The organism is Bradyrhizobium sp. UFLA06-24, from assembly GCF_054967145.1.
The window spans coordinates 1-57,179 of sequence record NZ_JADFUE010000027.1 but is presented as its reverse complement, the minus strand read 5'-3'; the positions used below and the strand labels follow the sequence as shown (position 1 = coordinate 57,179).

50 protein-coding genes, 1 tRNA gene and 3 pseudogenes (1 of these 54 running past the window's edge) are annotated in these 57,179 nt (G+C 63.7%); 24 read left to right on the top strand and 30 right to left on the bottom strand.

The genetic code is table 11. From position 1 onward, the window contains the following. Positions 1-2,433 carry the 5' portion of a flavin-containing monooxygenase gene (locus tag IF809_RS21890; protein WP_128964803.1) on the bottom strand. It extends 252 nt beyond the left edge of the window, so the window shows 2,433 of its 2,685 coding nt (coding positions 1-2,433); its start codon is at positions 2,431-2,433; the stop codon falls past the left edge of the window. 192 nt (positions 2,434-2,625) lie between these two features. Here IF809_RS21890 and IF809_RS21885 point away from each other — a divergent pair, with 192 nt between their 5' ends. Next, positions 2,626-2,874: a hypothetical protein gene (locus IF809_RS21885; protein ID WP_128964804.1), complete on the top strand. Its 249-nt coding sequence runs from the start codon at positions 2,626-2,628 to the stop codon at positions 2,872-2,874. Positions 2,875-2,955: 81 nt separating this feature from the next. Then, a complete protein-coding gene (locus IF809_RS21880; protein ID WP_128964805.1) occupies positions 2,956-4,428 on the top strand; it encodes a carboxylesterase/lipase family protein in 1,473 nt (490 codons plus the stop codon). A gap of 7 nt (positions 4,429-4,435) precedes the next feature. Here IF809_RS21880 and IF809_RS21875 read toward each other — a convergent pair whose 3' ends face one another. Then, entirely contained in the window at positions 4,436-4,615 is a 180-nt protein-coding gene (locus IF809_RS21875) for a hypothetical protein (protein ID WP_128964806.1), read from the bottom strand. A gap of 159 nt (positions 4,616-4,774) precedes the next feature. Between IF809_RS21875 and IF809_RS21870 the strand changes: the two genes are divergently transcribed. Continuing rightward, positions 4,775-5,569: a DODA-type extradiol aromatic ring-opening family dioxygenase gene (locus IF809_RS21870; RefSeq protein WP_462838477.1), complete on the top strand. Its 795-nt coding sequence runs from the start codon at positions 4,775-4,777 to the stop codon at positions 5,567-5,569. A gap of 560 nt (positions 5,570-6,129) precedes the next feature. Here the strand turns inward: IF809_RS21870 and IF809_RS21865 are convergent. The 5 genes from IF809_RS21865 to glgC form a co-directional block, all read right to left on the bottom strand. Continuing rightward, positions 6,130-6,540 (bottom strand): hypothetical protein, encoded by a 411-nt coding sequence (locus IF809_RS21865; RefSeq protein WP_128964808.1) that lies wholly within the window; start codon positions 6,538-6,540, stop codon positions 6,130-6,132. Between the two features lie 242 nt (positions 6,541-6,782). Further along, positions 6,783-7,430 carry a glutathione S-transferase family protein gene (locus IF809_RS21860; RefSeq protein WP_128964809.1) on the bottom strand — a complete coding sequence of 216 codons (648 nt, stop codon included), beginning with the start codon at positions 7,428-7,430 and terminating at the stop codon, positions 6,783-6,785. 77 nt (positions 7,431-7,507) lie between these two features. Beyond that, complete coding sequence (locus IF809_RS21855; protein ID WP_092212503.1) at positions 7,508-7,768, bottom strand: SemiSWEET transporter; 261 nt, start codon at positions 7,766-7,768, stop codon at positions 7,508-7,510. Positions 7,769-7,805: 37 nt separating this feature from the next. Continuing rightward, a complete protein-coding gene (glgA, locus tag IF809_RS21850; protein WP_462838476.1) occupies positions 7,806-9,257 on the bottom strand; it encodes a glycogen synthase GlgA in 1,452 nt (483 codons plus the stop codon). Beyond that, a complete protein-coding gene (gene glgC, locus IF809_RS21845) occupies positions 9,254-10,516 on the bottom strand; it encodes a glucose-1-phosphate adenylyltransferase (RefSeq protein WP_128964811.1) in 1,263 nt (420 codons plus the stop codon). Before glgC ends, glgA begins: the two co-directional genes overlap by 4 nt. A 358-nt stretch (positions 10,517-10,874) precedes the next feature. On the opposite strand from glgC, the gene IF809_RS21840 reads away from it, so the two are divergent. From IF809_RS21840 to IF809_RS21825, 4 genes and pseudogenes are all read left to right on the top strand, one after another. Continuing rightward, on the top strand, positions 10,875-11,294 hold the full coding sequence (locus IF809_RS21840) for a hypothetical protein (protein ID WP_128964812.1): 420 nt from the start codon (positions 10,875-10,877) through the stop codon (positions 11,292-11,294). 340 nt (positions 11,295-11,634) lie between these two features. Continuing rightward, positions 11,635-12,469: pseudogene (locus IF809_RS21835) on the top strand (CmcJ/NvfI family oxidoreductase). 103 nt (positions 12,470-12,572) lie between these two features. Continuing rightward, entirely contained in the window at positions 12,573-12,887 is a 315-nt protein-coding gene (locus tag IF809_RS21830) for a septal ring lytic transglycosylase RlpA family protein (protein WP_128964814.1), read from the top strand. 41 nt (positions 12,888-12,928) lie between these two features. Continuing rightward, positions 12,929-14,098, top strand: a complete 1,170-nt coding sequence (locus IF809_RS21825; RefSeq protein ID WP_462838475.1) for a Gfo/Idh/MocA family protein — start codon at positions 12,929-12,931, stop codon at positions 14,096-14,098. A gap of 39 nt (positions 14,099-14,137) precedes the next feature. On the opposite strand, the gene IF809_RS21820 is transcribed toward IF809_RS21825, so the two are convergent. Next, positions 14,138-15,448 (bottom strand): ABC transporter substrate-binding protein, encoded by a 1,311-nt coding sequence (locus IF809_RS21820; protein ID WP_128964816.1) that lies wholly within the window; start codon positions 15,446-15,448, stop codon positions 14,138-14,140. 301 nt (positions 15,449-15,749) lie between these two features. Here IF809_RS21820 and IF809_RS21815 point away from each other — a divergent pair, with 301 nt between their 5' ends. From IF809_RS21815 to IF809_RS21795, 5 genes are all read left to right on the top strand, one after another. Next, positions 15,750-16,880: a sugar ABC transporter substrate-binding protein gene (locus IF809_RS21815; RefSeq protein WP_462838474.1), complete on the top strand. Its 1,131-nt coding sequence runs from the start codon at positions 15,750-15,752 to the stop codon at positions 16,878-16,880. Positions 16,881-16,935: 55 nt separating this feature from the next. Next, positions 16,936-18,483 carry a sugar ABC transporter ATP-binding protein gene (locus IF809_RS21810; RefSeq protein WP_462838473.1) on the top strand — a complete coding sequence of 516 codons (1,548 nt, stop codon included), beginning with the start codon at positions 16,936-16,938 and terminating at the stop codon, positions 18,481-18,483. Beyond that, entirely contained in the window at positions 18,476-19,588 is a 1,113-nt protein-coding gene (locus IF809_RS21805) for an ABC transporter permease (RefSeq protein ID WP_462838472.1), read from the top strand. Before IF809_RS21810 ends, IF809_RS21805 begins: the two co-directional genes overlap by 8 nt. Beyond that, positions 19,585-20,544: an ABC transporter permease gene (locus tag IF809_RS21800; RefSeq protein ID WP_453982514.1), complete on the top strand. Its 960-nt coding sequence runs from the start codon at positions 19,585-19,587 to the stop codon at positions 20,542-20,544. Before IF809_RS21805 ends, IF809_RS21800 begins: the two co-directional genes overlap by 4 nt. 161 nt (positions 20,545-20,705) lie before the next feature. Further along, the gene (locus IF809_RS21795) at positions 20,706-21,686 is read left to right on the top strand and encodes an alpha/beta hydrolase family protein (RefSeq protein ID WP_462838471.1); all 981 of its coding nucleotides are present in this window, start codon (positions 20,706-20,708) and stop codon (positions 21,684-21,686) included. A 76-nt stretch (positions 21,687-21,762) separates the two neighbouring features. Here IF809_RS21795 and IF809_RS21790 read toward each other — a convergent pair whose 3' ends face one another. The 10 genes from IF809_RS21790 to IF809_RS21745 form a co-directional block, all read right to left on the bottom strand. Next, positions 21,763-22,662: an SMP-30/gluconolactonase/LRE family protein gene (locus IF809_RS21790; protein ID WP_462838470.1), complete on the bottom strand. Its 900-nt coding sequence runs from the start codon at positions 22,660-22,662 to the stop codon at positions 21,763-21,765. A gap of 206 nt (positions 22,663-22,868) precedes the next feature. Further along, a complete protein-coding gene (gene uvrA / locus IF809_RS21785) occupies positions 22,869-25,391 on the bottom strand; it encodes an excinuclease ABC subunit UvrA (protein ID WP_462838469.1) in 2,523 nt (840 codons plus the stop codon). Between the two features lie 172 nt (positions 25,392-25,563). Continuing rightward, the gene (locus tag IF809_RS21780) at positions 25,564-26,799 is read right to left on the bottom strand and encodes an ABC transporter substrate-binding protein (RefSeq protein ID WP_462838468.1); all 1,236 of its coding nucleotides are present in this window, start codon (positions 26,797-26,799) and stop codon (positions 25,564-25,566) included. A gap of 41 nt (positions 26,800-26,840) precedes the next feature. After that, entirely contained in the window at positions 26,841-28,322 is a 1,482-nt protein-coding gene (locus tag IF809_RS21775) for an ATP-binding cassette domain-containing protein (RefSeq protein ID WP_128964823.1), read from the bottom strand. Next, complete coding sequence (locus IF809_RS21770; RefSeq protein WP_462838467.1) at positions 28,322-29,248, bottom strand: branched-chain amino acid ABC transporter permease; 927 nt, start codon at positions 29,246-29,248, stop codon at positions 28,322-28,324. Before IF809_RS21770 ends, IF809_RS21775 begins: the two co-directional genes overlap by 1 nt. Position 29,249: 1 nt before the next feature. Continuing rightward, positions 29,250-30,125: a branched-chain amino acid ABC transporter permease gene (locus IF809_RS21765; protein ID WP_462838466.1), complete on the bottom strand. Its 876-nt coding sequence runs from the start codon at positions 30,123-30,125 to the stop codon at positions 29,250-29,252. A gap of 87 nt (positions 30,126-30,212) precedes the next feature. Continuing rightward, the gene (locus tag IF809_RS21760; RefSeq protein WP_453982519.1) at positions 30,213-31,457 is read right to left on the bottom strand and encodes an ABC transporter substrate-binding protein; all 1,245 of its coding nucleotides are present in this window, start codon (positions 31,455-31,457) and stop codon (positions 30,213-30,215) included. A 231-nt stretch (positions 31,458-31,688) separates the two neighbouring features. Further along, positions 31,689-32,807, bottom strand: a complete 1,119-nt coding sequence (locus IF809_RS21755) for a D-alanine--D-alanine ligase family protein (RefSeq protein WP_462838465.1) — start codon at positions 32,805-32,807, stop codon at positions 31,689-31,691. Between the two features lie 50 nt (positions 32,808-32,857). After that, complete coding sequence (locus IF809_RS21750; protein ID WP_462838464.1) at positions 32,858-33,601, bottom strand: 3-deoxy-manno-octulosonate cytidylyltransferase; 744 nt, start codon at positions 33,599-33,601, stop codon at positions 32,858-32,860. 96 nt (positions 33,602-33,697) lie between these two features. Then, positions 33,698-34,900 (bottom strand): SMP-30/gluconolactonase/LRE family protein, encoded by a 1,203-nt coding sequence (locus tag IF809_RS21745; protein WP_462838463.1) that lies wholly within the window; start codon positions 34,898-34,900, stop codon positions 33,698-33,700. A 320-nt stretch (positions 34,901-35,220) separates the two neighbouring features. Here IF809_RS21745 and IF809_RS21740 point away from each other — a divergent pair, with 320 nt between their 5' ends. The 5 genes from IF809_RS21740 to IF809_RS21720 all read left to right on the top strand — a co-directional run bounded on the left by IF809_RS21740 (position 35,221) and on the right by IF809_RS21720 (position 39,745). After that, on the top strand, positions 35,221-35,469 hold the full coding sequence (locus IF809_RS21740) for a hypothetical protein (RefSeq protein WP_453982522.1): 249 nt from the start codon (positions 35,221-35,223) through the stop codon (positions 35,467-35,469). Between the two features lie 478 nt (positions 35,470-35,947). After that, on the top strand, positions 35,948-37,510 hold the full coding sequence (locus IF809_RS21735) for a 2-isopropylmalate synthase (protein ID WP_128964830.1): 1,563 nt from the start codon (positions 35,948-35,950) through the stop codon (positions 37,508-37,510). 210 nt (positions 37,511-37,720) lie between these two features. Further along, entirely contained in the window at positions 37,721-38,722 is a 1,002-nt protein-coding gene (locus tag IF809_RS21730) for a TRAP transporter substrate-binding protein (protein WP_128964831.1), read from the top strand. 207 nt (positions 38,723-38,929) lie between these two features. Continuing rightward, positions 38,930-39,502, top strand: a complete 573-nt coding sequence (locus IF809_RS21725; protein ID WP_462838462.1) for a Spy/CpxP family protein refolding chaperone — start codon at positions 38,930-38,932, stop codon at positions 39,500-39,502. A 167-nt stretch (positions 39,503-39,669) separates the two neighbouring features. Continuing rightward, positions 39,670-39,745, top strand: a tRNA-Lys gene (locus IF809_RS21720). 325 nt (positions 39,746-40,070) lie between these two features. Here the strand turns inward: IF809_RS21720 and amaB are convergent. Together amaB and IF809_RS21710 are read right to left on the bottom strand one after the other, a co-directional pair. Continuing rightward, positions 40,071-41,627: an L-piperidine-6-carboxylate dehydrogenase gene (gene amaB, locus IF809_RS21715; protein WP_128964833.1), complete on the bottom strand. Its 1,557-nt coding sequence runs from the start codon at positions 41,625-41,627 to the stop codon at positions 40,071-40,073. 36 nt (positions 41,628-41,663) lie between these two features. Further along, positions 41,664-41,918 (bottom strand): annotated as a pseudogene (locus tag IF809_RS21710) (2-oxoadipate dioxygenase/decarboxylase family protein); the annotation flags it as partial. Between the two features lie 239 nt (positions 41,919-42,157). Here IF809_RS21710 and IF809_RS21705 point away from each other — a divergent pair. Both IF809_RS21705 and IF809_RS21700 read left to right on the top strand, forming a co-directional pair. Continuing rightward, positions 42,158-42,304, top strand: coding sequence for a hypothetical protein (locus IF809_RS21705; RefSeq protein WP_373291518.1), 147 nt, complete (start codon positions 42,158-42,160; stop codon positions 42,302-42,304). Positions 42,305-42,441: 137 nt separating this feature from the next. Further along, positions 42,442-43,926: an aldehyde dehydrogenase family protein gene (locus IF809_RS21700; protein ID WP_462838461.1), complete on the top strand. Its 1,485-nt coding sequence runs from the start codon at positions 42,442-42,444 to the stop codon at positions 43,924-43,926. Positions 43,927-44,122: 196 nt separating this feature from the next. On the opposite strand, the pseudogene IF809_RS21695 reads toward IF809_RS21700, so the two are convergent. Then, positions 44,123-44,307 (bottom strand): annotated as a pseudogene (locus IF809_RS21695) (formate dehydrogenase accessory sulfurtransferase FdhD); the annotation flags it as partial. A gap of 62 nt (positions 44,308-44,369) precedes the next feature. On the opposite strand from IF809_RS21695, the gene IF809_RS21690 reads away from it, so the two are divergent. The 4 genes from IF809_RS21690 (at position 44,370) to IF809_RS21675 (ending at position 46,775) form a co-directional block, all read left to right on the top strand. After that, on the top strand, positions 44,370-44,978 hold the full coding sequence (locus IF809_RS21690) for a cysteine hydrolase family protein (RefSeq protein WP_462838460.1): 609 nt from the start codon (positions 44,370-44,372) through the stop codon (positions 44,976-44,978). Between the two features lie 136 nt (positions 44,979-45,114). After that, entirely contained in the window at positions 45,115-46,188 is a 1,074-nt protein-coding gene (locus IF809_RS21685) for a flavodoxin family protein (RefSeq protein WP_462838459.1), read from the top strand. A 71-nt stretch (positions 46,189-46,259) separates the two neighbouring features. After that, on the top strand, positions 46,260-46,589 hold the full coding sequence (locus tag IF809_RS21680; protein ID WP_462838458.1) for a four-helix bundle copper-binding protein: 330 nt from the start codon (positions 46,260-46,262) through the stop codon (positions 46,587-46,589). A 9-nt stretch (positions 46,590-46,598) separates the two neighbouring features. Then, a complete protein-coding gene (locus IF809_RS21675; RefSeq protein ID WP_462838457.1) occupies positions 46,599-46,775 on the top strand; it encodes a hypothetical protein in 177 nt (58 codons plus the stop codon). Positions 46,776-46,777: 2 nt separating this feature from the next. Here IF809_RS21675 and IF809_RS21670 read toward each other — a convergent pair whose 3' ends face one another. The 3 genes from IF809_RS21670 to IF809_RS21660 all read right to left on the bottom strand — a co-directional run bounded on the left by IF809_RS21670 (position 46,778) and on the right by IF809_RS21660 (position 48,366). Continuing rightward, entirely contained in the window at positions 46,778-47,500 is a 723-nt protein-coding gene (locus IF809_RS21670) for a DUF72 domain-containing protein (protein WP_128964838.1), read from the bottom strand. A 153-nt stretch (positions 47,501-47,653) separates the two neighbouring features. Beyond that, the gene (locus IF809_RS21665; RefSeq protein WP_128964839.1) at positions 47,654-47,950 is read right to left on the bottom strand and encodes a hypothetical protein; all 297 of its coding nucleotides are present in this window, start codon (positions 47,948-47,950) and stop codon (positions 47,654-47,656) included. Between the two features lie 101 nt (positions 47,951-48,051). Then, positions 48,052-48,366, bottom strand: coding sequence for a hypothetical protein (locus tag IF809_RS21660; protein WP_462838504.1), 315 nt, complete (start codon positions 48,364-48,366; stop codon positions 48,052-48,054). Positions 48,367-48,659: 293 nt separating this feature from the next. On the opposite strand from IF809_RS21660, the gene bamA reads away from it, so the two are divergent. Beyond that, positions 48,660-51,176: an outer membrane protein assembly factor BamA gene (gene bamA / locus IF809_RS21655; RefSeq protein ID WP_462838456.1), complete on the top strand. Its 2,517-nt coding sequence runs from the start codon at positions 48,660-48,662 to the stop codon at positions 51,174-51,176. Here the strand turns inward: bamA and IF809_RS21650 are convergent. The 6 genes from IF809_RS21650 to IF809_RS21625 form a co-directional block, all read right to left on the bottom strand. Beyond that, positions 51,173-52,405: a hydantoinase/carbamoylase family amidase gene (locus IF809_RS21650; RefSeq protein WP_462838455.1), complete on the bottom strand. Its 1,233-nt coding sequence runs from the start codon at positions 52,403-52,405 to the stop codon at positions 51,173-51,175. The two genes, bamA and IF809_RS21650, sit on opposite strands and share 4 nt — an antisense overlap. Further along, a complete protein-coding gene (locus IF809_RS21645) occupies positions 52,398-53,183 on the bottom strand; it encodes an ABC transporter ATP-binding protein (protein WP_462838454.1) in 786 nt (261 codons plus the stop codon). The genes IF809_RS21650 and IF809_RS21645 overlap by 8 nt, the downstream gene beginning before the upstream one ends. After that, a complete protein-coding gene (locus tag IF809_RS21640) occupies positions 53,180-53,953 on the bottom strand; it encodes an ABC transporter permease (RefSeq protein WP_128969210.1) in 774 nt (257 codons plus the stop codon). Before IF809_RS21640 ends, IF809_RS21645 begins: the two co-directional genes overlap by 4 nt. A 70-nt stretch (positions 53,954-54,023) precedes the next feature. Then, positions 54,024-54,968 carry an ABC transporter substrate-binding protein gene (locus tag IF809_RS21635; RefSeq protein WP_462838453.1) on the bottom strand — a complete coding sequence of 315 codons (945 nt, stop codon included), beginning with the start codon at positions 54,966-54,968 and terminating at the stop codon, positions 54,024-54,026. A 104-nt stretch (positions 54,969-55,072) separates the two neighbouring features. Next, positions 55,073-55,801 carry a histidine utilization repressor gene (gene hutC, locus IF809_RS21630; protein ID WP_128964844.1) on the bottom strand — a complete coding sequence of 243 codons (729 nt, stop codon included), beginning with the start codon at positions 55,799-55,801 and terminating at the stop codon, positions 55,073-55,075. Next, a complete protein-coding gene (locus IF809_RS21625; protein ID WP_462838503.1) occupies positions 55,798-57,156 on the bottom strand; it encodes a formimidoylglutamate deiminase in 1,359 nt (452 codons plus the stop codon). The genes hutC and IF809_RS21625 overlap by 4 nt, the downstream gene beginning before the upstream one ends. Positions 57,157-57,179 lie beyond the last annotated feature (23 nt).

The following is a 57,179-nucleotide window of genomic DNA, read 5'->3' as shown; positions in this document are numbered from 1 at the left end:
CGGATCGAACTCGCAGGTGACCACGAAGGCCGGCGGCAGCCTATCGACCTTGCCGCGCAGCGGCGAGACGCGCGGGTCGGTGCGGTCATCGGGCGAGCAGTAGAGGTCCCAGAACCAGTACATCAGCGACCGCGTCAGGAAATAGCCTGATGCGTTGTCGTTGTAGGACGGACGATCGAAGCTGCAGTCGGTCACCGGACAGACCAGGAGCTGGCCCGATATCTCGGGCCCGCCGCGGTCGCGCGCGAGCTGGCAGGTCACGGCAGCGATGTTGCCGCCGGCGCTCCAGCCTGCGACCATCACCGGCCCCTGGATGCCGCCAAGCTCGGCCAGATGCTCCGAGATCCAGCGCGTCGCCGCATAGCCGTCCTCGGCCGCCGCCGGGAAACGATGCTCCGGCGCATGGCGATAGCCGACGCTGACGAACATCATGCCGGTCCGCCGTACCATGTCGCGGCAGAACGGCTCGTCCGACTGCTCGTCGCCGAGCACCCAGCCGCCGCCGTGGAAATAGACCACGACCGGATGCGGCCCCGGCGCCGCCGGTTTGTAGACGCGGTACGGCAGAGGGCCGTCGGCGCCGGGCAGTCGGCCGTCGACGATCTCTCCGATCGGCCGTCCCGCTGGCCGGCTCTTGTTGAACTCATTGACGAAGGCGCGCGCGCCGATCGCTCCCATCGACTCGATCGGCGGCAGGTTCAGCGAGGCCAGCAGATACAGCACCAGCCGCACGTCCGGCTGCAGCCGCACCACCTCGCCGTCATTGCATTGCGCTGCGACCTTGGGGCCCGACAGCTTGAAGCCGAGCATGCCGCGGCTGACCACCTCGTCGCAGATGCTGCGATAGGGACCGACGCCGCCAGTGTAGGGCATCAGGCCCTGCACCTTGCCGGGCACGTTGGCGCCCGTGTACCAGGTGTTGGCGAGCCGGTGCAGCGTCAGCATCGAGCAATCCGCCATGTGCCTGGCCCAGCCTGCCTGCGCCGTTTCGGTCGGCTCGATCGTGGTGAAGCCGGCGTCGCGCAGCGCGACCAGGCGATCCACCACCCAGTCGACATGCTGCTCGATCGACACCGCCATGTTCGACAGCACCGACGGGCTGCCGGGCCCGGTGATCATGAAGAAGTTCGGGAAGCCCTCGACGGTGAGGCCGAGATAGCTCTGCGGCCCCTGCGCCCAGACGTCGCTGAGCGACTTGCCGCCGCGGCCGGTGATCGGATGCACGGCGCGGATCGCGCCGGTCATGGCGTCGAAGCCGGTCGCGAACACGATGACGTCGACATCGAAGTTGCGCTTGCCGGTGCTGATGCCGCTTGCCGTGATCGCCTTGATCGGCTCCTGGCGCAGATTGACCAGCGAGACGTTGGGCCGGTTGTAGGTCGTATAATAATTGGTTTCGAGGCAGGGGCGCTTGGCGCCGAACGGATGATCGTCCGGCATCAACGCAGCCGCGGTCTCGGGATCGTTGACGGCCGCGCGGATTTTTTCGCGGATCAGGTCCTGGACGATCCTGTTGCCGTCGAGGTCGACCGCCTGGTCGGCCCAGAGCTGCGACAGGATGTGGACGAGGTCGCCGGCCGCCCAGGCGCGCTCGAACCGCTCACGACGCTCGGCATCGCTCAATTGCCAGCTCACGGCCGTCTGCTGCGGATAGGGCACGCCGGCCATCGACTGCCGGGCCTGCGCGCGATAGGCCGCGCGATCGCTCTGGAACAGCTCCATGCGATCGGATGGCGCGGGGCCGTTATGCGCAGGCAGGGCGAAATTCGGCGTGCGCTGGAACACGGTCAGATGCGCGGCCTGCTCGGCAATCAGCGGGATCGACTGGATGCCCGACGAGCCGGTTCCGATCACCGCGACGCGCTTTCCCGCGAGATCGACGCCGTCGTGCGGCCAGCGTCCGGTGAAATAGACCTCGCCCTTGAAGTCCTTGACGCCGTCGATCTCCGGCGGCTTGGGCGCGGAGAGACAGCCGGTGGCCATGATGTAATGGCGGCAGGAGACCGGCGCGCCGCTGCTGGTGGTGATGAGCCAGCGCTCGGCTGTCTCATCCCATTTGGCTTCGGTGACCTTGGTGTTGAAGCGGATGTCGCGGCGCAGATCGTAGCGATCCGCGACAAAGCCGAGGTAACGCAGGATTTCCGGCTGGGTCGCGTATTTCTCCGACCAGGTCCAGGCCTTGTCGAGTTCCGGATCGAACGTGTAGCTGTAGTCGATGGTCTGGATGTCGCAGCGGGCGCCCGGATAGCGGTTCCAGTACCAGGTGCCGCCGACGTCGCCGGCTTCTTCGAGCCCGACGGCCGAGAGGCCGGCCTTGCGCAACCGATGGAGCAGATAGAGGCCGGCAAATCCGGCACCGACCACGGCGACGTCGACCTGCTGTGGGGTTCCGCGGTCTTCGGAAGCACGTGTAGCAACCATTGCGTCAGACATCGCATTTCCTCCCGTATGTTTTGTTTTGCCGGCAGGCTATCGCTGCAGGTTCAGCTTGTCATCACGGCAAGTGCAATCTTCGGTGGTCGTTTGCGGCGGCATCGTGGCCGGGTGAATCTTTGCAGCGCTACACGCATTGCGATGCACAATGGCCGTGATTACCCGGGCTAATCATGCCCGATCCGTCTGTGTATGCTTGCGGTTACAAGCCACGCGTACCGGCCCGGCGTCATGACAGAGTTGAGTGAGCGAACCAAAGCCAACATGGACGTCGTCCTGGAGGAGACGTGTCGCCAATTGCCGCATGGCGGCGACCATGACAGCCGCAAGTTCATTGCCGAGCGTCTGATCGAAGCCGCGAAGGCCGGCCACTCCACCCTCGGCGAACTCGGCATCATCGCGCGGCGTGCCCTGGCGGAGATCATTGCCAAAGGCAATTAGCGCGGTGCCGCGGAGCTTGCCTCGCCACGAACCGCAGACGTAATCTGCAGGCAATCCTTCCCGCACCTCGAGATTGCCAAGATGCGGTGGCTGTTTGCGCTTCTCGCGGCCTCTTCATGTCTTTGCTGCACCGGTGCCGCCGTCGCCCAGGCGGTCGGCCAGTTTCCGTTTGCGTTGACGCGCGAAGGCCAGATGCTCGGCGCCGTCAACGGCGAGGTGGCCTCCTTCAAGGGGCTCGCCTATGCAGCGCCGCCCGTCGGCAGCCTGCGCTGGCGTCCGCCGGAGGCCTTGCCCGAGAGTTCGGAGATGAGCACGGCCTACGAGTATGCCGCGCCGTGCCTGCAGCCTTCGCTGCCGGCCGCACGCGAGGATTGCCTCACGCTCAACGTCTTTCGTCCCTTCGGTGTCGACGGGCCGTTGCCGGTGATGGTGTTCATCCACGGCGGCGGCTTTGTCGCGGGCACCGCCAACGATCCGTTGTTCGACGGCGCAAGGCTCGCACAGGCCGGGCTCATCTTGGTCACCTTGAATTACCGCCTGGGCGCGCTCGGCTGGCTCAGGAATCCCGCACTGTCGGACGACGGCTCCGGCAATTTCGGCCTGATGGACCAGATCGCAGCGCTGCGCTGGGTGCACGACAACATCGCGGCCTTCGGCGGCGATGCGAGCAACGTGACGCTGTTCGGCACCGGCGCCGGCGCGACATCGATCGCGCTTCTGATGCTGTGCAGCCAATCACGCGATCTCTTCCAGAAAGCGATCCTGCAATCGATCCCCGGACGCGCGCGACTGCCGTCGTTGCAGGAGGCCGAGGCGACGGGCCGGCAGTTCGTCGCCGCGCTCGGCCGGGCAGCGGATTTGCGCGACGTCGCACCCGCGCGTCTGCTCGCGGCTGAAAAGCGTGTGCTGGAAAAATCTCCGCGCAGCTTTGTGCCTGTTGTGGACGGAAGCCTGGTGACGGAAGATATAGCTGCCGGATTTGCCGCAGGACATGAGAGCCGCATTCCCTTGATCATCGGCTCGAATGACGATGAGACCCGCTTCGATAGCGAGCTTGAGGTCAAGGAGGCGCTGTCGTCATCGGATGAAAGCATCGACGAGCTGCGCAAGACCTATCCTGATGCCGTGAGGCCGTCCGACCTTGCCGCGCGCATCTACACTGACAAGGTTTTCTCCGAGCCGGTACGAATGCTTGTCCGGCTTCATGCCGCAACCGGCGCGCCGACCTTCCGCTATCGCTTTGCCTACGTGCCGGAATCAAGGCGCGCCAATCCCGACGAAGGCCACGGCCGCGAATTGCAGTTCATCTTCGGCGTGGAGGGAGTGCCCGGCGCCGGCATCTTCTCGCGGCGGGATCGCGAGGTCGCAAACAGCTTGCGAGCATACTGGATCAACTTCGCCCGGAGCGGCGATCCCAACGGCGCAGAGCTGCCGCATTGGGACGCGGCCGCGGACCGCGATCATCTGCTGCTGATCGGCAATGATCGCATCGCCAGTGGTGACGACCCCTTTGCGGACCGTCTGGACCGGCTCGGACGCGGGAGCAGGAATTGAGTTGGAGTCAGGCCGCGAGCTCGACGCGCGGCGCCAGCGTCAGGCGTTCTTCCTCCAGATAGTCCATCGCGCCGTCCTTCTCGACGGCATAGAACTGCTGGCCATCCTTCGATCGGTAGGCGGCGCGAACGACGCCGCGGCGGCCCTTGTCACTGTTGACGACGTCCCCCAGCGCAAACTTCTTCATCTCACAACCCGCTTGTCTTCTGGCCGATTGCTTCGGCCACATCAGGATTTTGGGCGGCAAATCGTTAACGACTTGCTAACCATACGGGTTTGCCTATGCTCGCTGCGAAGCGCGCGGGCGGCTGCGCGCGGATGTTGTCCTTGAGACGAGCCAGCACAGATGACGCGATTTCCCACCCTGTTTGTGTCCCATGGCGGCGGCCCCTGGCCCTTCATGGAGGACCGGCGGGTGCAATATGCCAAGACCGCCGCGGAGTTCGCCCGGCTGCCGCAGCTTCTGCCCGCGCGGCCGAAGGCGGTGCTGGTGATCACTGGCCATTGGGAGGCCGATGCTTTCACCGTGTCGACCTCGGCGCATCCGCCGATGGTGTACGATTATTACGGTTTCCCCGAGCATACCTACCACATCAAATATCCGGCGCCGGGCCAGCCCGCGCTCGCAGCAGAAGTGAAGGCGCTGCTCGGGCGCGCCGGGCTCGAGTGCCGCGCGGACGCCAATCAGGGATTTGACCACGGCACCTTCGTGCCGCTCGGCCTGATGTATCCGAACGCCGACATGCCGATCGTGCTGCTGTCGCTGAAGTCGAGCTACGACGCGGCCGAGCACATCAAGGCCGGGCAGGCGATCGCCTCGCTCCGCGACCAGGGCATTCTGATCGTCGGCAGCGGGCTCACCTATCACAACATGCGCGGCTTCGGACGTGCGGAGTCGAAGCCCGTTTCGTACGATTTCGAAGCCTATCTGAACGAGGCGATCAGCAACCCGGACGCGGCGCGCCGCAACGCCATGCTGATCGATTGGGAAAGCGCGCCGAGCGCGCGTCTCGCCCATCCGCGCGAAGATCATCTGCTGCCGTTGATGGTCGCGGCGGGAGCGGCCGGCAACGACGTGGGCAAGCGTGTCTTCGTCGACGAGGTCGCGAGCGTCGCGATGGCATCGTACGTGTTTGGGTGAAGGTGTCGCCGGCGAAGGACGATCGGGTCGCGCGTATCTCCAACCATGCGGCGTCATGACTGCAACCACGTCCGCTGCGAAAGCGCTTCCGGTCTACACTCGACAGCTGGCATTTGGACGAACTTCGAGCAAGGCAGCGTTGGGCCAAATGCAGACGTTAGGCTGGTCGCCAATCAGTGGGATTTCAGATCGCGCCGCTCTTTGAATTTGCGTCCGACCAGGTATCCCACAGATGCGAAGGCCAAAATCGACGGCAATGCAAACACTGCGGAATAGGCAAGCAGTTCGATCAAACTCGGCGGGTGACGGAAGCTTTGCTGAACGCGCGTAAGAGCGAGGAGCCCTATCGCGGCGGCATAGCTGAGAAGGACGCACAGAAACCATCGTCCCACAAGCCGCCCAACTGCTGCGCCAACAATCAGGGCAGGAATAAAGGAGAGTAAGCCTACGGTACCCCATAAGTAGATTAGGTCTCTAAACAATCGAATATCCCACACCGGAAACCTCCGCGACTCCTACCGCGAACAATGAGCTACTGCGCTGCGTAGCCGTGCGTCCGGTTAAAAGCTGCCATCCGGACGCGGAAACCCTCGCCCCTTCGGAGGTGCTTGTTCGACACAGGTCTTCGCCCGTGCGACAATTTCCTTCGGTGATAGCTCATTGAGAATTCGATCACGTTCCTTTCCAAAGATGAAAGCAAGCTCCATCAGACGTTCACGCTTACCTTCAGGCTCACGTGTGTCCAACCTTCGGAAAGTCGCAGAGGCATTCTGATGATTGATCTCGGCGTCATTGGCTTTTTGTCGTAGCGCAGGGTCAGTCGGGACTTTGCCTGTTTCCATAAGCTTGTCCGCGACAAAAATAGTCGCCGCACAGGTGAGATGGGCGTCCTCCTGGGGAGAACAGGCGCCCAGATATAAGCTCGCAGCAACAAGTTGAGCCAATACTGCGGTTTTGCAGAGAGGTTTCACGGCAAACCTGGGTTCGGAGCGGGTGACAAATGGCCTCAGACGCGCAAGTCCACTTGTCGGTTGCAGAGGAGCGCTCCGTCAACCGAGATCACAGTGAATGCTCAATTTTCCCTAACAGAGGAAGTCCGCTCCGGGTCAAAAGCGACCGTAGAGGCCGTTACGACCTCCCGTCAGTTCCACCATCCATAGCCGGCATCAGGATGACCTCGGCTTATTCGGCCAAAAGGGGTCAGGGGCCGTCGTTACGGTGGTGCTTGGGGCAATTGCGGCATCGTGGCCAAGAGCGTCGGTCTGTTGGAGAGCGCAGACCACCAATGACTGAGCCTGATGTGCTTCTGAAGAAGGGACAGTCCTTCGGGGGCCAACACGAAGTAGCCAATCATCGGTGCGAGGTGGACGTCGGCTAACGACAAGTCCTTACCGGTCAGGTATTGCCCCTGGCCGGCTGTGGCCTCCAGAGCCGCAAGTACCTTGGTCGCTGCTTCGAGGCCCTGCTTGACCTCGCTCTCGTCGACCGGTCGTCGCAGGGCAGGCCTGAAAACCTTGTGCGAAAAGACCTGTCTTACCAGAGGCCAATAGGCGTAGCTGTCCACGATCGAGATGACCTGATTGCAGCGCGCTCGTTCTCTTGGCTCGGTCGGCTGAAGCTTCGGACCATCAAAGGCCTCATCCACGTATCGCGTGATCGCGCTGGTCTCGTAAACGGCGAAGGCGTCGTGAACCAGCGCGGGCACGCGCTTGAATGGGTGAATGGCAAGGTAGCTGGCGGGCGTGTTTTCGGAGAACGGATCGACTTCCGTCCAGGTGTAGGTCACGCCCTTTTCATGGAGAGCCAGCCGGGCAATCCAGGAGTACACGCTGTAACGATAGCCATGCAATGCAACCGTCATTTGCCCGTCGCCTCATCAGGTGGTGACGAGAGTCTGCCGGCTTTTTTCGAATCTGCAAGAACAGGAGAGGGTCAGCTTCACCCGTATCGCAGCTTCATCAGCAGAATGCCGCCGGCGAGCAGCATGGTGACGGCGTTCGAGGCAATCAGCGGGCCGTCGCCCGAGAGCAGGCCGTAGATGAGCCAGAGCGCGAGGCCCAGCACCATGACCAGGAACATGCCGAGCGAGATGTCTCCGGTGGAGCGCGTCTTCCACACTTTGATGGCTTGCGGCGCGTAGGCCACGGTGGTGCAGGTGGCGGCGGCAAAGCCGATCAGCTTGATCACGAAGGGTTCCATGGCCGCTCTATAGCATGGATTCGATCGAGGTCATGTCTTAGGCGCGGCGGGATGCCGTCAGGCCGCGGTAGAGCGCGGCGTACTCGCCGGCGCGATTGCGCCAGGACACGTCGATCGCAAGGCCGCTTCTTTGCAGCCGTCGCCAGGCCGCCTTGTCATGGAAGACAGCATTCGCCTTGCGCAGGCTGCCGGCGAGGGCATCTGCCGTGACAGGGGCGAACTTGAAGCCGGTGGCCTCACGTCCGGCTTCGCCGACATCGACGATGGTGTCCTCGAGGCCGCCGACGCGGGAGACGATGGGAATCGCGCCATAGCGCAGGGCGCAGAGCTGGGTCAGCCCGCACGGCTCGAACCGGGAGGGCACGAGCAGCGCGTCGGAGCCGGCCTGGATCAGATGCGCCAGCACTTCGTCATAGCCGATCATGACGCCGATCCGGCCCGGGTTGGCGCGCGCGGCGGCCTGATAGCGGTCCTGGAGATCGCGGTCGCCGCTACCGAGCAATGCAAGCTGCATGCCCTGGTCCAGAATCGTCGGGATCGCTTCGAGCAGGAGGTCGAGCCCCTTCTGCCAGGACAGCCGGCTGATGACGCCAAGCAGCGGCGCTTCGTCGGAGGAATCGAGATTGAACTGTTGCTGCAGCACCGCCTTGTTCGCGGCCCGGAACGCCAGGTCTTCGCTGCTGAAGCGGTAGGCGATGTGTGGATCGGTCTGCGGATTCCACACCTCGACGTCGATGCCATTGAGGATGCCGCTCAGCACACTCGAGCGCTCGCGCAGCAGGCCGCCGAGCCCCATGCCGCCTTCGTCGCTCTGGATCTCATGCGCGTAGGTCGGCGACACCGTGGTGATGCGATCTGCGAGCTGCAGGCCGGCTTTCAGGAAACTGATGCCGCCGAAATATTCGAGGCCGTGGACGTCGAACGTGGCGTGGCTGGGCAGGCCGATCGCGCTCGCCAGCGAACGGTCGAACTTGCCCTGATAGGCCATGTTGTGAATGGTCATGACCGTGCCCGGTCGCGGTTCGCCGTCGTAGTGCAGATAGGCCGGCGCGAGTCCGCCCTGCCAGTCGTGGGCATGCACCACGTCAGGCACGAAAGCCGGGACCAGACCGCGGCCGATGTCCGCCGCCACGCGCGACAGTGCCGCGAAGCGCACGCCATTGTCCGGCCAGTCGACGCCCTCGGCGGTGACGTAGGGATTGCCGGGCCGCGCATAGAGATGCGGCACGTCGAGCACGAACAGGTGGAGCCCGTCATGGGAGCCGGCGAGCAGGCGGCCGGGGCCGCCGAAATAGTCCGGCCAGCTCCGGAGCTCGGCCGCACCCGCGAGCCGCCGCATCACCTCGGGATAGCCAGGCATCAATGTACGCATCTCGACGCCGTGCGCCTTCAGCGCAATCGGCAGCGCACCGGCGACGTCAGCGAGGCCGCCGGTCTTGATGATGGGGTAGACTTCAGAAGCGACCGCGAGGACGCGAACAGGCGTCATGTATTGAGCCTGTCGAGCATGGGCTGGGTGATCAGCGAGATCCCCTGCTCGGTGGTGCGGAAGCGCTTGGCGTCGAACTCGGGATCCTCGCCGACGACCAGCCCCTCGGGGATCTCGACGCCGCGGTCGATCACGACGTTCTTCAAGCGCGCGCCGCGTCCGACATTGACGTAAGGCATGATCACTGCGTTCTCGACATTGGCATAGGAGTTGATGCGCACGCCGGTGAACAGCAGCGAGCGGCGCAGCGACGCGCCGGAGATGATGCAGCCGCCCGAGACCAGAGAGCTCACGGCCTGGCCGCGCCGGCTCTCCTCGTCGTGGACGAATTTGGCGGGCGGCGTGATCTCCGCATAGGACCAGATCGGCCAGGCCCGGTCGAACAGATCGAGCTCCGGTACCACGTCGGTGAGGTCGATATTGGCCGCCCAATAGGCGTCCACCGTGCCGGCATCGCGCCAGTAGGCGCGGGGATCGTTGCCGGAGCGGACGCATGAGGTCGAGAACTGATGCGCGATGGCGCGACCGTTCTTGACGATGTAGGGGATGATGTCCTTGCCGAAATCGTGGTTGGAATTGGGATCCTCGGCGTCGCGCTTGAGCTCGTCGAACAGGAATTTCGCGTTGAACACGTAGATGCCCATGCTGGCGAGCGAGACGTCGGGCTTGCCCGGCATCGGCGGCGGATCCTTGGGCTTCTCGAGGAATTGCTTGATCCAGCCGTTCTCGTCGACATGCATGATGCCGAAGCCGGAAGACTCCTGGCGCGGCATTTCGAGGCAGCCGACCGTGACGTCGGCGCCGCTGTCGACGTGCTGGCGCAGCATCACCTCGTAGTCCATCTTGTAGATGTGGTCGCCCGCGAGCACCACGATGAAGCGGCAGGCGTGCGACTCGATGATGTCGATGTTCTGGTAGATGGCATCCGCCGTGCCGACATACCACATGTTCTCCGAGACGCGCTGGCTCGCAGGCAGGATATCGAAGCTCTCGTTGCGTTCGGGGCGGAAGAAGTTCCAGCCCATCTGCAGATGCCGGATCAGGCTGTGCGCCTTGTACTGGGTGGCGACCGCGATGCGGCGGATGCCGGAGTTCACCGCGTTGGACAGTGCGAAATCGATGATGCGGGATTTGCCGCCGAAATAGACCGCGGGCTTGGCGCGCCGGTCGGTCAGCTCCAGCAGCCGGCTGCCGCGTCCGCCGGCCAGGACAAATGCCAAGGCCTGGCGGGCAAGCGGCTCATTTCCGGCGGCACTCATGTCATCCTCCCCTTGTCTGGCGCAAGCCAATTTCGGCGTAAACCAAGGCCTTCGCGAAGTGCCTTCCGGCCGCGCACCATTGGAACCGATAGTAACGGTACGAATAGGTAATCGGGAAGATGCTTGTTGGTTGCGAACGGATGGGAAGCTTAACGTTTTGCCGCGCCGCGCAGGGCCTCTCGCACCGTCGTCCTGACGTCACATCGCTGTGGCGGGACGTCCTCCGCCGATCACAATTGAGGCATGCGGGACGTCTTGTGCGTTGCACGCTCATCCCGGGCTTTGACATGGCGCAAGGATGCCCGATCATACGCCTGCGATGCTCTTCCGAACGAAACGTCAGACAGGGAGTAAGACGATGAGTATCTGGAAAACGGCAATTGCCTGCTCGCTGACGGTCGGTGTCATGGCCGGCCAGATCGGGCAGGCGGCAGCGGCGCCGATGCCGACCAATGTCGCGACCATGAAGGCTGCGGCCGGCGACGACGTCACGCAGGTGCATTGGCGCGGTGGCGGTTGGGGATGGGGGCTGGGCGGCTTCGCGGCCGGCGCCATCATCGGCAGCGCTATCGCCGGCGCGCCGTACGGCTATTATGGTGGGGGACCGTATTACGGCTACGGCTATCCGGGTTACGGCTATGGCTATGCGCCGGCCTATTACGGTTACGGCTACGGGCCCGTCTACCCTCGCTACTACCGGCCCTATCGTCCGTATTACGGCTATCGCTACGGCTATTACAGGCCGTACTACCGTCACTACTATCGCCGCTATTGGTGAACGCGAAGGCGGGCGAGGTCGTGATCGCGCGTCCGCGGGATTGCGGCCACGCATACGGTTTTCGCAAACGGGCTCGGGCTTAGCAGCGCACCACCATGGCGCGTCGAACACGGGTCGACGCGCTAACGGTGATGTACGGCGTCCGCGGCCTGAGGCCTCACAAGGCTCTCAAGCGTCCGTGAAGTGCACGGCGCCTATTCCAGCCCAATCGGCTTCGTCGACAGTTTCGTTCTGCATTTCCTACTGAGAACGACAGCCCCATTGCTATTTTGCGCTGCTCACTTGCGCCGCATCCTGCGCCCTCAAAGATCATCCCGACGACCACATCGGGAGACCGGCCATGGGCCTGCAAGAAACAAAAATCGAATCGCTTCCCTTCGTCACCGCTGCTCGCGCCTGTCTCGGGCAAACCGCGCACCTACGCCTTCGATCCGCCGCCGGGCGAACCCAAGAGCACCTCGCTGCCGGAGCCGCATCGGGTGCCGATCTTCGATGCGCGATTGATCGCGAGCAATCTCTCGCTCGATCGCGAGGGATTTGCGCTGGTGCGCCACCCGAGCCAGGTGAAGGATTTCTACAACGACGAGGAAATCCGCAGCGTCTATTATCCTGCCGTCGAAGCGTTCCTGCGCGCGACCTTGAAGGCCGATCGCGTTGTCATCTTCGACCACACCGTGCGCAAGCGCGTGGAGGGGGCTCCTGACATTCGCGGCGGAGGGCCGCGTCAGCCGGCAACGCGCGTGCATGTCGACCAGACCGTTGCCTCCGGCGCCAACCGCGTGCGCGAGCATCTGCCTGACGAGGCCGATGAACTGCTCAAGGGCCGCGTGCAGGTCATCAACCTCTGGCGGCCGATCCGCGGTCCGTTGCAGGACTCGCCCCTCGCGATGGCCGACGGCACGACCGTCGCGCCGGAGGATCTCGTCGCCTCCGACCTGATCTATCCCAATCGTCGCGGCGAGACCTATTCGGTGAGATACAATTCTGCTCACCGCTGGTTCTATTTTCCGGAGATGACGCCGGACGAGGCGCTGCTGCTGAAATGCTACGACTCGGCAACCGACGGCCGCACGCGCTTCGGGCCGCACACCGCCTTCGTCGATCCGACCACGCCCGCCGATGCGCCGCCGCGTGAAAGCATCGAGGTCCGCACACTGGTTTTTCACAAACAGTAACAATGTGTGATGGCACTGCCGTGCATCGCGCGGCAGCGTTATGGGAACCCAAGGGAACAAAGCAACGTTTGTAGCGCCGGGCGGGGCCAACCCGGAGCGTGCCGTGCGAGCGCAAACGATGCTATTCTCGTGCCTTGCAACGTTGTCCCTTTCATTTGTGTCCGGTGCCCAAGCAGAGAGTGGACTCGCCTCCTATTACGGTTACGGAAAAGCCGGCAAAGGCGGCGAGATGACGTGCGCCCACCGGACGCGTCCGTTCGGCAGTGTGCTCAAAGTGTCCTATGGCGGACGCTCGATCCAATGCCGCGTCAATGATCGCGGTCCCTTCATCCGCGGCCGCATCGTCGATCTGTCGGTGCCCGCCGCCCGCGCGCTCGGGATGATGAGCGCCGGCGTGGTGCGGGTCTCGGTGGAATAGCGCTCGCCTCGCGCTATAGTGCCGCTCAAAGAGAGGGCACCATGGCCAGGATCAGGGTCGGACTCGTCGGCTGCGGCTTCGTGTCGGAACTGCACATGTATGCGTTCCGGCGCGTCTACGGCGTGGACGTCGAGGTTGCGGCCGTTGCGGCGCGCGGCGAGCACGTGGTCGAATTCGCCGCCCGCCATGGCATTCCGCGCGTCTATCGCAGCTTCGCCGAACTGATCGGAGACGGTGCGCTTGATGTTGTCGACATCTGCACCCCGCCCAATCTCCATGCCGGGATGATCGTCGCCAGCATGCAGGCCGGCAAGCACGTCATCTGCGAAAAGCCCTTTGCCGGCTATTTCGGCCGTGGCGGCGACAGGCAGCCGATCGGCAAGCACGTGCCGAAGGCGCTGATGTACGAGCGCCTGCTCGAGGAGATGGACGCCACCCGCGCCGCGATCGAGCGCACCGGAAAACTCTTCATGTATGCCGAGGACTGGATCTACGCGCCCGCGGTGACCAAGATCGCCGAGATCCTCAAGGCGACGAAAGACAAGGTCCTGTTCATGAAGGGCGAGGAGAGCCATTCCGGCTCGCACGCGGCGCACGCCGCGCAATGGGCGATGACCGGCGGGGGCTCGTTGATCCGGATGGGGTGCCATCCGCTCTCGGCCGTGCTCTATCTCAAGCAGGTCGAGGCGCGCGCGCGAGGGGAGAAAATCCATGTCGCCAGCGTCACCGGCGATGTCGGCAACGTCACCGCCAGCCTCAAGCCGGAAGAGCGCAGCTACATCAAGGCCAATCCTGTCGATGTCGAGGACTGGGGCACGCTGACCGCGACCTTCTCCGACGGCACCAAGGCTACCGTGTTCTCCGGCGACATGATCATGGGCGGCGTGCGCAATCTGATCGAGACCTACACTTCGGGCGGCTCGCTGTTCGCCAACATCACGCCGAACAATCATCTGATGAGCTACCAGACCTCCGAGGACAAGCTCGCCTCGGTCTACATCACCGAAAAGGTCGATCGCAAAACCGGCTGGCAATATGTCTGCCTCGAGGAGGAGTGGACGCGCGGCTATCTCCAGGAGATCCAGGATTTCATGGAGTGCGCCGCCACCGGACGCCAGCCGCTATCAGACCTTGCACTCGCCTACGAGACGATCAAGGTGAACTATGCCGGCTATTGGGCGGCGGAGGAGGGACGGCGGGTGGTGCTGTAGGCGAGATCGCCACCGCGGGGAGAAGCGAAGGATCGCGCCTCACGCCCCGTAGGTCGATCCCTTCGGCAGCGGGAACACCGGGTCCTGCGTGCGGATGTTGGTCGGCCACACCACGGAGATATGCTCGCCCGCGTTCTGCATCACCACAGGCGTCGAGCGTTCGTTCTGGCCGGAGAGCGGCGTACCCGGCGGGAAAAACTTCACACCGTAGCCTTGAATGGTGCCGCCCGCGGGAATGTCGACGTCCAGCGCGGCCTTGCGAATGGCGTCCGGCTCGAAGCTGCCGTATTTCTCCCTGGCCACCGGCAGCACGTTGTTGAGCAGCACCCAGGTCTGGTTGAAGCCCATCGAGCAGTGCGGCGGCACGTCGGTGGCGCCGGTCTTGGCCTTGTAGCGCGTGACCATCGCGTTGATCAGATCGCCCATCCCCGGCGCGAGCTTCGACGGATCGAGCAACTGCGCCGGCACCGGATCGATGTTGCAGAAATTGTCGATGTCGGCGCCGAAGGTCGCGCGCAGCTTGTCGAGCTGGCTGTAGCCGGCGCCGGCGCCGAACAGCATCTTGAACCGCAGGCCGCTCTCGCGCGCCTGGCGCAGGAACAGGGTGATGTCGGGGTTGTAGCCGGCATGCGAGATCACGTCGGCCTTGGCGCGCTTGAGCTTGGTCACGAGCACCGAAAGATCGGGAGCCGACGCCGAATAGCCCTCCTTCAGCACGATCTGAAGACCAGCTTCCTTGGCATAGGCCTCGTCGGCCGCAGCGACGCCGACGCCATAGGGCCCGTCCTCGTGGATCAGCGCGACCTTGACGTCCTTGGGCTCCATGCCGAGCTTGGCCTTGGCGTGCTCGGTGAGGAAGCCGGCGAACGCCTGGCCGTATTGGTCCGAGTGGATCTGCGCGCGAAACACATATTGCAGGTTCTTGTCCTTGAACACGGCGGTCGACACCGCAGTGGTGATCCAGAGGATCTTCTTCTGCTGCTCGACCTTCGCCGCCATCGGCACCGCATGCGCGCTGGAATAGACGCCGTTGATGATGTCGATCTTCTCCTGGCTGATCAGCCGCTCGGCCTCGTTGATGGCGACGTCGGCCTTGCTCTGGGAGTCCGCGGAGACAGGCACGATCTTGGTCTTGCCGCCAATGCCGCCCTTCTCGTTGACGAGATCAATGGCGATCTGCGCACCGACCGAGGAGGCGACCGAGCCGCCCGCGGCGAACGGTCCGGTGAGATCGTAGATCAGGCCGATGCGCAAATTCTCGGCTTGCGCCTGGGCCCGGGTCCAATCGAGGCTGAGTGTGGCGGCGGCAGCCGCCGTACCCTTCAGCAGCTGCCTGCGTGAAGTCGGCATCCTATCCTCCCTCCGATCAGTCGTTTGCGACTGGCGCTATTTTTTCGGAGAGTATTTGGAGCCCGTGCATGAAAGTCAACATGCGCCGCACCAGGAGGACGCGCCGCCAACTATGATCGCGCCGCATTTTTCCCTGAGTCTCATTCTTTTTGCGCCGCGCCGATGGGCCAACCGGCATTCGGCTTGTGCGCATCGGAGGCCGCATGTCATCCTACCGGGGCAAATTGCACGGGAAGGCCAATTCCCGGCTTGGCCATTGCGCCGCGTCAAGGGTGGAACACAAGAGCTCAGGAGAAGAGATATGGTGTGGACGCTTCGTTTTGCGGGGCTGGCTTGCGTCGGCCTGTTGCTGTCCTCGGTCAGTGCCTTGGCTGGGCCGAAGGTCGTGTCCGGCCCGGGCGCCGATCCCGCATGCTTCAAGCCCTGGTCGTCCCAAACCAAGTTCTTCCAGTGGCCGAAGAAGACTGGCCCCTACAAGATCGCGCTCGTCAACGGCTTCGTCGGCAACACCTGGCGCATTCAGATGGTGAAGACCGCCAAGGCCTTCGCCGCGCAGCCGGGCATCAAGGAGAACATCAAGGAGTTCAAGGTCGTCTCGACCGGCACCGATGTTGCAGCGCAACTCGGCGCGATGGAGGACTTCATCAATCAGGGTTTTGACGCCATCGTCACCATCGCTGTGGCGCCTGACGGCTTCGACCGCATCATCCGCCTCGCCGACAAGAACAACGTCGTCGTAGTCCCCTTCGACAACGTCCTCGACACCGACAAGGTGATGATGGTCAACGAGGACCAGAAGGAAATGGGTCGCATGTCGGCGAAGTGGCTCATCGATGAAGGCGGCAAGAAGAGCGGTGACGTCCTCGAGGTCCGCGGCCTGCCGGGCAATTCGGTCGACCGCGACCGCCATCTCGGCTTCCGCGAGGTCATGGAAGCGCCGGGCAACAGCTTCAAGATCACCGAAGTGGTGGGCAATTGGGACACCGGCACCTCTCAGAAGGTGACGGCGGACGCGCTCGCCGTGCACGGCCATTTCGACGGCATCTTCACGCAGGGCGGCTCCGACGGCACGGTCCAGGCCTTGATGGCGGCCAAGCACCCCTTCGTGCCGATGTCGGGCGAGGGCGAGAACGAGTATCGCAAGCAGATCGCCGACCACGCCAAGGACGGGCTGAAGGGGATGTCTTACGGCCAGTCGCCGGCGCTGGTCGCGATCGCCACCAAGGCGGCGATCTCGGCGCTGCAGGGCAACGTGATGCCGCAGCTGATCTCGATCCCGATTCCGGTTGCGACCTACAAGGACCTCAAGCCCGGTGTGAACTACTGGCCGGACCTCAATGCCAACTTCTTCGCGCCGAACCAGTTCACGCCCTGCGGCGTCAACTTCACGGCGCCGGAGATCATGTCGCAGAGCGAAAAGAACACGCAGTGAGGATGCTACGATTGCGGCCCGGCTCTCGCCGGGCCGCCGCTGCGTGAGCCCCGCCATGTCGGATGCTGCCCTGACCCAACCTGCCTTTCTCACGCTATCGGGAATCTCCAAGCGCTACGCGGGTGTGCGCGCGCTCGAAGGCGTCGACTTCGCCTGCGAGCGCGGCAAGATCCATGCGGTACTGGGCGAGAACGGCGCCGGCAAGTCGACGCTGATCAAGATCATCGCCGGCGTCGTCCAGCCCGATAGCGGCACCATGCGGCTCGGCGGAAGCGAGGTGAGCTTCGCGACGCCGTCTGCGGCTAATGCAGCCGGCGTCGTCTGCATCTTCCAGGAGCTGTCGCTGATGCCAGACCTCTCGGTCGCGGACAACATCTCGATCGCATCGCCGCCGCGACGCTTCGGCCTGATCGACGCGCGGGCGCAGCGCCGCCGCGCCGAACAGTTGCTGGCCGAGATCGGCTGCGAGGACGTCAATCCGTTGATGCGCGTGCGCGACCTGCCGCTGTCGCGCCGCCAGGTGGTGGAGATCGCCAAGGCGCTCGGCAAGAAGCCGCAGCTGCTGATCCTCGACGAAGCCACATCCGCGCTCACCAGTGCCGACGTCGAGAAGGTGTACGCGATGCTGGCGCGGCTCAAGGCCGAGGGCGTTGCCATTCTCTACATCTCGCACCGCATGCACGAGGTCGAGGCGCTGGCCGACCGCGCCTCCGTGTTCCGCAACGGACGCCATATCGAGACCTTCGACAAGGGCCGGCGCTCGACCGCCGATATCGTTCAGCTCATGATCGGGCGCGACATCGCGGCCCAGTATCCGCCCAAGCCCGCGCGCGCATCGCCGAAACCCATGCTCGATATCGAGAACCTGAGCTGGGACAGGCGCCTCGATCGCATCTCGCTCCGCGTCGGCACCGGCGAGATCGTCGGCCTCGGCGGGCTCGACGGCCAGGGCCAGAAGTCCCTGCTGCTGGCGCTGTTCGGCGTGCTGCGCGGTGTCTCCGGGCAGGTCACCGTCGAGGGCCGCGAGGTACGGCCGGGTTCTCCGGCTGCGGCGAAGTCGGTCGGCATCGCGCTGGTGCCGGAGGATCGCAAGACCGAAGGCCTGATGCTGCCAATGTCGATTGCGGACAATCTGGTGATCGCCTCGCTGGATGCGATCTCGAGGGGGCCTCTGGTCGACCGCGCGCGCGAGAGCGAGGCCATCAAGCGTGCCATCGACCGGCTGCAGATCAAGATCGGCGCCCCCGGCGATGCGGTCTCCACGCTCTCCGGCGGCAACCAGCAGAAGGTCGTGCTCGCCAAGTGGCTGATGACCGATCCGCGGATCATCCTGCTCAACGATCCCACACGCGGCATCGACGTCGGCACCAAGCAGGAGCTCTATCGGCTGATGCGCGAGCTCGCCGATCAGGGCGCCGCCATCCTGTTCTATTCGACCGATTATGACGAGCTCATCGGCTGCTGCGACCGGGTGGCGATCATGTATGACGGGCGCATCGTGCGCGAACTCCAGGGTGACGAGCTCACCGAGACCAACATCATCGCGAGCGCGCTGAACATCGAGGCGGCGACGCCGGACGTTCCCGGAGCCGCCCATGCTTGACGACATCGCCATCAGGCTTCGGCAGAACATCGGCATCGTCACCGCCGTTCTGCTGTTTTCAATTCTCTACCTGCTCTACAATCTAGCCCACCCCAGGGGCTTCTCGTCGGCGGTTCTGGTGCAGAACGGGGACGAGATCTTCGCGCTCGCGATGCTGGCGATGGCCCAGACCGTGCCGGTGCTGGCGTCGGGCCTCGATCTCTCCGTGGGCGCCGTCATGACGATGGTGGGATGCTTCGCAAGCTATCTGCTCATGGGTGCGGCGGACGGCACGGCGCTGCATCTCGACATCTTCGGCCTGCAGCTCAGCCTCGGCACTTTTCCCGGCGGGGTGAGCGGCATCCTGCTTGGGATCGTCGTGTGCCTCGCGACCGGCGCGCTGGCCGGCTTCATCAACGGCTGCATCGTCGTCTACGGGCGCATCCAGCCGATCATCGCGACGCTTGCGACGGGCGCGGTCTATATCGGCATCGCACTGTTCCTGCGGCCGACGCCGGGTGGCAAGATCGACGAGGATCTCAATTGGGCGATGACCAATTCGCTCGGGGATTTCGCCGCGACCGTCCACATCTTCGATGACGGCGCCGCGAGCTGGTTTGCGCCGGTAGCCTGGATCCCGGTGCCGTTCGTGCTGCTGATCCTGATCGCGCTCTTGGTCTGGGTGCCGTTTCGTCGCTCCGTGCTCGGCCGCGCCGTCTATGCGGTCGGCTCGGCCGAGGGCGCCGCCTACATGTCCGGCCTGCCCATCGACCGCGCCAAGATTGCGGCCTTTACGCTCGCCGGCTTCTTTGCCGGCTGTGGCGGCCTGTTTCTCGCCATCCAGACATCATCAGGCAATGCCGATATCCCGCAGGCCGGCGCCTATACGCTCAACTCGATCGCGTCCGTCGTCATCGGCGGAACATCGCTGCTCGGGGGCACCGGTAGCGCGATCGGCTCGATTTTCGGCGCCATGGTGCTGCGCGTCATCTCGTTCTTCTTCCGCATCTTCGACATCGCGCCACTGTTGCAGCCGCTGTTCGAGGGCCTGATCCTGCTCGCGGCGGTCAGCATCGGCGCGCTCGGCGTCCTGCGCGTCAAGAATACGCTGGAGCTGTTTCGATGAGTTCGGCCTCCCTCAGTCTCTCGCGCGACGACCGCCCGATCCTGATCGCGGCCCTGTTCATCCTCGTCATCCTCGTTGCCGGCACGGTCTACACCTTTGCCCGCTTCGGCAGTGCGCCGCTGTTATCGCCGACCTATCTGTTGCAGCAGCTTCAGATCGGCGCCTTCCTCGGCATCGTCTCCGCCGGGATGATGATGGTGATCCTGATAGCCCAGATCGACCTGTCGGTGCCCTGGACGCTCGCCGCGGCCGCGATGATGGCGACGTCGGTCGGCGGACCGCTCGCCATTCCGGTCGGGCTCGGGGTTGGGCTGCTGGTCGGTCTCATCAACGGCATCGGGGTTGCTTACTTGCGCGTGCCTTCGATGATCTTCACCTTGGGCGTCAACGCGGTGATGCGCGGCCTGATGGTCGCGCACACCGGCGGCTATGCCCCGCAGACCGCCGCGACCGATTTGATGCGAATGCTGGCCGGCGACCGCACGCTCGGCATCCCCAATGCCTTGTTCGTCTGGGCGGCCGTGTCCGTGCTGGTCACCATCATGCTCCAGCGCACGGCGCTCGGCCGTTACGTCTATGCCATCGGCAACAAGGAGGCGGCCGCGTATCTCGCCGGCGTCGACACCCGTCGCATCACCGTGGTCTGCTTCGTCTTGTGCGGCGTTGCTGCTGCGCTCGCCGGCGTCCTGCTCGCAGGCTATTCCACCAAGGCCTATCAGGGCATGGGCGATGCCTATCTGCTGCCGTCGATCGCGGCGGTGGTGATCGGCGGCACCAACATCCTCGGCGGCCGGGGCCGCTATCTCGGCACGCTGATCGGCGTCGTGCTGATCGTGCTGCTCAACAGCGTGTTGTCGATCATGGACATGCCCGAGGCCGGCCGCCAGGTGATCTACGGCCTCGTCATCATCTTCATGCTGCTGGTGTACGGGCGCGGCGAGCGGGTCACGAGTTAGGACGTCGGCTCGTCACCCCGAAGTCACGGTCCGTTCGCTGCCCTCCGCGCTCTGGTCCCGACTCTGCCGCTTTCCAGATGTAATTGAGGCTGCCAAATCTTGCCGACAAGGCCTTCAGAGGGCGTCACGAGGCAAGCGCTGTCGCATCTCTGGAGTGCCAAGTGAAATTCGCTGGAAGCCCGACCCTGATATCTTTGATTGTGATTGCAAATTCCTTCCTGATGTCGCCGGAAGCTTTAGCCCAGTCCCAGCCGGACGATGAGATGTTCGATCCAGTTGAAGTCATTAATGGAACGCAGATTTCGCCTGAGGCCTGCAAAGAGATGGAGGCCCGGCAAACCGCGGTCTGGGTCAGCGTGGAGAGCGAAGGATATTGCCTTAGATATTACGCCGCAGGATTGAAGGCTGACGGACCAAATCCGCTGGCCGTAGCCTGGATGCCGGGTGACGTGCTGGGCGGGCCCAAAGGCGTGCGCCATCAGGCAGGACTCGGTGTTGCAGCGATGATCGAACAATCGCAAGAGCAATTCAGCCGATACGGCGTGCCGTTCATTTTCCTGGGCAGGCCGGGCACGTATGGAAGTGCGGGAAAGCATTACGACATCAGGCACACGCCATTGGAAGCCAAGCTGATGGCATCTGCGATCGATACCTTGAAGTCGCGCTATCACATCAGCCGCTGGGTGCTTGGAGGGCATAGCGGTGGTGGGACGCTCGCGGCAGAGTTCCTTGCTCAGCGCAGGGATCTTCAGTGTGTCGTTCTCTCTTCTCCAGCCGCAGCGTATCGCGCGCGCTTGAAGGCGAGGGGATGGGTCAGCCGTTTGAAGACCGAAGTCTTTTTTGACCCTTATGATTCCTTGAATCAGATACCGGATCAACCTGCGCGCAGGATATTCTTGATCTCAGACCCGCGTGATTCCAACATCCCGTTTCCAACGCAGGAACTGTATTTCAACGGTCTGAAATTGCATGGACATGCTGCCTGGCTGGTCCCGCTCAGGAAGGCCCGAGGTCCAACGTATCATAGTCTCGTTGATCTTGGCCAAGCAGCGGAAGGAATGTGCGCGAGCGGGATGGCGACTGACGTCATGCTGCAAACCTTGCGCGCGATGCCGATGCAGTCGGACCGCATATCGAACTAACCGGATGCTGTGGCGGGCCTGCGGCTGCCCTTGAGCATGTTGCTCGAGTCGACATCGGCGTCGGTTCGCGACGGAGCTACACCGCCGCCCTTGTGTTGAGATAGATCGAATACAGCGAGGTCTGGCCGCAGATGTAGAGGCGGTTGCGACGTGGGCCGCCGAAGCAGACATTGGCGACGATCTCGCCGATCGGGACGGTGCCGAGATACGTCCCATCGGGCGCGTAGCAGAACACGCTGCGGCCCGCCGACGTCCAGATGTTACCGTGGATGTCGACGCGGAAGCCGTCATAGAGCCCGTCGGGGCAGGTGGCAAACAGCGAGGCTTCCCCGAGTGTCTGTCCCTTGACGTCGTAGGACCAGATCGTCGGCGGCAGTCCGCGGACATGCGTCGCGCCGGTGTCGGCGACGTAGAGCCTGGTTTCGTCAGGCGAGAAGGCGAGGCCATTGGGCTGCACCCGGTCGGACACGACGCGGGTGATGGCGCCGGTAGCGCCGTCGATCCGGTAGACGTTGGAGGCGCCGATCTCGGACGGGCTTTGCTGCCCCTCATAGTCGCTGTCGATGCCGTAGGTCGGATCCGAGAACCAGATCGAATTGTCCGATTTGACCACGACGTCGTTCGGTGAATTCAGCCGACGGCCTTCGAACGCGTCCGCCAGCACGGTGACCGAGCCGTCATGCTCGGTGCGGGTGACGCGCCGCATGAAATGTTCGCAACTGACCAGCCGCCCCTGGCGGTCGGTGGTGTTGCCGTTGGAGTTGAAGCTCGGCGAGCGGAACACCGACACCGATCCGTCGGTCTCGTCGAACCGCATCATCCGGTTGTTCGGAATGTCGGACCAGACGAGATAACGGCCGGCAGGGAAATAGGCGGGACCTTCGGCCCAGCGGCAGCCGGTGAAGAGCTTTTCGAGATTGACATGGCCGATGACCAGCCGCTCGAAGCGGGAGTCGTGAACGACATAGGGGAGCATGCGTCCTCCGTGCTGGCCGCAGATTCTTAGGTTGCCTGCGTGCGGTCGCTAGTTTGATCGACCCTGACAATTTTGCAAGCGGGCTTCGCTGCGAGAGTGCAGACGAAATGCCCGGGGCGCCTCGCCCGGGCATCATGCGCAGTGTCTTCCGCGGATCGAACGCAATTGCGAAATGGGTTGCGATGACGCCGCGAGAGCGCGTTTCGTCACTGCTCCAGGCGGCGGGCAAGATAGCGCGCCGTCTTCCCGCCGTTCTTCCCGTTGTTTTCGGCGACCTGATGCGGTGTGCCCGATGCGACGATATTGCCGCCTTCGTCGCCGGCGCCGGGGCCGAGATCGATCATCCAGTCGCTGTGGGCCACGACATCCATGTCGTGCTCGACCACGACCACGCTGTTGCCGGCATCCACGATCCGCTCGAGCTGGGCGATCAGCCGCTCGACATCGCGGGGATGAAGTCCGGTGGTCGGCTCGTCCAGGACATAGAGCGTGTGCCCGCGTTGCGGACGCATCAGCTCGGTCGCCAGCTTGATGCGCTGCGCTTCGCCGCCGGACAATTCGGTGGCGGACTGGCCGAGGCGGATATAGCCGAGGCCGACCTCGCGGACGACAGATAGCGACCGGTCGAGCGTGGCGTCGCCCTCGAAGAAATCGAAAGCCTCGTCGACGCGCATCGCCAGCACGTCGGCGATGGACTTGTCCCGAATCTTCACTTCCAGCGTCTTGTCGTTGTAGCGCGCACCCTTGCAGGTCGGGCAGGGCGCATAGACGCTGGGCAGGAACAGCAGCTCGACACAGACGAAGCCTTCGCCCTCGCAGGTCGCACAGCGTCCCTTCGCGACGTTGAACGAGAAGCGCCCGGCATCGTAACGGCGCGATTTTGCCTGCGGCGTTGCCGCGAACAGTTTTCGTACATGGTCGAAAAGGCCGGTATAGGTTGCGAGGTTGGATCGCGGCGTCCGGCCGATCGGCTTCTGATCGACTACGACGAGGCGATCGATCTGGTCGAGGCCGGCGACAATCTTGCCGCCCAATGTCTCGACCGTGGGCGTGAGGCTGTCATCCTCGGAATCGGCGGCAAGCGTGTGACCGAGATGTTCGGCTACGGCATCGACCAGGAATTGGCTGATCAGGCTCGATTTGCCGGACCCTGACACGCCTGTGATGGCAGTGATCACGCCCAGCGGAATATCGACGTCGAATCCCTTGAGATTGTTGCGGACCACTCCCCTGATCTTCAGATGCGCTTTCGGCGCACGACGGGTCGTCGGCAGCTTCTTGCGCGGATGCGCGAGATAGGTCGCGGTTCGCGATTGCTCGATGTCGCCGAGCCCCGCCGGCGGGCCGCTATAGAGGATGCGTCCGCCGCCCTCGCCGGCGTCGGGCCCGACATCCACCAGCCAGTCGGCATGCCGGATGACCTCGAGCTCGTGCTCGACCACGAAGATCGAGTTGCCCGTGTGCTTCAGCCGGTCCAGGGCCCGCAGCAGCGCCTCGGTGTCGGCGGGATGCAGGCCTGCGGACGGCTCGTCGAGCACGTAGACGACGCCGAACAAGTTGGAGCGGACCTGGGTTGCCAGGCGCAGACGCTGCAGCTCGCCCGGCGACAGCGTCGGCGTACTGCGTTCGCAGGCGAGATAGCCGAGACCAAGGTCGAGCAGGACGGCGAGGCGCGCCGAAATATCCTCGCAGATGCGCCGGACGACGACGGCTTTCTCCGAGCTGTCCGGCGAGGGTTTGGCGAAAGGCTTGATCAGCTCGTGCAACTGCTTGAGCGGGAAATGCGATATCTCTGCGATGTTGAGCCCTGCGAGCTTGACTTTGAGCGCCTCCGGCTTCAACCGGGTGCCATGGCAGGTCGGGCAGTCCTGCGTGATCATGAACTGCGCGACGCGGCGCTTCATCATCGCGCTCTCGGACTTGGCGTAGGTCTGCATCACGTAGCGCTTGGCGCCGGTGAACGTTCCCTGGTAGCTCGGCTCCTCCTTGCGGCGCAGCGCCCGCTTGACCTCCGCTGCATCGTAGCCGGCATAGACCGGCACGGTCGGCTGCTCGTCGGTGAACAGGATCCAGTCGCGGTCCTTCCTGGGCAGCTCGCGCCAGGGCTTGTCGACGTCGTAGCCCAGCGTCGTCAGGATATCCCTGAGGTTCTGCCCCTGCCATGCGCTCGGCCAGGCCGCGATGGCGCGCTCGCGGATCGTCCTGGTGTCGTCTGGCACCATGGATTTTTCGGTGACGCCGAGCATCCGGCCGATGCCGTGGCAGGTCGGGCAGGCGCCCTCCGGCGTGTTTGGCGAAAATGCCTCAGCATAGAGCATCGGCTGACCGCGCGGGTAATCGCCGGCGCGAGAGTAGAGCATCCTGAGCAGGTTGGAGATTGTCGTCACGCTGCCGACAGACGATCGTGTCGTCGGCGCGCCGCGCTGTTGCTGGAGCGCGACGGCAGGCGGCAGCCCTTCGATGTCGTCCACTTCTGGAATCTGCATCTGGTGGAAAAGGCGGCGTGCGTAAGGCGAAACCGATTCCAGATAGCGCCGCTGCGCCTCGGCATAGATCGTTCCAAAGGCGAGCGAGGACTTTCCGGAGCCCGATACGCCGGTGAACACGACGAGCGCATTGCGTGGAATCTTGACGTCGACGTTCCTGAGGTTGTGTTCGCGCGCACCGCGGACATGCACGAAGCCGTCATCCTGCATCAGGCTGCTGGGTCGTTTCAATCGATCGTCCATCTCGCCTCCTCCGGCCCCGCGTGGGGATTAACGGCAAGATCGCAGGATCGGTCCTGGGACGCCAGCGCACCCGCTCCGTTCCTGACAAAACAGAAGGCCCGCCGCGGTGATTGCGGCGGGCCTTGCAAGGTTGGTGAGGGGAGCTGGGCGCCGAGAAGCGCCACTCGTCAAATTATTGGGACAGCTTCACGAAGTTCGGAAACTTCAGCTTGCCTTCCGCGATCTTCTCCGGCCAGACCACGATCTGCTTCTCGTCCTGCCACTGGAACACGAGGCCCGTCACGAAGCCGGGGCCGGACTTGATGCCGTGGGTGAACTCGTCGTCCTTGCCGTAGAACTGGATCTTGCCGATCGTGCCCTCGTAGTCGGTCTTCTCGAGTTCCGCGACCATCTTGTCGGGATCCGTCGAGCCGGCGCGCTTGATGGCGTCGGTGATGATGTAGACCTCGTCATAGGCGGTATAGCCGGTGTAGGCCGGCGGCGCGCCGAACTTGGCCTTGAAGGCGGCGGCGAACGGCTTGGTCTTCGAGGTCACGGCGACGTCGGGTGTCGCGACGGCGAGCGACGGGATGCCGTCGGCGGCGCCGTTGGTGTCCTTCCAGAAGGTCGGGCTCAGCGCCTGCGCGCTGATGCCGAACATCGGCACCGGCACCTGCTGGTTCTTCCACTGCACGGTCGGCTGCACGCCGACATGCGAGATGCCGGTGACGATCACATCGGGCTTCTTGGCCTCAATGTTGTTGAAGATCGGCGTGAAGTCGGTGGTATCGGGCGAGAAGCGCACGTGCTCGACGACCTTGAGGCCGGCCTTCGGCAAGCAGGCCTCGTAGCCGACGTCGAGCGGCTTGGTCCAGGCGGCGTCTTCGCTCATGATCGCGACGGTCTTCATTTGCATCTTGTCGACGAGGAGGTCCTTGGCCGCGTCGCAGACGAGTTGCGCTTGTGCGGCCGAGGTCAGATAGCCGTGGAAGGTATACTTGTTCTTGTCGTAGTCGTTGTGGATCGCCTTGGTGATCTCGTTGGAGGCGGCGCCGGGCGTGATCAGCGGCATCTTCAGCCGCGCGGCCCATGGCTCGAGCGCCAGCACGACCTCGGAGATGTAGCTCGCGATCACAGCCGAGACCTTGTCCTCGCTCACGGCGCGCTGGAAGGCGCGCACGGAATCGGCCGATGAGCTCTTGTTGTCATAGGTGACGATCTCGACCTTGCGGCCCAGGATGCCGCCCTTGGCATTGATCTCGTCCGCGGCGATCTGCGCACCGCCCGGGGTTGCCGCACCCGCGATCGACTGCACCTCGGCGATGACGCCGATCTTGATCGGGTCGTTCGACTGTGCGTAGGCGGGCGCAGCGAGGCAGAGCGCCAGGGCCGAAGCGAGGAAGCTGCCGCTGAGAACTGAGGATCGCATGGTCGTTTCCCTTTCTATGCTTCTTGTTGCTGTTGATGGACTTACAGAAAATCGGCGCCGGCCTCGCTGGCAAAGCGGGCGGGATCGCCCTCCCAGACAATCCTGGCGTGCTCCAGCACATAGACGCGGTCGGCATGCGGCAGCGCGAAGGTGACGTTCTGCTCGCCGAGCAGCACCGTGATGGACGTGGTCTGGCGCAGCTTCTCGAGCGCCTTGGACAGGAGCTCGAGGATGACGGGCGCAAGTCCCAGCGTCGGCTCGTCCAGGATGAGAATCTGCGGCTGCATCATCAGCGCGCGGCCGATCGCCAGCATCTGCTGCTCGCCGCCGGACAGCGTCTGCGCCAGCTGACCCTGACGCTCCTTCAGGATCGGGAATAGCTCGAACAGCCAGGCAAGCTGCGTGGCGCGCGCCTCGTCGGTGAGATGCTGGCCGCCGAGATCGAGATTCTCCCGCACCGTCATCTCGCCGAACAGCTCGCGTGATTCAGGGCATTGCACGAGACCGCTGCGGGCGATTTTTGCCGGGCTCGTGCCGCGCAGCTTCTCGCCCCCGCGGATGATCTCGCCGGTGTAAGGCAGGAAGCCGGATATGGTATTGAACAGCGTGGTCTTGCCGGCGCCGTTGAGGCCGACGATGGAGACGAACTCGCCCTCGTGGATGTGGATCGAGACGTTTTCCAGCGCCTGTGCCTTGCCGTAATGCACGCTGACATTCTCGACCTGGAGCAGCGGCACCTTGTCCTTGAAGCTGGTCTCTGGCCTGGCATGGGTCTCGATGGCGCCGCCGAGATAGACCCGGCGCACGGTCTCGTTTCGCATGACCTCGTCGGCCTTGCCGGTGACGATCTCCTCGCCGAGATACATGGCGAGCACGCGGTCGACCAGCGCGGCGACGCTCTTGACGTTGTGATCGACCAGCATCACCGCGCGGCCCTCGTCGCGAAAGCTGCGGATCAGGTCGGAGAAGACGTCGACCTCGGCGCGGGTGAGGCCGGCGAAGGGCTCGTCGACCAGCACCACTTTGGGATCTCGCGCGATCGCTTTCGCAAGCTCGAGCCTTCGCAGATCGGCGAAGGGGAGCGTCGGCGGGCGGCGGTTCATCACGTTGCCGAGCCCGACGCGATCGGCGATCCACTTGGCGCGCTCGACCAGCGCCTTGTCCGGAAACAGCATGAACAGGCTGTCCGGCAACAGCGCCACCATGATGTTCTCCAGCACCGTCTGCCGGTTCAGCGGCCGCGAGTGCTGGAAGACCATGCCAAAGCCTTTGCGCGCGATCTTGTGCGCGGGCAGGCCCGCGACATTCTCGCCCTCGAACACGACTTCGCCCGCGGTCGGGCGCTCGATGCCCATCACGCTCTTCATCGCGGTGGATTTGCCCGAGCCGTTCGGCCCGATCAGGCCGAAGATCTCGCCGCCATTGACGTCGAAGCCGAGGTTCTTCACGGCGGTCAATCCGCCAAAGCGCTTGGTCAGGCCGCGGACTTCGAGCACGGGCCGGTTTGAAAGCCGCTGATCCATTACGAGCGAGCCTCGCGCGAGAGGGCCGCCCCGAGGAAGCCGCCGGGAAAGAACAAGACGACGAGCAGGGCGACGGCCGAGACGATGAAGGTCGCAAGCTCGCCCGTGGGTCGCAGGAATTCGCCGGCGACGATCAGGAAGATCGCGCCCAGCGCTGCACCGAGCACGGTACGCCGGCCGCCGAGCACGGCCGAGACGATGACGTTGACGCCGACGGCGACGTCGACGACGGTGCCGACCGAGGCGGTGCCGAAGTAGAACACCAGCAGCGCGCCTGACAGCCCCGAGAAGAAGGCGCTGACGATGAACGCGGCGAGCTTATGCTTGACGATGTTGAAGCCGAGCGCGCCGGCCTGCACCGGGTCCTGGCCGCTGGCCTGCAGGACGAGGCCGACAGGCGATTGCGACAGGCCGTACAGGATCGCCGCCGAGATCGTCATGAAGCCGAGCGCGATCCAGTAATTGGCGCCGGCATTGATGGTGATGACATCGGGGATGGTGAGGCCGATCTCGCCGCCGGTGAGATCCGCGAATACGACGACAAAGTTCTGCAGCATCAAGACGGCGACCAGCGTGGTCAGGCCGAAATAGGGCCCGCGCACGCGCAAGGCCGGCAGCGCCAGCACGAGCCCCGCGATCACAGAAGCGAGCGCGCCGAGCACGATGCAGAGATAGACCGACCAGCCGAACTGGGCGTTGAGGATCCCGGCCGTGTAGGCGCCGACGCCGATCAGGAAGGTCGGGCCGAAATTGACCTCGCCCGCGAACCCGAACAGGAGGTCCCAGGCCATCGCGAACACGCCGAAATAGAACGCGACGGTGAGGAGGCCGAGCACATAGCCGGAGACATAGAGCGGCAGCGTCGCCGCGATGATGACGAGTGCCAGCGAGACGAAGAACAGGCGCGAGGTGAAGAAACTGGCCATCTCAGCGCCTCCCCAGCAGGCCCTGGGGCCGGATATACATCACGAACACGAGCAGTAAGAGCGCCGGAATGGTGCGGTAAGCCGGCGAGACCAGATAGGCCGTGAGCGTCTCGAGATAGCCGACCACGAAGGCCGCGATCAGGGAGCCGGAGACGCTGCCGAGGCCCCCGAGCACCACGATCGAGAAGGCGCTCGCGGTCAGCGGTCCGACGCTGTAGGAGCTGACGCCTAAGAACATGCCGAGCAGCACGCCGGCAATACCGGCGAGAATGCCGTAGATTGCCCAGACCACGATATAGATGCTGGTCAGCTCGAGCCCGAGCAGCGTGACGCCGCGCGGATTCATCGACGCCGCCAGCACCGCCTTGCCGGTGCGGGTGCGGTTCACCAGCAGCCACAGCAGCGCGATGACGAGACAGCACACGATCGCGGTGAAGATCTCGTTGTTCGGCGTGCGGACGCCGAGGAGGTCGACAACGCCCTCGACGATCGGCAGCACAGTCTTGGCGTTGTTGGTGAAGAAATAGGCGATCAGCTCCTGAATCATGATGCCCCAGAGCAACGTTCCAGTGAGGACGAAGATCTCCTTCTCCTCGTTGGGAATGCGCCGGGAGTCCTGGATCGGCTTCACCACTGCGAAATAGGTGGCGAACGCCGTGACGAGGGCGACGCCGACGCCGATCAACGCGCCGGCATAGGTGCCGACCCCCAAAATGCTGGCCGCCGCCCAGGCTGCCACCGCTGCCGCCACCATGATGGCGCCGTGGGAGAGGTTGAGCACGCCGGAGACGCCGAAGATCAACGTGAAGCCGGTGGCACCGAGAGCGTAAAGAGCGCTGATGGCAAAGCCATCAATCAGAATCTGGAAAGCTCGCATCTATGTTGGGGCTGCCGATTTGAGGAAAGGTGCTGCGGAGCGCCGCAAATGGAAGCTCCCGGGAGGTGGTCCCGGGAGCGGTTCCTGTCAGTTGCTGAGCTTGATGAAGCTCGGGAACTTGATGTCGACCTTCGCGACGTCCTTGGGCCAGACCGCGCTCTGCTTGCCGTCCTGCCATTGCAGCATCAGCCCGGTGATCAGGCCCTTGCCGTACTTGATCGAGTGCGTGAACGGATCGTCCTTGCCGTAGAACTGGACGCGGCCGATCGTGCCTTCCCAGTCGGTCTTCTCCAGCGCATCGACCAGCTTGTCGGCATCGCTCGAGCCGGCGCGCTTCACCGCATCGGCGATGTAGTAGACCTCGTCATAGGCGGTATAGCCGGCATAGGACGGGTAGTTGCCGAACTTCTTCCTGAAGTTTTCCGCGAACGGCACCGACTTCGGAGTCACCGCGACGCCGGGCCCGGAGACGCCCTGATAGAGCACGCCTTCGGCGGCCTGATTGGTGTCCTTGCCGAAGGTCTCGTTGGTCGCCTGCGAGGAGATGCCGAACATCGGGATCGGCACCTGCTGGTTCTTCCACTGCACCGTCGGCTGCACGCCGACATGGGAGATGCCGGTGATGATCACGTCCGGCTTGGCACCCTCGATCTTGTTGAAGATCGGCGTGAAGTCGGTGGTATCGGGCGAGAAGCGGATGTGGTCGAGCACTTTCAGCCCGATCTTGGGCAGGCATTCCTCGTAGCCGATATCGAGCGGCTTGGTCCAGGCGGCGTCCTCGCTCATGATCACAGCCGACTTCATGTGTAGCTTGTCGACGAGGAGGTCCTTTGCCGCATCGCAGACCGAAAGCGCCAGCGCCGCGGAGGTCAGGTAGCCGTGGAAGGTGTACTTGTTCTTCTCGTAATCGGCATGGACACTCTTGCTGATCTCGTTGGAGGCAGCACCCGGCGTCACGAACGGCGTCTTCAGTCGCGCCGCCCAGGGCTCCAACGCCAGCACCACTTCGCTGATGTAGCTGGCGATGACGGCGTTGACCTTGTCCTCGTTCACCGCGCGCTGGAACGCGCGCACCGAGTCGGCGGAGGAGGAGTGGTTGTCGTACGAGATGATCTCGATCTTGCGGCCATCGATGCCGCCTTTCGCGTTGATCTCGTCCGCGGCGAGCTGAGCGGCTTGCGGGATCGAGGCGCCGGCAATCGCCTGCGCTTCCGCGATCACGCCGATCCGAAGCGGATCCGCCGCAAAGGCCGCACCTGAGGCTGCCAGCAACGCGGCCGCCGCGGCCGCACCAAACGCACTTCGCAATGCACCAGAGAGTGCTTTATTCATTTTGTTCTCTCCCTTGAACCAAGCTTCTTTGAGCTATTGGGCGGCGACTATAACGGCGAGAGAATCCTCGGCAAGTAAAACTGTATTCAGGATTGTACGATGGGGACTAAAGTCTAGCTGCGCAGATATCGGGCAGAGCGAGGCGCTATTCCACGCATAGGCATGCAGATTTCGTCGGGCGGCATGCGCGTACGTCGAGCCACACCAAGACGCCCGATGAACTGCGATCGGCTAGCTCGAATAGCCGCGTTCCAGGGCATGACGCTGCTGGTAGCGGTCCAGCGCCAGATGGACGAGGCGCGTCAGCAGCTCGCCATATGGCACGCCCGAAGCTTCCATCATCTTCGGATACATGCTGATGGAGGTGAAGCCGGGCAGGGTGTTGATCTCGTTGAAGCAGAACTCGCCGGTCTGCCGATCGAGGAAGAAATCGACGCGCGCGAGGTCGCTGCATTCGAGCGCCGCGAATACCTGCACCGCCAGCGCGCGCACCCGCGCCATCTGGGCTGCATCCAATCTTGCCGGAAGATCGACGCGCGCGCCGTCGGGATCGAGATATTTGGCCTCGTAGGAATAGAATTCGTGATGGGCGTTGGGATTGAGCTCGCTGGCGACGCTCGCGAACAGCATCTCGCCGTCGAGGACCGCAACCTCGATCTCGCGGGCGTCGATGCCCTGTTCGACCAGCACCTTGAGATCATAGCGAAACGCATCATCGAGCGCCGGGCCGAGCGCATCCCATGTCTTGACCTTGTGAATGCCGACGCTGGAGCCCATGTTGCACGGCTTGACGAACACCGGCAGTCGCAGGCCCTCGACCGCCTTGGCGAGAGAGGAGGCGCGATCGGCGGCGAAGGCCTTGCGGGTCAGCACGCGATAGGGCGCGACCGGAACGCCGGCGAGCTCCGCGAGCCGCTTGGCGACATCCTTGTCCATGCTGACGGCAGAGGCGAGAACGCCCGACCCGACATAGGCGACGTCGGCGAGCTCCAAAAGGCCCTGCATCGCGCCGTCCTCGCACAGCGGGCCATGCATGACCGGAAACACCACGTCGATCGGGATCGGCTCGGTCGTGCCTTCGACCACAGGCATGAGAACGCCGCGGCCATCGGCGCTCCGGGCGAGCCGTATCTCGGGCGCATCGGGCAGGATCGGCAAGGACACCTCTGCCGGATCGATCCTGGCAAGATCGATCCATTGCCACCGGCCCGTCTTGTCGATGGAAACAGGGACCACCTCGAAACGCGCGCGGTCGAGATGCCCTAGCACGGAAGCGGCCGATTTCAGCGAGACCTCGTGCTCACCGGATCTGCCACCATAGAGGACCACGACGCGAATTTTGTCTGCCATGAGTCAATTATCACGCGCCGCGTCCAGAAGTCACGTGCGGCTTGCAGGGCTTAGATCGCCCTGGCCGTCAGGAGATCTCGCGCGCGCACCAGATCGGCCAGCGTGTCCACGCCGAGCGGCTCGGTGCGGATCACCTTGGCGTCCATTCGCATGCCGTGCTCGATCGCCCTGAGCTGCTCGAGGCTTTCGCGCTGCTCGAGGACGCCTCGCGGCAGGCCGACATATTTCGCCAGCGCCTCGCGGCGATAGGTGTACATGCCGACGTGATGATAATGCTTGCCGGCGCCTGCGGGAATTACGGCCCGGCTGAAATAGACCGCGCGACCGATGGTGTCTTCGGGGTGGATTGCAAGGGCGATCTTGACGACGCTCGGGGCCTGAAGCTCCATGGGATCCTTGATCTCGGTGGCGAGCGTCGCGATCGAACAATCGGCATGCCGGGACAACGGCTCCATGGTCGCCCGTATCGTCGCCGGATCGATGGTCGGCAGATCGCCCTGAAGCACGATGACGACATCATAGGCGGCGTCCGCGTCGATCAGCTGCAACGCCGCATGCGCGCGATCCGATCCCGTCGGCAGGTGCGGGTCAGTCAGGACCGCGCGGCCCCCCAGGCCGGCGATGACATCCACGATGGCTTGGTCTCCGCAGGCAACGACGACGGGGCCGATATCGGCCTCGAGACCTCTTCGCAAGACGTGGGCGATCATGGGCTGACCGTTGATCTCGGTCAGTGCCTTGCCCGGGAGCCTGGTCGAACCAAGCCGGGTGGGTATGATGACGATTGGACGCATGAAAACCTTTCACCTTCTGAACGGGCAGTCTTGGGCGCAAGTCTGAGGCGCCAGCGGGGTACGCTGGCGCCTCGTTGCAATTCAATCCCGGCCGGCTCAGCCCGGCCCTGCACCTTGCGTCGCCGTATACACCGCGTAGAGCGACTGGCTCGCCGCCATGAACAGGCGGTTGCGCTTCGGGCCGCCGAAGGTGATGTTGCCGCAGACTTCCGGCAGGCGAATGCGACCGAGCAGTTTGCCCTCAGGCGACCACACCGTCGCGCCGTTATAGCCGACCGCGCGGCCGGCATTGCTCGAAGCCCAGACATTGCCGTTGACGTCGCAACGTACGCCGTCGGGTCCGCACTTGATGCCGTCGATCACGCAATCGGAGAACAGCTTCATGTTGGAGAGCTTGTTGTCTTCGCCGACGTCGAACACGAAGATCTCGCCCTTGCCGCCGGGGCCGGTGTCGCCTGGTCCCTTGCCGGTCGAGACGACGTAGAGCTTCTTGTAGTCGGGCGAGAAGCACAGGCCATTCGGGTCGGGCACCTGGTCCTCGCTGACGACGAGATCGACGCGGCCGTTAGCGTCGATGCGATAGCAATTGGTCGGCAGTTCGCGCTTCTTCGGCATGAAGTCGGCCGGCTGCCCGATCCTGGGATTGAGCTTGCCGCCCGCATCGGGCTCGCCCTCGTAAAGCTGGCCGCCATAGGGGGGATCGGTGAACCAGTAGCTGCCGTCAGGATGCGCGACGACGTCGTTCGGCGAGTTCAGCTTCTTGCCGTTATAATTGTCACAGAGGATCGTGGCGGTGCCGTCGTTCTCGTAGCGTGTCACCCGCCGCGTCAGATGCTCGCAGGAGAGCTGGCGGCCCTGGAAGTCGAACGAGTTGCCGTTGCTGTAGTTCGATGGCGTGCGGAACACGCTGACATGGCCGTCATCTTCGCTCCAGCGCATCTGCCGGTTGTTGGGAATGTCGCTCCACAAGAGATAGCGTCCTTGCGCGCTCCAGGCCGGGCCTTCGGCCCAGAGCACGCCGGTGTAGAGCCGCTTGATCGCGGTGTTGGGCTGCGCCAGATTGTTGAAGGACGGATCGACCGCGATGACGTCGGGGTCCCAGAAATAGGTGGTCGGCGCGCCATGAGGGCCGAAGTCGCGCGGCGGGGTCGTGATCGTGGTCGGCGGGGCGGCAGGTCCGTTCTGGGCCAGCGCTGTGCCCGTTCCGGCCACCGCGCTCGCGGCACCGAGCGCAAGCCCTTGCACCAGCGTCCGCCGTGAAAGCGCAACATCCTGCTCACGCTGCTGTTGGCGTGTCATTCGCGTCCTCCCAAGGTCATATCAGGCTGGCCGGTTGATCCGGCCGAGCGGAGCAAAGGTTAGCCCGGTCTGCGGCTGGTTGCGAGCGCTAGACTTGCAGCCTCTCCGCGCGATCTCCTTGATGTTGCCAAATTCGTTCTGCGCCAGCTGACTGATAGTCACCGACGATGTCGCGACATTTGCGCAGGCTGTTGGGCTGTGCATGAGAAGACGATGCGTCTCATTCGGCGAGGTTCACCGGGCCTCACTTTGGACCCTGTCAAGCCTTGACGTCGCCCCTATTGCTGCGCAGAAAACTTTGGGAGAGAGGTCGCTGCCAAATGGTACAAGGCATCATCACATTGATCGTGCTGCTCGGGATCGCCTATGCGGCCGGCTATTTCACGCGCGATCTGAAGTCGCGCAGACGGCGTGCCGCAGCGCGCCGCTCGAGCGGCTACACGCAGCCGGACTGGCTCAGCCCCACGGTCCCCGCCAACACCAATGAGACGCCATCCCCAGCGCTCGGTGAACTCGGCCAGATGCTGGATCGCTGGGAGAGCAGAGCGCGTTCGCGTCGCGCGGGGTAGGCGGCGTCGGTCCTTCGTGAGCCAGCTGCGAGCGCCATGATTCCTTGCATTGCGGAGGGGTAAAACACCCGGCCGCAGGGTCGATCGCTTCGTCGCGCGTCCCGCACGCCAACCAGGTCAGTCTTCCTGACCATTTTTTGGCGTTGCAGTTGCTGCCATTTCTCGTCTAGAAACGACGCACCGAGCCTTCCCGGCAACCAACCGTCAACGGTTTTGACCGAGAATTTGGGGCTTAAACGGGTCTGGCAATGCTGATTCGCGGCCAAATCGATGGGATTTTGGGGGAGGTGGCTCGGGCCGCCGCCACGATCCCGGCCGCGCTGCTGCCCACCCTCCTTCTTGGCGGCCTTCTTCTTACTTGCCCCTGAGGGCCGGCTGGGCGCGACGCGCCTGGGCGCTCAGGGGTTGGTCGAGATCACCGGACACCTCAAGCGCCCCTTAGAACTGACGGCGCGAAAGCTCAAAAGGAAATCTGATAATGGCCCCCGCGAACAAGTCCGATAAGGACCGCGTCATCATTTTCGACACCACGCTGCGCGACGGCGAGCAGTGCCCCGGCGCCACCATGACCTTCGAGGAGAAGCTCGAGGTCGCCGAGCTGCTGGACGATATGGGCGTCGACGTCATCGAGGCCGGCTTCCCGATCACCTCCGAAGGCGACTTCCAGGCGGTGAGCGAGATCGCCCGCCGCTCCAAGAACTCGATCATCGCCGGCCTGTCACGCGCCCATCCCGCCGACATCGACCGCTGCGCCGAAGCCGTGAAATTCGCCAAGCGCGGCCGCGTCCACACCGTGATCGCGACCTCACCGCTGCACATGCGGGTGAAGCTGAACAAGACGCCGGAGCAGGTGATCGAGACCTCGGTCGCCATGGTCGCCCGCGCCCGCAACCAGATCGACGACGTCGAATGGTCGGCCGAGGACGGCACCCGCAGCGAGATGGATTATCTGTGCCGCATCGTCGAGGCCGTCATCAAGGCCGGCGCGACCACGGTGAACATCCCCGATACGGTCGGATACACGGTGCCGGAGGAATACACCCACTTCATGAAGACGCTGATCGAGCGCGTGCCGAACTCCGACAAGGCCGTGTTCTCCGTGCACTGCCATAACGACCTCGGCATGGCCGTTGCGAACTCGCTGGCGGGCGTCGTCGGTGGCGCGCGCCAGGTCGAGTGCACCATCAACGGCATCGGCGAGCGTGCCGGCAACGCTGCGCTCGAGGAGATCGTGATGGCGATCAACGTGCGCAACGACAAATTCCCCTACTGGAACAAGATCGACACCACCCAGCTGACCCGCGCCTCGAAGCTGGTGTCGGCCGCGACCTCGTTTCCGGTCCAGTACAACAAGGCCATCGTCGGCCGTAACGCCTTCGCCCATGAGAGCGGCATCCACCAGGACGGCGTGCTGAAGGACGCCTCCACCTACGAGATCATGCGGCCCGAGATGGTCGGCCTGAAGCAGTCCTCGCTGGTGCTCGGCAAGCACTCCGGCCGCCATGCCTTCGTGCACAAGCTGGAGGAGATGGGCTACAAGCTCGGTCCGAACCAGCTGGAAGATGCGTTCACGCGGATGAAGGCGCTCGCCGACCGCAAGAAGGATATCTATGACGAGGACATCGAGGCGCTGGTCGACGAGGAGATGGCGGCCTCGCACGACCGCATCAAGCTGACCTCGCTCACCGTGATCGCCGGCACCCATGGCCCGCAGCGCGCGACCATGAAGCTCGACGTCGACGGCCAGATCAAGATCGAGGAAGCCGAGGGCAACGGTCCAGTGGACGCGGTGTTCAACTGCATCAAGCGCCTCGTCCCGCACGATGCCAAGCTCGAGCTGTACCAGGTTCACGCGGTCACCGAAGGCACCGATGCGCAAGCGGAGGTCTCGGTGCGGCTGTCGCAGGACGGACGTTCGATGACGGCCCGCGCGGCGGATCCTGATACGCTGGTCGCCTCGGCAAAGGCCTATCTCGGCGCGCTCAACAAGATCGTCATGAAGCGTCAGCGCGACACCGTGACGACTGCGGCGGCGAGCTGACGCTGGTTGCTTCGCCCCCTCCCGCATCCACCTTCGCTAAGACTTCGGCGGACGAGAGCGGGAGAGGGAGCGCAGCGGGCGCTCGCGTTCATGAATAGCTGCCCTGCTAACGGCCAATAGCGGCTCGGTGCGTGAGCCGCTATTGATGTTTCCGGCTAGAGGATAGGCGGCCGTGTTCTGGCTGCCCAAAAGAATAACAAGGGAGACATCATGCGCACCTTCGCGATCGCGGCGTCCGTCGCGGCTCTGGCACTCGGGCTTGCCGGCCCCGCCAGCGCCGACCCGATCATCATCAAGTTCAGCCATGTCGTCGCGACCGACACGCCGAAGGGAAAGGCGTCCGAGAAGTTCAAGGAGCTCGCCGAGAAGTACACGAACGGCAAGGTCAAGGTCGAGGTCTATCCGAACTCGACGCTGTACAAGGACAAGGAAGAACTCGAGGCGCTGCAGCTCGGCAGCGTGCAGATGCTGGCGCCGTCCAACTCCAAGTTCGGACCGCTCGGCATCCGCGAATTCGAGGTGTTCGATCTGCCCTACATCCTCCCTGATCTGAAGACGCTGCGGAAGGTGACGGAGGGCCCGCTCGGGGCCAAGTTGCTCAAGCTGCTCGAGCCGAAGGGCATCACCGGGCTCGCCTATTGGGACAACGGCTTCAAGCAGATGAGCGCCAACAAGAAGCTGATCGCGCCGGCGGATTATCAGGGAGTCAAATTCCGTATCCAGTCCTCGCGCGTGCTGCAGGCCCAGTTCAAGGCGCTCGGCTCGCTGCCGCAGGTGATGGCGTTCTCGGAGGTCTACCAGGCGCTGCAGACCGGCGTCGTCGACGGCCAGGAGAACACCTGGTCGAACATCTATACCCAGAAGATGCACGAGGTGCAGAAGTACATCACCGAGACCAATCACGGTTACATCGGCTACGTCGTGATCGTGAACAAGAAGTTCTGGGACGATCTGCCGGCGGACATCCGCGACGAGTTGTCGAAGGCGATGAAAGAAGCGACCGATTTCAACAATGCACAGTCGCAGAAGGAGAATGACGACGCGCTCGCCGAGATCAAGAAGAGCGGCAAGAGCGAGATCATCAAGCTCACGGCCGAGCAGGACGAGGCGATGCGCAAGGCGATGGAGCCGGTCTACAAGGATGCCGCAGGCCGCGTCGGCCAGCCGCTGATCGACGAATTTCAGAAAGTGGCCAAGAGCACGACGAACTAGCACAACGGACCGAGCTTTACCGTTGATGAATGAAGGCTTCCGTGCGGGATGCACGGAAGCCCTTTTGTTGCGAATGATTTCCGGTTGCGGCTGGAGGTAAAATCGGGCGTTACATCTTCGTAAGATCCCCCTGTCTGTCCAAGTTGTAAGTTGCACCTCAGCCTGCCGGCGCTCATCTTCACGGACGTCCTTCCAGAGGAGGTTCTTATGAGGAAGTTCACCATCGCCGCCATCGCCGTGCTCAGCATCGCCGGCTCGGGCGCGGTCTACGCCCAATACCATCGTCCGTGGATGGAGCACTTCCACCACATGCGGATGAACCCTGAAGACCGTGCCGCCTTCGTCGACGCGCGGATCGCCGCCGTCCATGCCGGGCTGAAGCTCAACGCCGACCAGGAGAAGCTGTGGCCGCCGGTCGAGGCCGCCGTGCGCGACTTCGCCAAGCTGCGCATCGACCGCGCCAATGCGCGGATGAACGCCGGCCCTGCCGACGCCGACAGGCAGGACGATCCAATCGCCCGTCTGCGCGAGCGTGCCGACGACATGGGCGCGAGCTCAGCAGCGCTGAAGAAGATCGCGGACGCCGCCGATCCGCTCTACAAGACCCTTGATGACGGCCAGAAGCGCCGTCTCGCCGTGCTGACCCACCACCGCGGCCCGTTCGGCGGCGGCGAGGACGGCCCGCGCCGGCACTTCATGGACCGCATGATGGGCCATGGCATGGACCACTTCCGCGGCGGCGACCGCGATGACGGCCCTGATCGGGAAGGGCGGCTTTGAGCCGACCGGGATTTTCCGGGTATTAACCTCTGAGAAGCCGCTGGAATCCAGCGGCTTTTCGCTTTTCCGGGGCTGTGGAAGAACCTTGGAAAACATGCGCTACATCGCTTGCCAGACCCGGATCGCTTTGCTAAACGACCGGCCTCGCAAGGCATTCACCGCCTTTCGGGCGCATAGCTCAGTTGGTAGAGCAGCTGACTCTTAATCAGCGGGTCCCAGGTTCGAGCCCTGGTGCGCCCACCAAGCACATCAATTGCTTGGAAGGTTTGTACTTCAGAACGGCCCTTTTGATTGGAAACTTCGGTTGACCGATCCCTGCTGTGGTCGGGACTATGTCACACACCTGCCTTAGCTCTGTCTCTCCCTGTACATTCGCAGCGTGAGATACAGCGCGGAGGTCGCGCGGTGCAGGCGGATTGGGTGACCGTCGCAGATTAGCACGCTTTAGCGAGCAAAACGACGCCCGAGAGATCTGTTGCTCGGGGGGACGTTGCCGTCCACGCTAACTTGACTGTTTCGCGTTCACGAGAGTTGCGCAGTTGCGCTTGCGATGCGCTGGCACGCATCTCTAGGCTACGTCGAACTTGACGCCCTGGGCGAGCGGCAATGTGCGGCCGAAATTGACGGTATTGGTCGCGCGGCGCATGTAGGCCTTCCAGGCATCCGAGCCCGACTCGCGTCCACCACCGGTTTCCTTCTCACCCCCGAAGGCGCCGCCGATTTCGGCGCCAGATGGGCCGATATTGACGTTGGCAATCCCGCAATCCGATCCACGTACTGACAAGAAGGCTTCGGCTTCGCGCAGGTCGTTGGTGAAGATTGAGGACGAGAGGCCCTGCGACACTGCGTTGTGCAATTCGAGCACCGCATTGAAATCCCGGTATTTGATCACGTAGAGAATGGGCGCGAAGGTTTCGTGCACGACAGGGCCAGTCTGTTCTGAGATCTCGACCAGCGCCGGGCGAACATAATACGCCTCATCGGCGCCGTCGGAGAGAACGCGCTCGCCGCCGAATACCTTGCCCCCTGCGGCGCGCGCCTCGCTCAGCGCCTTCTGCATCGAGGCGAAGGCTGCCGCGTCGATGAGTGGACCGACCAGGGTGCCGTCCTTGAGCGGGTCGCCGATGGTTACGGACTCGTAGGCGCGTTTTAGGCGCGGCAAGAACGTGTCATAAATGCTTTCGTGGAGGAAGAGGCGGCGCAGCGTCGTGCAGCGCTGGCCTGCCGTTCCCATGGCGGCAAACGCGACCCCGCGCAGCGTCAGGTCGAGGTCGGCTGTCGGCGTGACGATTGCGGCGTTGTTGCCCCCCAGCTCGAGGATCGCGCGCGCAAAGCGTTTGGCGAGGCGCGGTGCGACGATACGCCCCATTGCCGTCGAACCGGTCGCCGAGACCAGCGGCACCTTGGCGTGATCGACCAGGATCTCACCGATGTCGCGACCACCAAACAGAACGGCGGACAGCGCGTCCGGTGCCTTGCCGCCCTCCGCTTTGAATCGCTCCAATGCGCGATTGAGCAACGCCTCCGTCGCAAGCGCCGTCAGCGGCGTCTTCTCGGACGGCTTCCAGACGATGCTGTTGCCACAAATCAGCGCCAGCGCCGCGTTCCATGACCATACCGCGACGGGGAAGTTGAACGCCGAGATGATCCCTGTGACGCCGAGCGGATGCCAGCTTTCCATCATCCGGTGCTCGCTGCGCTCGGTTGCGATGGTCAAGCCATAGAGCTGGCGCGACAGGCCTACCGCGAAGTCGCAGATATCGATCATCTCCTGGACCTCGCCCAGGCCCTCGGACGCGATCTTGCCGGCTTCGATCGATACAAGCCTGCCGAGCGCCTGCTTGCTGGCGCGCAACTCCTCGCCAAGAAGGCGGACGAGCTCGCCGCGCTTCGGGGCAGGCACGAGCCGCCATTCGAGGAAGGCCGCATGCGCCCTGTCGATTGCCGCCTGCGCGTCGGCGGCGCCGATCTCGTTCACATGGCCCGTGATCTCGCCGGTGATCGGCGATCGTGCAATCAGCTTGCCACCGGTGTACCGGCTGCGCTTGACGCCGAGTGAGCCTAGGAGCGTGTCTGCCTCGCCCGCCAGGGAGTTGATGGTGCGGGTTGCGGTTGTGGTCGTCATGGGGGTTTTCTCTTAGACGGTTAAAGTGCGGTTCGATCAGGCCATGGCTTGCCGTGCGAGGTGCGGCAACTCGAGCTGGACCAGAAAGACCCTTTCTGCCTGCGCGTAAAGCTTCATCTCATCGCGGACCTCGGCGCCGAGCGCGGTTTCGAACATAGCCCGATTGGAACGTGCGGCGTAGTTCCGCTGCTGTTCGGTGCCGAGCTTCGACTGGAAGATTCCTGCCGCGCTGACGGGTAGAAAATCCTCGTAGACGATCGGATCGTAGCGCAGAAAGCCCGCAGCGATCAAACCATTGAGGCCTGGGCGACCGGTGAACGCCTTCACCTGGAATCCAACCTATTCTGCTCCTAACGCACGCCGGTCCTCCTCCGCGCCGATCGGCATCGCGGCGAACTTAGCCTCTACCAACGCGAGGTATTGATCGTAGGCGCGCTTGCTACAGAGCCAGGCGGACGCCTCGGATGTCATCATTCTTTGCGTGACGGGCCCCTCAAGTTGAAGCGATCCTCACCGGCGAGGCAGGCATTTTGTCGCGCCTCCGCAAGGGGTGCGTTATCGTCGATTGTTCGACGGCGCTGCGGGACTCGACTTTGCGGATGGCCGCCGCGCTAAAGAATATCTCCTACTGCCGGACGATGGCGGGTAAACTCCGGGGCATCCAAGGCGATTGCTGACGGCGTGGGCGCCGCCATCGCGGCGGTGTCGAGAGCGGCCATGGCCACGCCTATTTTTCCGACCTGGTGCGGCTCCTTCGGAAGACGAAACCGGCAGCCTAGAGAGAATAAGTGTTGAGACAGGGAAGACTAACCCAATGACGACAAAGACCGACATCCGATTTCCTGTGGACGGCCGAACGCGCAAGATGTTCGTCGATGGCGCGTGGGTCGAGGCCCGCTCGGGGCAAGTCTTCGAGACGCGCAACCCTGCGACCGGGGAAGTGATCGGTCGCGTCCCGCGCGGAGATGCCGGCGATATCGACATCGCCGTCAGGGCCGCCCGTCGCGCCTTTGCCGGGCCCTGGAGCCGCTTCAAACCGTTCGAGCGACAGGCTCTGCTCCTGCGTATCGCCGACCTGTTCGAGAAGCACTGGGAAGAGATCAGCCAGTCCGACACGGCGGACATGGGCATGCCGATCGTCAGGACGTGGGCCAACAAGCTTCGCGTGCTCGGCATGCTCAGATATTACGCCGGCATGGCCACCGCGATTCATGGCCAGACGATCGACAATTCGCTCCCGGGCGACATCGTCTCGTTCACGCGGAAGGAGCCGGTCGGCGTCGTCGGCGCGATCATCCCCTGGAACGCGCCCACGGCTGCGTCGGTCTGGAAGATCGGGCCGGCGCTCGCGACCGGCTGCACGATCGTGCTGAAGCCGTCCGAAGAAGCGCCGCTGACGCCGCTCTTGATCGCGGATTTGATGAACGAGGCGGGAGTGCCGCCCGGCGTCGTCAATGTCGTGACCGGGACCGGGGCGGAGGCGGGCGCGCCTCTTGCCGAGCATTCAGGTGTCGACAAGATTGTCTTCACGGGATCTACTGCAACCGGACAAGCCATCATTCGTGCGTCCGCTGGCAATCTCAAGCGGGTGTCGCTCGAGCTCGGCGGAAAGTCGCCGGTCATCGTCTGCGCCGATGCCGACCTCGACAAGGCCGTCCCGATTGCGGCAATGGCGGCGTTTGCCAATTCGGGCCAGATTTGCATCGCCGGCTCCCGCCTGTTCGTCGAACGGTCGATCCACGACGAGTTGGTCGAGCGGCTCGGGAAATTCGCTTCGGCCCTGAAGATCGGTGACGGAGCGGATCCCTCGACCGAGATCGGACCTCTCGTTTCCGAGCGACAACTCGACAAGGTCGAAGGTTTCCTGAACAGCGGACGTGACGAGGGCGCGAAGGTCGTGACCGGAGGCCGGAGACTGAGAGAGGGTAATTTCGCCAAGGGCAATTTCGTGCAGCCGACCGTGTTCGCAGGCGTTTCCGACAACATGCAGATCGCTCGCGACGAAATCTTTGGTCCTGTCATTTCCGCGCTGCCGTTCGATACGCTCGATGAAGCCGTGGAACGCGCCAACGCGACGCCCTACGGGCTTGCGGCGGGTGTCTTCACGCGCGACGTGAGCAAGGCCCATATCGTCTCGCGCAGTCTGCGGGCGGGTTCGGTCTGGGTGAACACGTATCACGCCATCGACCCTGCATTGCCTTTCGGCGGCTACAAGATGAGCGGCTATGGCCGGGAGGGCGGCACCGAGCAGCTCGACGAGTACCTGAACACGAAAGGGGTCTGGATCAAGCTGGACTGACCCGGCCTCTGCCAATGCTCGACAAGTCTTTTGCCTGGGTTTGCGCTTGGCCGAACTCGCGCCGCGGAAGGCCCCGATCCCGCAATATATCTTGATTTAGGCCTGCAGCGGGTCAAATTCTGTTCGGAAGATCCAGAGCGGCATGTCTGATCGGCGGGACCAAGAGTGGTCGCACTCGGTTCGTCCCTGGCGGTGTTCAACGACAGACGCCCGCGGGATGGCTGAAAATCTCGAAATCGCTGCCGCGTGCGATGCCGATGAGCGTCAGCCCGCTAGCCTCGGCAGTTCGTATCGCAAGCGCAGTCGGCGCGGAGATCGCGACGACGATGCCGACGCCGATGCGGCTGTCTTCTGCACCCGGATGGAACGCCTCGGCGTGACGCGGGTTCCTAAGCTGGACGCGCCAACGCGCAGAGAGCCGCCGGTCGCGGCGGTGGAGGACGATGAGGGACAGCCAGTCGCAGGTTGCCGAAATCCGGGATGCAGTCCATCTGTGCATCGATATGCAGAACATCTTCGCTCCCGGCGGTCTTTGGGCAACTCCCTGGATGGAGCGCGTCCTGCCGACGATCGTCGATATCGTTTCGCGTCATCAGCCGCGAACGATCTTCACCCGCTTCATCACGCCGAAAGTCCCCGAGGACCGGCCGGGCCAGTGGCAAAGCTACTTTCGGCGCTGGCACCAGGCGACGCGCGATCATCTCCCGCCGTCCGCGCTCGAGCTCGTGCCGCCTCTGGCACGTTACGTGCCGCCGCTCCGGATCGTCGACAAGCCGGCTTACTCGGCGTTCAGCAATCCCGCGCTGGCAAGTTTGCTGGTTGAGCTCGGCATCGGGACCGTGGTGATATCGGGCGCGGAGACGGACGTTTGTGTCCTCTCGACGGTGCTGAGCGCCGTCGATCTCGGCTTTAGGGTCGTCATTGTGGAGGATGCGCTGTGCAGCTCGTCGGATGTCGGTCACGATGCGCTCATGACGATGTACCGAACGCGCTTCCACGGTCAGGTCGATCTCGTGACCTCGGAGGAACTGGACGAGTTCTGGCGCGAGTAGCCGGACGACCGGCCGCTTGTTCTTGCGCAGCCTCTCGAGCACCTCGCGATCGCGCGGGTTCCTGCCTTTGATACCTCGGGAACCGCACGTCCGATCCTGGGTTGGTGGGATCGCACCCACTCACCGAGGGCCCGGCATGACGGAACTCGACGTTCGCAAGGGGATGCCGCCCGTCAAACTGTCGCGCGAAGAGTTCGAGCGGCGTTACAGACGGGAGTTCGTCGATCCCGCTTTCACGCCGCTTCAGGGCGAGCTCGACGCGATCATCGGCGCCGCCTGGGACGCCTACAGCAATTCGCGCAAGGCGCCGCTGACGCGGAAGGCGGGCGCTGGCTTTTCCGACCCGAACTACGACTTGTCCATCGACTGGCTGGAGACCCGCGCGGCGGTGCTGGATGCCCAGCGCCGCCACGACGACACCAGCATGCCTGCGCGCATCCTCATCATCAACGCCTCCGCCCGCAGCGAGCACACCTGTCCCGGCGAAATGTCGAAGACCTGGCGCATGGTCAAGCTGGCTGAGCCGGTTTTTGTCGAGATGGGATTTGCCGTCGACATTCTCGATCTCTCCCGCCTGACTTCGGAATTCGGCAAGAAGATCCATCCTTGCAAATCCTGCGTCTCGACGGCGATGCCGCTCTGCCACTGGCCATGCAGTTGCTACCCGAACTATTCACTCGGCCAAACCAGCGACTGGATGAACGAGATCTATCCGCTCTGGGTGGCGGCGCACGGCATCCTGATCGTGACCCCAGTGAACTGGTATCACGTCCCGGGCGGGCTCAAGGCGATGATGGATCGCCTGGTTTGTGCCGATGGCGGCAATCCGGATCCGACCTCGACCCACGGCAAGAAAGCTGCCGAAGCGAAGGCGATCGAGCTGAAGGGCTGGCCGTATCCGCGCCATCTCGCCGGCCGGCATTTCGGTCTGGTTGTCCACGGCGACAGCACTGGTGCGGAAGGCGTGCGCCGCGCTCTGTCCGACTGGCTGACCGACATGCATCTGGTCTCGTCGGGACGCTTCGGCGAGATGGACGGTTATGTCGGCTACATGGAGAAATACGCCACCTCGCATCACGAGCTGGATGAAGATCGCGGGTTTCAACACCAGGTTTTGAATGCGGCGCGGGCACTCGGAAATGCCGTCCGACTCGCACGGGAACTGCGCGATGAGCCGGGGCCCGGACTTGAAGATCCCAACCCGAAATGATGGGTCTGAGCCCGGGAACGATGGGCGCCGGCTGGCTTTGACTGGTTGGAAAAGCGACAGCTGGAGAGACCATGGCCCAAACGGAACAGATGACCCGCTGTATCGAGCTGTGCCTGAGCTGCTACCGGACGTGCCTTGGCATTGCCATGAACCATTGCCTTGAGACCGGCGGCAAGCACGTCGAGCCCAGGCATTTCCGTCTCATGATGGCGTGCGCGGAAATGTGCCGCACATCGGCGCATTTCATGTTGATCAACACGCCGCACCACAAGCACACCTGCCGGGAATGCGCCGAGATCTGCGCGGAGTGCGCGAAGGATTGCGAGCGGGTCGGTGGCATGGACGAATGTGTCGCCATGTGCCGCGCCTGCGCCGAGTCCTGCCGCGCCATGGCGGCGTGAGGTCGTCCCATGCTGGAAGAGAAACTCAAGGAAGCCATCGCTGGCGAACTCAAGCGCCAGGCCGCCAACCGGCCGCAGGCGCTGAAGGTGGATAATGGCGGCGCGGAGGAGCTGGTCGTCAACGGCAAGATCGATCTCGCCGAGCTCGCCATGGTCATTGCCGGCTCCGTTGCCGGTGGTCCATAGCTTTAAAGCAGCGCCTTCAGCTTCAGCGCGTCGGCCGGCGCGGCGCTCTTCTGGTCGTTGTCGAAATAGACATAGACGTCGCAGCCTTGACGCTTCCACGAATTGATGCGTTTCGCCCATTGTACGAGTGCCGGCTTCGTGTAGTGCCCGTGGTAGCGCCCGCTCGGACCGTGACCGCGCACATAGACGAAGTCCGCCGTGCGCTTCCAGGGTGCCGGCGCATCGTGATGATCCGACAAGCAGAGCGAGATGTTCTCGTCGGCCAGCATTCGCAGGATGCGAGGCTGATACCAGCTCGGATGACGAAATTCGAAACTGTAGCGGCGTTTTCGTGACAGCAGCTTGAAGAACGAGCCGAGCCTGTCGGCATTCGCCTCGAATTGCGGGGGCAGCTGGAACAGGATCGGCCCCACCTTGTCCCGCAGCAGTGAAATGCGATCCTCCAACAGCTCGAGGCTGTTTTGGGACCGATCGGTTAAGCGTTTCCAGTGCGTGATGAACTTCGAGGCCTTCCAGGCGAAGACGAAATCGCCGCCGGTCTGTTCTCGCCACGCCTCGACCGCTTCCGGCGTCGGCGTGCGGTAGAACACGCCGTTCAGCTCCGTGGTGTCGAATTGGCTGGCGTAATACTGCAGTTGCTGCTTCAGCGGCAGGCCTTCGGGGAAGAAGGGCCCACGCCAGGAGCCATAATGCCAGCCGGAAGTACCAATCAGGACGCGCGCCATTCGAGATCGTTCATGAATAGAAGCTGCCCCTGACGGTAGAGGTGACCGCCTCGATCTTGTTGCCTCGAGGTCGCGGACGAATGCGCCGAAATAGTTCGCGTTGCAGTTCCGGCGCGTGGGAGCCCGGCCTCGCGGGAGGCCGGGCTTGCTCCGTCAGCGTCGCTGTTTCGCCGCACGGGGGCGGGTCGTCCGCCGGTTATAGGGTGACCGGTTGACCGGCTTCAGCGAGATGCCCTCGCGATGCGCCTTGCTGCGGATCGCTGCGATCGGGCGCTGAAGCTTGATGCTCATGACGCCGGTGGGCGTGTTGCCCTTCGCAAGCTGCCGCAACATCCTGACGTCGGCCGTCGACCACGGTTGACGCGAACGGCGCTTGTACGAGGGGTTTGCCTTGCGCGGTCCCTTCTTGCCAATGGGGGAGCCGGGACGTTTCCATGCTGATCGTGCCATGTTGATCCTCCTTGGTCATCAAGGCACGAATCAGCATCTTGGTTCCATGCCGAGGCGCGTCGGCTGGTTCAACTGGCGAAACTGCCAATCGGTCGAGCCGGCTACCAGGCGAGCGGAATCCTTTGTTCAAACCCGCCGAGGTCGGAGGCCGGGCTGAGTGGCTGCCGGTCGAGCGGCCGATTGTTGTTCGGACGGGCGAATGACGTGCCAGGCGGATAGGCGTAATCGCTGAACTTCCGGTCGCCGGGCAGCACTTCGGTGCCGCCATCCAACCAGGAGCGCTTGCTCACATAGATGCGCGTATGCGGACCGGATTGATAGGCACGGTTCGGGCCGTACGGACCGTAGTCGTAGACGGCCTCTGTCGACGGCTGCGACCGGTCGCGCTTGCGGACCGTGTCTGCGTTGCAAATCATGGTCGTGGTGAAAACTGCGACCAGCGCCAGGCTGGTCGAGACGATTGGCTTCAATGCTTGCATCCCATGCGCGTTGGCGACGTCCGCGCCTTTCGCACCGGCCTTGTGGCCTTGTAAACAAGCCTTGTTTTGCCCAATGTTGCTGGCTTTTGGCGCAAACGCCCCGCCTGCGGGGCACGCGTGCTGGCGCGTCAATCAATCTCAATGCCCAGAAACAGTACAGCAATCCTGAAGCCACACCGTGGCCACAGCTTTCCCGTTTCAGAGCAGGTCAGGTGCTCTTGAGGTGTGGAATGTCGTTTTTGCGGGCCTGGCTTGTTGCGGCGGTCGTGAGTGGTGTGTCGGTTGCAATTTCACTTCCGATGGTGCTGTTGCCGCAGCCGGTCTCGGCGGCGCAAGCCACGGACGCCATCGTGGTCGAGGGCAATCGCCGCGTCGAGGCCGAGACGGTTCGCTCCTACTTCAACGCCAACGCCAGCGGCCAGTTCGATCAGGTCGCCCTCGACGACGGCCTCAAGGCGCTGGTCGAGACCGGCCTGTTTCAGGACGTGAGGGTCAACAGGGCCGGCGGTCATATCGTCGTGTCGGTGGTGGAAAACGCCGTGATCGGCCGCGTTGCGTTCGAGGGCAACAAGAAGATCAAGGACGAGCAGCTCTCCGCCGAAATCCAGTCGAAGCCGCGCGGCACCTTCTCGCGCGCCATGGTGCAGTCGGACACGCTGCGGATCGCCGAGATCTACCGCCGCTCGGGGCGTTACGACGTGCACGTCACCCCCGAAATCATCGAGCAGCCGAATAACCGCGTCGATCTCGTCTTCACGGTCGAGGAGGGCGCCAAGACCGCCGTCAAGTCGATCGAGTTCATCGGCAACAGCGCCTACTCGGCCGCGCGTCTGCGCGACGTGATCAAGACGCACGAGAGCAATCTGCTCAGCTTTCTCGGCAACAACGACATTTACGATCCCGATCGCGTCGAGGCCGATCGCGACCTGATTCGCCGCTTCTACCTGAAGAACGGGTTCGCCGATGCCCAGGTCGTGGCCGCACTCACCGAATACGATGCGGACAAGAAGGGCTTTCTCGTCACCTTCAAGATCGAGGAAGGACAGCAATACCGCGTCGGCTCGGTCGATTTTCGCTCCAGCATCCCCAATTTCGACGCGGGCTCGCTGCGTAGCATATCACGCGTCACGGTCGGTTCGCTCTACAACGTCGAAGCGGTCGAGAAGTCGACCGAGGAAATGCAGATCGAAGCCTCGCGCCGTGGCTATGCTTTCGCCGTGGTGCGGCCGGGCGGCGACCGCAATTTCGAGGCGCGTACCGTCTCCGTCGTGTTCAACGTCGACGAGGGCCCGCGCACCTACATCGAGCGCATCAATCTGCGCGGCAACACCCGCACCCGCGACTACGTGATCCGCCGCGAATTCGACCTCTCCGAGGGCGATGCCTACAACCGCGCGCTGGTCGACCGCGCCGAGCGCCGGCTGAAGAACCTGGACTACTTCAAGAGCGTCAAGATCGTCACGGAACCCGGCTCGTCCAGTGACCGTGTCATCCTGATCGTCGACATGGAAGAGAAATCGACCGGCGACTTCTCGATCTCGGGTGGCTATTCCACCAGCGACGGTGCGCTTGCGGAAGTCTCGGTCTCCGAGCGCAACCTGCTCGGTAAGGGCCTCTATGCCAAGGCGTCGGTCAGTTACGGCCAGTATTCGCGCGGCGTATCGCTCTCCTTCGTCGAGCCCTATCTGCTCGACTATCGGATCGCGCTCGGGTTCGATACTTATTGGAAGGATCAGAAATCGAACAGCTATACGAGCTACGGCGTGACGACGCTGGGCTTCTCGCCGCGGCTGGGCTTCGCCTTGCGCGAGGACCTGTCGCTCCAACTGCGCTACTCGCTGTATCAGCAGAGCATCACGCTCGCCAGCCCCTACAACAATTGCAACAACAACGCAGCCAACACGTCGTTGGCCTTCAACCCGACGCCGGCTTACATCCAGAACGTCCTTGGCGGGGTGGATCCCACGAACTCCACCAGTTCGGGCGTCTACGGTTACGGCTGCTACGGCGACGGCGAATCCAGTCTTCCTGTCCGAAAGGAGCTTGCGAACGGCGCGACCTGGACCTCGGCGCTGGGCTACACGCTGAGCTACAACACGCTCGATAACACCAAGAACCCGACTGACGGCCTACTCGTCGACTTCAAGCAGGATTTTGCCGGCGTCGGCGGTGACGTTACCTATCTGAAGACCGCGCTCGACACCAAATACTACACGGCGATGGTGTCCGACATCGTCAGCGTGATCCATCTGCAGGGTGGGGTGCTCAGCAAGCTCGGCAACAACGAGCTGCGCATGCTGGATCACTTCCAGATGGGTCCGAACCTGGTCCGCGGCTTCGCCTCGAATGGCATCGGCCCGCGCGACATCACCTATTGGAACTACGGCTCGAGCGGTGATGCGCTCGGCGGCACGAAATATTGGGGCGCATCGATGGAGTTGCAGATGCCGTTCTGGTTCCTTCCCAAGGAAGTCGGCCTGAAGGGCGCCGTCTATGCCGATGCCGGCTCGCTCTGGGGCTACCAGGGGCCGACCTCGTGGGCGGCGACGGGCGAGGTCAACACCAAGGCTTGCCCGACCTGCGGATTGCAATATGACGACAGCAGCGTGGTGCGGTCCTCGGTCGGTGTCGGCCTGATCTGGGCTTCGCCGTTCGGACCGCTGCGCTTCGACTACGCCGTGCCGCTGACCAAGGGCAAATACGACATCGTCCAGGAGTTCAGATTCGGCGGCGGTACGTCGTTCTAGCGATTCAGTATCCGCCGGCACGCATCGACGAAAACCTGCGCGCCGGTGACGATGTCGGCGTCCGCAGTGTTTTCGGTCCAGTGGTGGCTGATGCCCCCGATCGAAGGCACGAACAGCATGCCCGCGGGCATGATAGTCGCGAGCATCTGCGCGTCGTGGCCGGCGCCGCTGGGCATGCGGATAAAACGTCCGCCGGCCAGCTCCTTGCTCGCGGCTTCGATGGCATCCTGAATGCCGGCATTCATCATGGCCGGCGCGCCGGTGCGGATCTTCTCTACGTTTGCGGTGCAGGGGCCCTTCGCGCTCGCTTCGGCTGCCATCGCTCGCAGCAACTCCTCCAGCCGCGGGATCACGGCCGGATTGTCGTCCCGGATCTGGAACAGCATTTCCGCGCCACCCGGAATGATGCTCGGCGCACCCGGATCGAGCGTGATGCGGCCGGTGGTCCAGACCGTGCGCGGTCCGCATGCGGCCGGGAAGTGCTCGTCGATCGCCACGCAGAACTTTGCCAGCGCGAGACCCGCATCCTTGCGCACGGCCATGCGCGTGGTGCCGGCGTGGTTCTGCTCCCCGATGAAATTGATGCGGTACTGCCAGATGCCGACGATGGAGGTCACGACACCGATCGCGAGCTTGCCGCTTTCGAGCGTGTCGCCCTGCTCGATATGGGCCTCGAGATATCCGACGTGCCGTCCCGGCTCGACCGTGATGCGCGAACGTCCGGCGAGGCCCATGTCGCTGAGCGCGTCGCGCATGGCGCGGCCATTGGTGCGGTCGCGCGCGGCATCGATCTCCGCCTCGGTCACCTGTCCGACATAGGAACGCGAGCCGAGGAAGCTGCCGAAATGACCTTCCTCGTCACACCACGCGGCGACTTCGACAGCGCCTTTCACGGAGTGATCGGCGTTGAGCACGCGGGCAGCCTCAAGGGCATAGACGACGCCGAGCGGGCCATCCAGCCAGCCGGCATAGTTCTGGCTTTCCAGGTGCGATCCGGCGAGCAGTTTCGGTCCGGACTTGCTGCTGGTGCCGACGATATTGCCGATGCCGTCGATCGCACCGGCGAGGCCGGCCTCGGGCAGCTTCTGCACCAGCCAGTCCAGCGATTGCCTGTGCGGCTCCGAGAAGGTCGGCTTGTGCACGCCGGACTTGTAGGTGCCCAGTGCACGGAGCGCATTGAGATCGGCGAGGACGCGCTCGCCATTGGCGCGGGGATGAGTATCAGGCATGTTCGGCAACCTTCAACGCCTCAGTGCGGATCTCCTCGACCAGCCGTTCCTTCAGTTGGACGAACTCGGGCGTGGTCTTGATCTTGTAGGAGCGCGGATGCGGCAGGTCCACGGCGATCTCCGCCTTGACGCGGCCCGGGCGGGCGCTCATGACGATGACGCGGCTCCCGAGGAAGATTGCTTCCTCGATGTCGTGGGTCACGAACAGCACGGTCTTCTGGTCGCGCTCCCAGATCCCGAGCAGCATTTCCTGCATCAGGGCGCGGGTCTGGTTGTCCAGCGCACCGAAGGGCTCATCGAGCAGCAGGATCTTGGGATCATTGGCGAGCGCGCGCGCAATCGCCGTGCGCTGTTGCATGCCGCCGGAGAGCTGTTTCGGCCAGTGGTCCTCGAAGCCGGCAAGTCCGACCTGGCGGATGAAGTCATCCGCGACCTTGTTGCGCTCCGCCTCGGCCACGCCGCGTTCGCGCAGGCCAAAGGCGATGTTCTCGCGCACGGTGAGCCACGGAAACAGCGTGTAGGACTGGAACACCATGCCGCGATCGGCGCCGGGGCCGGTGACCTCGCGTCCGTCGAGCGTGACGCGTCCGCTGGTCGGACGGTCGAGACCGGCGACGATGCGCAGCAGTGTGGATTTGCCGCAGCCGGACGGGCCGAGGATGGTGACGAAGTCGTTGTTGCCGATGGCGAGGTCGGTCGGCTCCAGCGCCCTCGTGGGGGCGTTGCCGTGACGTGACGGAAAGGTGCGCGAGACTTGCTCGATCCTGAGGATCGTCATGCCAGCCTCCACGGAAACAGCCAGGCATTGAACGCCTTGAAGATGAAGTCCGAGAGCAACCCGATCAGTCCGATCACGATGATGCCGAAGATGATCTGGCCGGTATTGAGCAGCGCCTGGCTGTCGGTGATCATATGTCCGATGCCGGAGGACGAGCCGATCAGCTCGGCGACGATCACGTAGGTCCAGGCCCAGCCGAGCACCAGGCGCAGGATTTCCGCAATCTCGGGTGCGGAGGAGGGCAGCAGCACGCGGCGGATGATGCCGCGGTCGCTGGCACCTAACGTATAGGCGGCTTCAACCAGATCGCGCCGCGTGGCACCGACGGTCACGGCGACCATCAGGATCACCTGGAACACCGAGCCGATGAAGATGACCAGCAGCTTCTGCAACTCGCCGATGCCGGCCCACAGGATCAACAGCGGAATAAAGGCGGAGGCGGGCAGATAGCGCGCGAAGGAGACGAAGGGTTCGAGAAAGGCCTCGATCGGTTTGTAGGCGCCCATCAGCACGCCGAGCGGAACGGCGATGATCGCGGCCAGCGCAAAGCCGCCGACGACGCGCCAGATCGTCATGCCGATGTCGAACAGGAAGCCCTGCTTGACCAGGAGATCGTAACCCTCCTGCACCATGGTGAGTGGGTTGGCGAGAAATGTCTTTGACACATGGCCGCCAAAGGTCGCCCAGGACCAGAGGGCGACGAACAGCACGAAGAACGCGAGGCCATAGGCCACGCGTTGCTTCGATGTCACGGAATCCAGGGGACGCATCGTCAGATCTATCCGAATGGCGATCATGCGCTGATCCCGCTGCGCGGCGGGACCAGCAGGGTGTCGGAGCCTACTTGATGAAGCTGGCGTCGTAGAGGTCCTCGATCTTCGGCGTGGCCTTGATGATGCCGATCTCGAGCAGCAGCTCGGCCGCATCCTTGTTGAAGGCGAGGAAGTCGCCCGCGAAGAACTTCTGGTTCGAGGCCTTGTCCTGCCAACGCAGGTACTTCGCCGAGTTGCCGAACTGCTCGGCAGTCTGCTTAACGTCCGCGCCCATGATCTCATAGGCCTTGGCCTGATCCTTGGCGATCATGTCGAGCGCCTCGAAATAGCTATTGGCGAGGGCCTGCGCCGCCTTCGGGTTCTCGGTCAGGAATTTCGGCGTGCAGCCGAACGTGTCCATCACGATCGGATAATCCAGCGTGGTCGCGATGATCTTGCCCTTGTCGGGGGCGGCCCGCACGGTCGACAGATACGGCTCATAGGTCATCGCGGCGTCGTTCTGGCCAGAGACGAACGCCTGCGCGGCTGCGGCCGGCTCGAGGTTGACCACGGTGACATCCTTCACCGTGAGGCCATTCTTCTTCAGCATCCAGGCCAGCGCGAAATAGGGCGAGGTGCCGGGCGCCGAGGCCGCGACGGTCTTGCCCTTCAGCTCCTTGATCGAATTGATGTCGTTGCGCACGGCCATGCCGTCGGCGCCATAGCTCTTGTCGAGCTGGAAGATCTGCTTGGTCGCGACGCCATTGGCGTTCCACGAGATCCAGGTCTCGACCGTGGTCGCTGCGCACTGCACGTCGCCGGAAGCGATGGCGAGGTGGCGGTCCTTCTGCGGGATCTTCTTGATGGTGACGTCGAGGCCATTCTTCTTGAAGATGCCGGCTTCCTTCGCCAGCGTCAGCGGTGCAAAGCCGGTCCATCCGGAGATGCCGACTCCGACCTTGATATCGTCGGCGAGCACCGGGGTGACGGCCGTGAGCGCAATGATGGTCGCAAATATTGTCGAGCTACGCATGATTATCGTCCTCTTGCCCAGAAGGTTTGACGTCCTGTTGATCTCTGTCGGCCGCTGTGGGCCGTTGCGGAAAACGTTGCACGATTTGTGCCGACATCGTTCCCTCAGCCTCCCTTGAATCGCGCGACAAGGCGGTGAGAGTCACCCGGATAGAGCAGGCGCACCGCGGTGATCGTGCGTGCGCTGCGCCAGGTATAGCGGTCGATCACGAGGCACGGCGCGCCGATGGCGATGTCGAGCGCTTCTGCGGTGCGATCATCTGCAACGATGGCGCTGATCGTGTGCTCGGCCTCCGTCCAGGGGACATGATGAAGCAGCCAAGAGCCTGGCGGCTCGCGCGAGAAATCCGCGGTCGCAGCAGATGGCACAGAGGACAGATCGATCAACCTGTCCTCGACGGCAAAGGGCACGTTGTCGGCGCTGTGGCGGCAGGCGATCGCAATCACCTTGCCGGCTTTCTTGACACCGAGACGCGCGCGATCGGCAGCGGTCGCCGCGCGCAGCTTGCGGCCGATCAGCTCGTAACCATAGCTGCGGCCGAGCGCGGTGATCTCGGCGCGGATATCGGCGATCTTGAGCACAGCCGACTGATGCTGAGGTCGGCGCACGAACGAGCCGGCACGTCGTCTCCGCTCGATCAGGTCCGCCTGCGCGAGCTCAGATAGCGCCTTGTTCACCGTCATGCGCGAACAGCCGTAGCGTGCCACGAGCTCGTGCTCGAACGGGATGCGGTGGCCCGGCGGCCATTCACCCGTCAGGATGCGCTTTTCGATATCGGCGCGGATGCGCTTGTAGAGCGTCGGCTTGTCGGCGCTATCTGTGGCAAGGCTCACGCGACGAGCCTCCGGATCGCGGCGTTGAAGCCGTCGCGCGCGGATTGGCGCAGTTTATGCTGCCCGCCCTCGACAACCTTGTTGCCGCCGGCCCAGACGCAATCGATCGCGCCGCTTCCCGCCGCGAAGATCCAGCCGTCAATGAGCGCATCGCGGCGGCGTTCCGCCAGCGAGGGATGCATGCTATCGAGGGTGACGATATCGGCGCGCGCGCTGGGCGAGAGGCCGATTGTCGGCTGTGCCAGCGCCCGCGCGCCGCCCGCAAGGGCATCGTCAAACAGCGTGCGACCAGTCGAACGTCCGGCGCCGCCGGACAGCACGTTGCGCGCGCGATGCTTCAATCGTTGGCCATATTCGAGCTGGCGCAACTCGTCGGCGACACCGACCAGCACATTGGAATCGGTGCCGACGCCGAACACGCCGCCGGCGTCGAGATATTCGCGCGCCGGAAAGATGCCGTCGCCGAGACTTGCTTCGGTGACAGGGCAAAGCCCCGCGACCGCGCCGGTCTTCGCGAAGGCGATCACTTCCGCATCCGTCATATGGGTCGCGTGAATGAGGCACCAGCGCTGATCGAGTGGTGCGTGCTCCAGCAGCCACTGCACGGGCCGCTGCCCCGACCAGGCCAGGCAATCCTCGACTTCTTTCACCTGCTCGGCGGCATGGATGTGCACCGGTCCGCCGTCCGCAAGCGGAATGATCGCCGCGAGCTCGGGCGGTGCCACCGCGCGCAGGCTGTGCGGCGCGATGCCGATATCGGCGCCCGGCAAGTTTGCAATCGCTTTGCGCGAAGCCGCCATCAGCGCGGCGAACTGATCGACCGAGCAGATGAAGCGGCGCTGGCCGTCATGCGGCGCAGCGCCGCCGAATGAGCCGTGCGCATAAAAGCTTGGGAGCAGCGTCAGGCCGATGCTTGAGGTTTCTGCAGCCTGCGCAATCCGCGCAGCCATCTCCGCGGGGTTGGCATAAGGCGAGCCGTCGCGATCGTGATGCAGATAATGGAATTCGCCGACGCGGGTAAAACCCTGCTCCAGCATCTCGACATAGAGCAACGTCGCGACGGCGGCGACATCATCCGGCGTCATCGACAGTGCGAAGCGGTACATCGTCTCGCGCCAGGTCCAGAACGTATCGGTGGAATCGCCGCGCAGTTCGGCAAGTCCCGCCATGCCGCGCTGGAAGGCGTGACTGTGCAGGCTCGAAAGTCCTGGAAGCGCGATGGCGTGACGCTCGTCGCCCGCGGCTGGAGCAACGCCCGGCGTCACCTCCGCGATCGCGCCGGCGGTGATCACCACCTGCACGTCATGGGCCCAGCCCGAGGGCAGGAGCGCGGAGGCGAAATGCAGTCGGGACATGGTGACACGCCGGCTGGACAGAA

Bases quoted from the DNA above. Each gene is read 5' to 3' on its own strand.
- IF809_RS21790 (WP_462838470.1), bottom strand. From the start codon at position 22,662: ATGCTCCCCTATGTCGTTCACGACTCCCGCTTCGAGCGGCTGGTCATC.
- IF809_RS21780 (WP_462838468.1), bottom strand. From the start codon at position 26,799: ATGCGATCCTCAGTTCTCAGCGGCAGCTTCCTCGCTTCGGCCCTGGCG.
- bamA (WP_462838456.1), top strand. From the start codon at position 48,660: ATGTCGTTTTTGCGGGCCTGGCTTGTTGCGGCGGTCGTGAGTGGTGTG.
- IF809_RS21855 (WP_092212503.1), bottom strand. From the start codon at position 7,768: ATGGAACCCTTCGTGATCAAGCTGATCGGCTTTGCCGCCGCCACCTGC.
- IF809_RS21660 (WP_462838504.1), bottom strand. From the start codon at position 48,366: ATGATTTGCAACGCAGACACGGTCCGCAAGCGCGACCGGTCGCAGCCG.
- glgC (WP_128964811.1), bottom strand. From the start codon at position 10,516: ATGAGTGCCGCCGGAAATGAGCCGCTTGCCCGCCAGGCCTTGGCATTT.
- IF809_RS21690 (WP_462838460.1), top strand. From the start codon at position 44,370: ATGAGGGACAGCCAGTCGCAGGTTGCCGAAATCCGGGATGCAGTCCAT.
- IF809_RS21740 (WP_453982522.1), top strand. From the start codon at position 35,221: ATGGTACAAGGCATCATCACATTGATCGTGCTGCTCGGGATCGCCTAT.
- IF809_RS21650 (WP_462838455.1), bottom strand. From the start codon at position 52,405: ATGCCTGATACTCATCCCCGCGCCAATGGCGAGCGCGTCCTCGCCGAT.
- IF809_RS21805 (WP_462838472.1), top strand. From the start codon at position 18,476: ATGCTTGACGACATCGCCATCAGGCTTCGGCAGAACATCGGCATCGTC.
- IF809_RS21685 (WP_462838459.1), top strand. From the start codon at position 45,115: ATGACGGAACTCGACGTTCGCAAGGGGATGCCGCCCGTCAAACTGTCG.
- IF809_RS21880 (WP_128964805.1), top strand. From the start codon at position 2,956: ATGCGGTGGCTGTTTGCGCTTCTCGCGGCCTCTTCATGTCTTTGCTGC.
- IF809_RS21665 (WP_128964839.1), bottom strand. From the start codon at position 47,950: ATGGCACGATCAGCATGGAAACGTCCCGGCTCCCCCATTGGCAAGAAG.
- IF809_RS21765 (WP_462838466.1), bottom strand. From the start codon at position 30,125: ATGCGAGCTTTCCAGATTCTGATTGATGGCTTTGCCATCAGCGCTCTT.
- IF809_RS21760 (WP_453982519.1), bottom strand. From the start codon at position 31,457: ATGAATAAAGCACTCTCTGGTGCATTGCGAAGTGCGTTTGGTGCGGCC.
- IF809_RS21635 (WP_462838453.1), bottom strand. From the start codon at position 54,968: ATGCGTAGCTCGACAATATTTGCGACCATCATTGCGCTCACGGCCGTC.
- glgA (WP_462838476.1), bottom strand. From the start codon at position 9,257: ATGACGCCTGTTCGCGTCCTCGCGGTCGCTTCTGAAGTCTACCCCATC.
- IF809_RS21670 (WP_128964838.1), bottom strand. From the start codon at position 47,500: ATGGCGCGCGTCCTGATTGGTACTTCCGGCTGGCATTATGGCTCCTGG.
- IF809_RS21775 (WP_128964823.1), bottom strand. From the start codon at position 28,322: ATGGATCAGCGGCTTTCAAACCGGCCCGTGCTCGAAGTCCGCGGCCTG.
- IF809_RS21680 (WP_462838458.1), top strand. From the start codon at position 46,260: ATGGCCCAAACGGAACAGATGACCCGCTGTATCGAGCTGTGCCTGAGC.
- IF809_RS21870 (WP_462838477.1), top strand. From the start codon at position 4,775: ATGACGCGATTTCCCACCCTGTTTGTGTCCCATGGCGGCGGCCCCTGG.
- IF809_RS21840 (WP_128964812.1), top strand. From the start codon at position 10,875: ATGAGTATCTGGAAAACGGCAATTGCCTGCTCGCTGACGGTCGGTGTC.
- IF809_RS21885 (WP_128964804.1), top strand. From the start codon at position 2,626: ATGCTTGCGGTTACAAGCCACGCGTACCGGCCCGGCGTCATGACAGAG.
- IF809_RS21770 (WP_462838467.1), bottom strand. From the start codon at position 29,248: ATGGCCAGTTTCTTCACCTCGCGCCTGTTCTTCGTCTCGCTGGCACTC.
- IF809_RS21875 (WP_128964806.1), bottom strand. From the start codon at position 4,615: ATGAAGAAGTTTGCGCTGGGGGACGTCGTCAACAGTGACAAGGGCCGC.
- IF809_RS21625 (WP_462838503.1), bottom strand. From the start codon at position 57,156: ATGTCCCGACTGCATTTCGCCTCCGCGCTCCTGCCCTCGGGCTGGGCC.
- IF809_RS21755 (WP_462838465.1), bottom strand. From the start codon at position 32,807: ATGGCAGACAAAATTCGCGTCGTGGTCCTCTATGGTGGCAGATCCGGT.
- IF809_RS21820 (WP_128964816.1), bottom strand. From the start codon at position 15,448: ATGCCGACTTCACGCAGGCAGCTGCTGAAGGGTACGGCGGCTGCCGCC.
- IF809_RS21700 (WP_462838461.1), top strand. From the start codon at position 42,442: ATGACGACAAAGACCGACATCCGATTTCCTGTGGACGGCCGAACGCGC.
- uvrA (WP_462838469.1), bottom strand. From the start codon at position 25,391: ATGGACGATCGATTGAAACGACCCAGCAGCCTGATGCAGGATGACGGC.
- IF809_RS21735 (WP_128964830.1), top strand. From the start codon at position 35,948: ATGGCCCCCGCGAACAAGTCCGATAAGGACCGCGTCATCATTTTCGAC.
- IF809_RS21825 (WP_462838475.1), top strand. From the start codon at position 12,929: ATGGCCAGGATCAGGGTCGGACTCGTCGGCTGCGGCTTCGTGTCGGAA.
- IF809_RS21750 (WP_462838464.1), bottom strand. From the start codon at position 33,601: ATGCGTCCAATCGTCATCATACCCACCCGGCTTGGTTCGACCAGGCTC.
- IF809_RS21860 (WP_128964809.1), bottom strand. From the start codon at position 7,430: ATGACGGTTGCATTGCATGGCTATCGTTACAGCGTGTACTCCTGGATT.
- IF809_RS21800 (WP_453982514.1), top strand. From the start codon at position 19,585: ATGAGTTCGGCCTCCCTCAGTCTCTCGCGCGACGACCGCCCGATCCTG.
- IF809_RS21645 (WP_462838454.1), bottom strand. From the start codon at position 53,183: ATGACGATCCTCAGGATCGAGCAAGTCTCGCGCACCTTTCCGTCACGT.
- IF809_RS21640 (WP_128969210.1), bottom strand. From the start codon at position 53,953: ATGCGTCCCCTGGATTCCGTGACATCGAAGCAACGCGTGGCCTATGGC.
- IF809_RS21810 (WP_462838473.1), top strand. From the start codon at position 16,936: ATGTCGGATGCTGCCCTGACCCAACCTGCCTTTCTCACGCTATCGGGA.
- IF809_RS21745 (WP_462838463.1), bottom strand. From the start codon at position 34,900: ATGACACGCCAACAGCAGCGTGAGCAGGATGTTGCGCTTTCACGGCGG.
- IF809_RS21725 (WP_462838462.1), top strand. From the start codon at position 38,930: ATGAGGAAGTTCACCATCGCCGCCATCGCCGTGCTCAGCATCGCCGGC.
- IF809_RS21675 (WP_462838457.1), top strand. From the start codon at position 46,599: ATGCTGGAAGAGAAACTCAAGGAAGCCATCGCTGGCGAACTCAAGCGC.
- IF809_RS21815 (WP_462838474.1), top strand. From the start codon at position 15,750: ATGGTGTGGACGCTTCGTTTTGCGGGGCTGGCTTGCGTCGGCCTGTTG.
- IF809_RS21730 (WP_128964831.1), top strand. From the start codon at position 37,721: ATGCGCACCTTCGCGATCGCGGCGTCCGTCGCGGCTCTGGCACTCGGG.
- amaB (WP_128964833.1), bottom strand. From the start codon at position 41,627: ATGACGACCACAACCGCAACCCGCACCATCAACTCCCTGGCGGGCGAG.